Raw genomic sequence first — 57,671 nt, 5'->3', positions numbered from 1 at the left:
TATGAAAAGGATAATAATTGGTTATAAGTATCAAGCAATCATTCACTAAATTCCCTCCTTTTTCTTTTCATTATTCAAATCTATTTATATTCTTCGATCTAATAACAGACACAAATGTCATATATAAAATTTTGATATCCAGTACCAATGACATATTTTCAACGTAGAATATATCATTTTTGACACGTTGTTCCATTGTAGATTTATTTCTTAAAACAGCTTGGTTATAACCAGTAATTCCAGGCTTAACTTCAAATTTTCGAAAGTATTCTTTTGGATATAGATCTTTATTCCCTAATGGACTTGGCCTTGGTCCAACAAAGCTCATATCACCTTTTAATACATTAAGCAATTGAGGAAGTTCATCAATACTAGTCTTCCTTAAGAACCTTCCAATACTTGTTACCCTAGGATCATCTTCAGAATTAAATGTACTCCCATCTTCGTTTCGAATATCTGGTGCATTTACTTTCATAGAACGAAATTTATACATTTTAAATTCTTCCATGTCTTTCCCCAACCTCGGAGCATTGTAGAAAAGAGGCCCTCTATCTTCCAATTTAATTAATATTGCTATCGGAATTATAATTAATAGTAGAAAGGGCAATGCAAGCAAAGAAGTCACCATGTCAAAAAAGCGTTTAATACCATAACGGTACATCATCCAACCCCCTCATCAATTTATATATTTCTGATAGAGCATCAGAAAACGAATAGTCAGGTGTAAAATATAGATATTTCTCTGCCAACATGCTATCCATGTATGAAGAATGTATTCCTTCTTCAGCAGTATGGTCTTTAATCATTATGTTGTTATCATTCCCAAACACTGTATTAATCGCCTCTGCAACCTCATAATTTGTATATGCTTCACCACTCCCAATATTAAAAGTCCCAGAAAGTGAAGGATGTTTCAATGCATATACAACAGCTTTTGCTGCATCTTTTACATAAAGAAATTCTCTCTTTGCTACACTCCTAGTGTTTAGTACAATTTGTTCACGATGATATGCTTGTCTAAAAAAACGGTTAATCATATAATTATTTTTTTCATTAAACCCATATAAGTGAGCAAACCTTAAATTTTTAATGGACATACCTTTTTTTCTTGAATAAATATTCCCTATGTGTTCATTAGCTAACTTACTTACTCCATACATTAACTCAGGTATAGGAACTTGAATTTCTTTCCATGGTAGCCAGTCTTCATTTGAATAGATAGATATTGTAGAGGCATATACAACATTTGATATATTAAGCTCAAGACATGCTTCATATAGATTTTGTGTCATGACTTCATTATCGTGAAATTCAGATATCTTCCCTTGACTTCCTCGTTTAGCAGCAAGGTGCACAACAGCTTCTATGTCAGAAAGTTTTTCTAATAGATCTAACTTAGAGTAATCTGTAAAACGAGCCTCACAATCAACCTCTATTTCACCAATTTCTTTTCTTGACAAAATTATAGGATTTTGGTTTTCTTTTTTTATACTTTCAACTACATACTCACCTAAAAATCCAGTACCACCAGTTATAGCTATTTTCATCATAAACCTCACCTTTTTATCATGGCTTTAATATAACATCTATTTAAATTATTTATATAAGGGACTTTTGTTAAATGCTTATGAAGTAAAGAATTTTGTATTGTTATTGTTTTTAGATAGTTTTCAACGTAATTTATACAATTCTCAGTTAGAGTTGAACTTTTGCAAATTTTTGTTGAGTATAAATCAGATTGATCTCCCGTTAAAATAATTTACATTACTGAACCCAAATACTTCTTTGAGATATCTAACGTTAAACTGCACTCCTGTGACTAAAGATTTCTACTAAAGTTTCGAAAGAATAGTCAGTATAACGTTGTAAATCGTTTGTTTCTTAACCTTATACATCTTCTGGTATAGAGAAAGAGAACTAAAAGTAGTCTATACATTTTTTCTGACCCAAAGGCTTCATTGGTTTATCCCGATAATTATAAATATTGACAGCTTCTGCTCCTATCCGTAGGTTTGTTCATACAGGCTCAAAATTATAGCCGCAAGCCTCATTCGAATAAAACAATTTTCTATGAATAAAAGGGAAAGCACTATCATCATTGAGATTAACTGAATAATCTAGGCTACTCTTCAGCTTTAATATGATACTTTTAGATGGGGTAAAATCAGAAAGTGAAAATTACAATCTTAAGCAAAGTTATAATCGAAATTAATAATTTAAGATACCTATAAATAGTAGAGATATACTCTATAATTCTATTAATAGCAGGAAGCAAGAAACTATTACTCGTAAGTTAAAAACCATAAAGAGATTTCTCGAAAAAGGACAGATACAATTGCGTTAAGAATTTCTATTAAAACAGTGGATAGTTTCTATATGATATCTCTTGTAGGTCAAACAGGCTTCTTTATACGGAATTTTCTTCAGTCAATAGTTTGGAGTGGATCAAATTAGAACAGTGGAACGAAGTAATGGGGAAACGTCTAAATATACTTCAATTGACATTTCAAAAAGCGTGAGCTTTGATTTTTTTCTTAGCCATTTCCCATAGTCACTATTCCTGTTTATCTTTGGATTTACGACCACGTTTTTTTCTTATTTAGCATTCTCTTTTTTAGGGAAACTTGTAAGGGCCCTCACATTTATTGCATCAATGGCTAGGGTATCACCGTAAAGTGACCCACTAGCAAAACTCATTAAGGAGCTACTCCTTGTATGCGTGATGAAAGCCTTACGTAACTTAGGAATAATACGAAACTCTTTTTATAATAAATTTATACTTTATATATAAAATAACCAATTTTATCAAATTGACCATTTACAGGCCGGATATTTTCTCCTTGCTTATAGTAATTAAAGTTATATATTGAATTCTGAATTTCTTTTTGATATGGTAAGTAATTTGCATCTGTATTAGGCTGCTGACAAATAAACTCCAGTATATATCCACACTTTACTTCTTCTCTTTGTTTGCTTAGTTCTGAAATATCGTTGTTTATTAAATGTTCAAAGGTAAGCTTTAATAAATTTACACCAGTATAATAATTTAAAATATTCCACATATGGCATCCGTCTAGTCGTGGTGTTATTTCAATTATATAGGGCTGCTCTTGTTCTAATTTCATTTGTGCGTAAACCGGGCCGTTATAAATACCTAATTTTTTACTAGCCGACTCAATAATATTTTTTAATTCTAACGAAGTTTCTGTAGTAAGATTTACTGTTGGAACAACATGCTTATGAACTAATCCTGTATATTCAGACCAAGTTTCTCGGTCAGAGGGAATTAAGAAAATAACTTCTCCATTTACAATGTAACTATTTACGGATAATTCCGGTCCAGAAATATATTGTTCTAATATAACTAATCCTGAACGTGAATACTTTTTAGCTTCATAGAAACTGCCTAAATATTCTTCAGAATTATTAATTAACCTTACTCCTCTTTGGCCTTGTGAATCAGCTGGCTTAAGAATGAATGGGTATTCTAACTCTATTTCTTCTTCCGAACTATTAACTACTTGAAATTTCACATTGCCTTTAAAATCATTACCTAGAGTTGTTCTCATTAAATTTTTATTATTACAAATTCTTGCAGTTTGTTCTGATACAAAGTGAGGCATATTCAGCCGCTCGCTGATTTGAGATGAAACAGGGATAGCTAAATCTGAACCTACTGAATAAACTAATGAAATATCGTTTTCAACTATATAATTAACTACTGACTGAACATCTAAAATATTTATTTCTTTAAAATGATCAGCTACATCTGCACCAGGTCCATCATTTGCCATAGCACAAGCGTAAGTTTCATAACCTAATTTTTTTAACTCTACTATTGCATCCATTTGTACAGAAGCAACACCTAAAATTAATATTTTGCGTTTCATTAATTATACCCTCCAACAATATTCACGGATTTTACCAAGTTAGAAATTATATACTCCACTTCAACATCAGTTAACAAAGTATTAAGTGGAAGCGTAACTTCATTAACATACTGTTTATATGCATTGGGGAAGTTTACCATATCAAATCCTAAATTTTTATAAGCAGTAAACATCGGCAACGGTTTATAGTGTACATTACATGCTACTCCAACCTCAGCCATCTTTACAATAATCTCATTTCTCTCTTTTTCACTAAACCCTGGTATTCTTATTAAATAAAGATGTCCTGAGGAGCGGAAGTCATCACCGTAATGTTGCAATCTTTCAAAACCTAATGGCACTAAAGCTCTATCGTACATTTCAATAATTTCTCGACGTCTACCCATCAATTCTTCATATCTGTTTAACTGAATTAAACCAATTCCAGCCATAACATCGGTCATATTACACTTATAAGCAGGATAAACGATGTCATATTCCCACGCACCTATTTGTGTTTTTGCTAGTGCATCTTTTGACTGCCCGTGTAAACTATACAACATGAACTGTTGGTATAACCAGTCCTCATCTAAACCTTCAATACTTCGCCAAACAACAGACCCACCCTCTGCCGTCGTCAAATTCTTCACTGCATGAAAAGAAAAGCAAGTGAAATCTGCTACTTGTCCACATCTTAATCCTTTTCTTTCAGCACCAAAAGCATGCGCTGCATCCGTCATTACAATTACTCTACTATATAACTTTTGAAAGTCATTGTTTGCCTCAAATAGATGTTTTTTACTTTCAACTACTTTATAGATTGCATCATAATCACACATTTTCCCTGCGATATCTACAGGAATAATAGCTTTTGTTTTTTCAGTAATTGCATCAGACAGTTTTTCATAATCCATTTCAAAAGAATTAGGTGCTGTATCAACTAATACAATTTTTGCACCAACGTGATCTATTACCGAAGCAGAAGCTGTATAAGTATAAGATGAAGTAATTACCTCATCTCCTGGGCCAATCCCTAGTATACGGAGAGTAAGTTCCATTGCTGCTGTAGCAGAATTTAAACAAACAGCCTTATTTGTGCCAACAAATTCTGCTATTTTGGTTTCAAACTCTTTCGTTCTAGGACCTGTTGTAATCCAACCTGACTTCATTGTTTTTACAACTTCCTCAATTTCAGCATCAGTAATATCAGGGGGAGAAAACGGTATATTTCTTAACTTTGTTTCATTCATTTTAATAATCCTCGCTTTATATTTTTACGTGTAATTAAATAAACAATATACACTTGAAAACTATTTATTATTATGTTTTTAAGAAGCGTCACCTCACTGCACTTAAGACTTGTAAGTCTCTCTTCCTAAAATTCGCTATATCAAGCAACTCTTCACGAAGCATCTCCTTAGGCATCTTCTCAAATTCACTAATAAACTGCTCCGCCACATTAATATTCACCATCGGCGTCTTCCCTCTATAGATCTTCGGATAAACCTGCTCATCGTGCACTTCATCCTCACCAAGCAGCTCCTCAAACATCTTCTCTCCAGGGCGCATGCCTGTAAAATGAATTGGAATTTCAGTTTCAGTATAACCTGAAAGTTTAATAAGGTTTTTAGCTAAATCTACTATCTTAACTGGCTCACCCATATCAAGGACAAACACCTCTCCACCTCTAGCAAGCGCACCGGCTTGTAACACAAGTCTTGACGCTTCTGGGATCGTCATAAAGTAACGAACCATTTCCGGATGTGTAACCGTTACTGGGCCACCACTTAAGATTTGCTCTTTAAATAGAGGTATTACACTCCCGCGACTTCCAAGTACATTACCAAAGCGAACAGCTACAAACCGTGTGTCACTAATCATGTCCATATGCTGAATGATCATTTCGGCAATTCGTTTCGTTGAGCCCATGACACTCGTTGGGTTAACGGCTTTATCGGTTGAAATCATGACGAATGTATTAACTCCCGCATCACTTGCCGCTTCAGCGACATTTTTCGTGCCAATGACATTGTTCTTCACCGCTTCTTCTGGGTTGCGTTCCATTAGCGGCACATGCTTATGCGCAGCCGCGTGAAAGATGACATGTGGTTTACGTTTGTTCATAATCGCAAACATCTTTTCATGGTCTTGAACATCCGCAATTTCAGTATCTAATTGAAGGGCTGGATGATTTCTTCTTAATTCCATTTCAATGGAATAAATGCTGTTCTCCCCGTGTCCTAATAAGATCAATTCTTTCGGCTCAAAGTTCACAAGTTGTCGGCAAACTTCGGAACCGATTGAACCACCCGCACCTGTAACGAGGATTGTCTGTCCTTTAATAAAGTTTTCAATACCGGCAATATCCAGTTCTACTGGTTCACGACCTAATAAGTCCTCTACTTGCACATCTCGGAACTGGTTGACGGATATTTTTCCGACCATAATATCTTCAATCTTTGGCATGATTTGTGTTTTTGCTTTTGTTTTCGCACATTCATTAAAAATGTGGTTAAGTTCTTCTTTACTAAGTGAAGGGATCGCGATAATAATGTGTTCAATTTTCTTAGCCTCGACCACTTTTTCGATCTTGTCTACTCCGCCTACAACAGGTAGCCCCATTATTTCTAAATGATGCTTTGTTACGTCATCGTCAATAAATGCAACCGGATTTAACTCAACTTCTTCATTATGCTGAAGCTGCCTAACGACCATCGTTCCCGCTGATCCTGCACCGATAATAAGTGTTCGTTTCATACCAGTACTTGGCTTAATGTATGTATCTCGGTACATACGCCATGAAAAACGGGAACCACCGATAAACAAGATGTGCATCATCCATGTAATCGCTAATGCACGAAAATAGATGTCCTGAAACAGAACGAGTTGTACACCCCCCGTTATAATAATCGAAAAAGTTACCGCCTTTCCGATGGCTACTAGCTCATTAATACTTGCATATTCCCAAGCTTTTTTGTAGAGCTTATAATAATAAGCAAATAGATGATGACTTAATAGCAGCGCCACAGAACTAACAATAAGTAACATTGAGAATGTATTTCCCGTTGGTAATAATAAAAAGTAACTAATAAAAATACATGATAAAACAATTACAGAGTCGACTAGCATTAAGCCTAATAATCGTTTCTGGTAACTCATTTTCTTACCCCTTCCTCAGTAGATCGTTCAAATGGATAAAGCCTTAAGCTATACATCTTTCCTAATACAAAAGAAACATAGCTTAAGGCTCAATATAGTAGTTATGAAAGCGTTTTAACTGCTGTTTAATTTTAAAATTTTTATTGTAAATATAAAATGAGGCATTTAACCTCACCTCACACCATACCATCGGTGACAATGCACCTAAGGGTTCAGTATATTGAACCCCACAGCATGATCGAGTGCCTCCATCGATAACGGCAAGGAGACATTGCCTAATAGATATGATCAACAGGTCGCCTTGCTCGACCTATTTTCTAGTTGTTTTCTTCTATCTATGGCTGTTTTAATGAGTTGATGGATCGCCTCGAGATCTTCAAGAGGTGCATCCTGCTTGATATAACGAACGGTTTTATTTATGGTCTTTGGAAAATCGGATACTTTCTTCATAACCATCACCTAACTTAAAAGATCCCTAAGAACTTCTTCTTTTTAATTCGTTCCGGAGGTTCTACTGCTACATGAAGTCCGTTCACTACAAGATCGGCATTTTCATGAAACTGATAAACCATATCCGTTCCAAAGTTTTTTTCTAATTCGGCAAATGCTTCTCGCATTCGAAATGGTCGTTTACTTAAGCCATGTGCATCCGACGCTAGAAAGTGTGTTAAATTAAAATCAACAAGGTCTTCAGTAAATTTTTTAATTTTCTTGCCAAAATGCCCTGTTAAACTCGAGGCGGTAATCTGTGTTAACACACCACTATTGACAAAATCATATAAGATGTCTGGTGACTCTATGATCTTACTATTTCGCTCAGGGTGAACAATTATCGGTGTTAACCCCGCCATTTGAATATCATAGAATAGTTGCTTCGCATATCGCGGGACACTATTGGACGAAAATTCAACAAACACATATTTGTTGCTTTCCGCTAAAGGAAGAATGTCGCCTTTATGATAGTCTTCTACAAGTTCCCCATAAATACGACATTCTTGTCCAGGTAATATATTTAAATCAAGTTCTAATGTACGAACTTCCTCATTCAATTGCTGAACGGCTTCTAGTATCGAGTCTTTTTTGTTTATATAAGAGCTGTTCATGTGATGCGGAGTAGCAATGATCGTCGTAATACCTTCTTGTATCGCTTGTTCAACCATTTTAATACTCTCAGTCATATGACTTGGCCCATCATCTACATTCGGTAAGATATGACAATGGATATCAATCACTTTACTCACCTCTTCTGTAAATCCTTTACCATATTATCATAGATTTCGACAATTAGGTATAAGTTTTTATTGCATTTACATCAACTACCATAATAATAGTAGTTTTGTCCCTCTTTTTGATCTTTCCCATTTAGGACCACACCTAAAATTTTCGCTTTTGCAGCCATTAACATGTCTTTCGCCTTAACCGCTTGTTCTCGGTCTGTCTTTCCGCTTCCGACGACTAAAATCGTTCCATCGGTATAATTCGATAAAATTTGCGCATCCGTAACAGCCATAAGCGGTGGCGAGTCAATAATGACAATATCAAACTTCTCTGCTACAGCCTCTAAGAATAACGTCATTCCGCGTGAGCTTAGCAACTCTGCCGGATTTGGCGGGATCGGTCCGCTTGGCAACATAAAAAGATTGTTAACCTTTGTTACTTGAACCGCTTCTTCTGCTGTGTGCTGTTTTGTAAGCAGGCTAGTTAAACCGGCAATATTTGGTACGCCAAATGTATAGTGGGCCGTTGGTTTTCGTAAGTCCGAGTCAATCATCAACACTTTATTTCCTTGCTGCGCCATAACGACTGCCAGGTTGGCCGCTGTCGTTGACTTTCCTTCTCCTGGTCCAGCCGATGTCACAAGAATGGTTTTGACTTTCTCATCTACCGAAGCAAATTCAATATTCGTCCGGATCGTGCGGTATTGTTCCGAAATGGGTGATTTCGGGTCTTCCTGCGTAATTAATTTTCGTTTATTATCTTTTACTTGTTTATTACGAGCCATTTTGTCCTCCTACTTAAGAAGCTTTCCGTCTGTTTTTCTTTACTGTTCCTGTCATTTCCATCTGTGACACCACGCCGATAACAGGCAAACCAAGTAAACTCTCAATATCTTGTTCTGTTTTCACTGTCGTATCTAAGTATTCTAATAAGAATGCTAGTCCAACAGCAGCCATTAAGCCTACAACAAACGCAACGGCCATATTTAATGTTGGGTTCGGCTTTACAGGACTCGGATTGTCCGAAATTTGCGCGACTGATAAAATACTGACATTATCGACATTCATAATATTCACAATTTCACGTTGAAACACAGTTGCAATCGTATTGGCAATTTGTGCAGCCATTGCTGGGTCTTCATGTTGTACCGTAATCTCGACCACTTGGGAATTTTGTGCACTACCAACCGTTACGCTATTGTTTAATGCTCTTACTGATATATTTAAGTTAAGTTCATCAATTACCTTTTCAAGGATGACCGGACTTTTCATAATGACATTATACGTATTGATCAACTCAAGGTTGGTTCTGAGATCGGCTTGACTTAAGTTTTGCATATCTGGTTTTGATTGGTTAACTAGAATTTGTGTTGATGATTGATAGATCGGGGTTAAGAATAAGTAACTCACTAATCCACTGACTACTACAGCAATTAGCGGGAGTATAATAAGTAATTTGATTCTTTTTCTTAATGTCGTAAATAGTTCTTTTAAGCTAATTGTCTCTTCCATCTTTTCCTCCTAAATAGTAAGAAGCTTATAAAATTGTTAATTTCAACAAATAATCACAAAGAGAATTATAGCACAAAAGGTCTAGATTTGAAGATAAAAATCGAGATTAGTAAATTTTTATAGATGATTCTAATATTTGTGAGTTAAAGGTATGAAAATTCAGATTGCGAAAATAAGAATTTCCTACTATAATTAATCTGCTAGTCTATCAAAAAATGTAAAAAAACATAGAAAGAGGCACAATCTTATGAAGAAAATTCTTATCATTGCTTCTATTATTATAGGTATTGTTGGCTTATCAGTTGTCGGATACGGGTTCTACCTATTTAAAACGGTAAAAGATACTGCATCTGAAATGCATGAACCGATTGAACGTGAAAAGACACGGTTAGTCGATTTCGACTCGAGAGAACCGCTTTCCTTCTTATTAACAGGAGTTGACTCCAGCGGCGATGAAATCAAAGGCCGTTCAGATACGATCATTGTCATGACTGTTAACCCTAATGAGAAATCGGTGAAAATGTTGAGTATTCCTAGGGATACTCGAACGGAAATTATCGGTCGCGGTACACAAGATAAAATTAATCACGCGTATGCTTTTGGTGGCGTTAGTATGACAATGGATACAGTTGAGAACTTTCTAGGCATTCCAATTGACCACTATATTAGTGTAAACATGGAAGGGTTTAAGGATATTGTTGACGCTGTCGGTGGAGTTAAAGTAGAAAATACCTTTTCCTTTAATTATGAAGGGTTTAACTTCCCACAGGGTGAACTATTCTTAAACGGTGAAAAAGCACTGGCTTATTCACGAATGCGCTACGACGATCCACGTGGGGATTTTGGCCGAAATGATCGCCAGCGTCAAGTCATTCACGGGATTATTCAAGAAGGAGCACAAATTAGTTCCATTACTAGACTTGATGATATGTTAAGAGCCATAGGGAACAGCGTAAAGACTGATTTAGATTTTGATGCTATGAATAAAATTCAATCGAAGTACCGGGAAGCTCGCCACAGTGTTGAAGAAATACAAATTACTGGTTCAGGTACCCGAATAAACGGTATTTATTATTTAATAGTTCCAGATGAAGAAATTGCTCGAGTAAGCAACGAGTTAAAAGAACACTTAGAGATTAATTAACTAACTTAGGATCGTTTGATGTACTAGACGAGGTTGACTACAGGTCAGCCTCGTTTTTTGTTTGAGCTGTTGGACTTTTATACTTTTATGTAAAATGTCAAAAAAACTATAAACATTTATTATGAAAACATGAGAATACTAGACAATACTAAACTTGCTTGTGCATATTGTAAGTAATGACAATCTTTTCATATGAAGTTATTTTTTAAAAATATTGATATATCACTTTACGACAAATTTCTTCTCTTATACAATAGATAGATGTAATGTTATTTAAAACTCTTATCCTGAAATGGGGAAATCATATAATGTCTAAATTAGCTTCCCGCACTCAAAAGCGGAAAAAGAAAGGTAAAAAAGTCCTACTGCTTATTTCGCTTATTTCCGTTTTACTTTTAGTTGGATGCGCTACCTATGTTACATTGAAAATCGCAAATGTGACCTCGAATGTTCAAGTGGCATTAGATCGAGGGGATAAATCGGAAAAACGTGTAGAAGCCGTTGACCCGAGTAAAGATAATATATCCATCCTATTATTAGGTGAGGACCGACGTCCAGATGAGCCAATTTCACGAACCGATGCTATTATGGTGGCTACATTTAATAAAAGTGATAACTCGATTATCTTAACGAATATTCCTCGTGATACGAGAGTGAACATCGCCGGAAGAGATCGAATGGATAAAATTAACCATGCTCATGCTTTTGGTGGCGTTAATATGATTATTGATTCAGTAGAACAATTCTTAGATATACCGATTGATTATTTCATCCGCGTTGACTTCCAAGCCTTTATTGCTATCGTAGACGCAATTGGAGGAATTGAAGTTGAAGTACCTTTTGATTTTACAGAAAGAGGTACTGATCGAGTGTGGTATGAATTCTATGAAGGTATGCAGCACTTAAATGGTGAAGAAGCTCTTGCTTATACGCGTATGAGAAAACAAGATCCTCGCGGTGATATCGGACGAGGACAAAGACAACAGCAAGTGATGCAAGCGATCATAGAAAAGAGTGCCTCGATCCAATCGATTGCGCGATTTGACGATGTGCTAGAAGCGATTGCTGATAATATCAGCTTGAACCTTTCTTTTGGAAATATGGTGGCATTACATTCGTATGCCTCATCTTTAAATAGTATTGAACAGTTGCAAATCAAAGGTAACAACTCAACGATTAACGGAGTTTACTACTATGAACCTGTACCCGAATCAGTAGTTGAGATCTCAACACGCCTGCAGGAGCACCTAGGATTAATTGAACCACAACCAGTGTATGGGGTAGAACCAAGTACTGATGGAACAGGAACGACTCAAGTAGAGACAGAAACAGAACCAGCAACACTTCCGACGAATTAGTGCTTTATAGAAGATCGCGACCGCCAATCAGGATAATGATTTGGCGGTTTTGTTTTTTGTTCGATGTGGATAAGCTTTCTTTATTGTTATTTTGATACTAAGTTGTTCAATTTATTAACTGCTTGGGTGTTATTGTGCTTTCTATGGTTACCAATTTTGCACTTATTTCATCAGCTCTGGCCTCATTCTGGATGTATGATTACCTTTTCCACCGTTTACGCTGACGCTCGGGCTTCATTCCGGACCTATGATTACCTCTTCCACCGGTTCCGCTGGCGATCGAGTCTCATTCCGGCTCTATGGTTACCTCTTCTGCCGGCTACGCTGGCGTTCCGGACTCATTGCCACCCTATGATTACCTCTTCTGACGGTTACGCTGGCGCTCCGGCCTCATTCTGGCTCTATGATTACCTCTTCCGCTGTTTACGCTGACGCTCCGGCCTTATTCCGGACCTATGATTACCTCTTCCGACGGTTACGCTGACGCTCCGGCCTCATTCTGGCTCTATGGTTACCTCTTCCGACGGTTACGCTGGCGCTCCGGCCTCATTCTGGCTCTATGGTTACCTCTTCCGACGTTTGCGCTGGCGCTCCGGCCTCATTCTGGCTCTATGATTACCTCTTCCGACGGTTACGCTGGCGCTCCGGCCTCATTTCCGCTCTATGATTACCTCTTCCGACGTTTGCGCTGGCGCTCGAGCCTCATTTCCGCTCTATGATTATCTCTTCCGACGTTTACGCTGACGCTCCGGCCTCATTCTGGACCTATGGTTACCTCTTCCGACGTTTACCCTAACGCTCGGGCCTCATTCCGGACCTATGAATACCTCTTCCGCCCGCCAATTACGGTGACGCTCATGTATATTCTCTCGCTTTAGTTCCGCTTTCCACACTTTATCAACTGCACGGCACTATTTACCTCTACTACTCCTATGTAATTCGTTAAACGATTTATTTTTTATCCATCATCCCTAACCGCTTGACTGCATCTATCACAGGGCGGCGGCTCTTGCCAAATAAACCGATGAACTCGGCATACAGCTGAATTGTAATCAGCATAAGACCAATGATGATCAGCGCCGTCCAAATGGTGACATTCGTAAAGATCATCGCTAAGCCACTAAAGAACAAACTCAGCCCGTAAACAATCATAACCGTCGTTCGATGACTATAACCCATCGCGAGCAGACAATGGTGAATATGCTCTTTATCGGGGCTTGTAATTTTTTTCTTATTTAACACACGCCGTATCATTGCAAAGACTGTATCTGAGATAGGCACTGCCAAAATGATTACTGGAACGATCAAACTGAACATCGTCACACTTTTAAACAAACCTAATATCGAGATGACTGCAATAGAGTACCCTAAAAATAACGATCCCGTATCACCCATAAAGATCTTTGCCGGGTAAAAATTAAACAATAAAAACCCTAGCGTACTTCCGATTAAGACAACCGATAAAGTAATAATCATCAAGTGCTGCGAAAATGAGTCAATGATAGCCATCATTAATATGGTACTTAATGCAATCGTTACGACTCCTCCAGCAAGCCCATCCAAACCGTCTATTAGATTAATGGAGTTTGTTATACCAACAATCCACAATACCGTAATTAAATACGTAAAAATACCAAATTCAAATTGACCACTTAGAGGCAAAGTAATAAACGGAATGGTAATGCCGGAACCGACCACAACGAGTGCTGCCGCAATCTGGGCACTGAACTTAGCCTTCGCATCAAGCACATACCTATCATCGATTAACCCCGTAATAATAATGATTAGCGCACCTAACCCAATACCAAATAAGTAATCACTTTCTGGACGAATGACAATCAGCCCTGCAATCGCCCCAAGAATTATTGAAACCCCACCTAATCGGGGCATTTCCTTTTTATGAATTTTTCGGTGATTAATTTGGTCGACAAAACCGTATCGTTTTGCAAACTTTATCACAAATGGCATGGAGCCGACGGATACGAGTAAAGATACGAAAAAGGCCACGACATATATAGATGGGCTCGTCATACTTTCACCTACTTCTACAAAATCTTCTTCAAAATTGTACACACGTTCAGGAATTTCTAATCAATATTTATTTTATTATTAACTGTTTCGACATTTTTCATAGCCTTCTTTTCTGATTTGATTAATGAATTTTTTTACAATAGGAAAGACTATTTTAAAGAATAAAAAAAGACTATCCTTTGCTTACTATTCACTTCTTAGGTGAACGGTAAACTTGGATAGTCCTGAAATTTACTTTTTATTATTTCAATAATTGACGTAAATACGCTTCTACATCTTCGCTTAAATCATCACGGCGTAAAGCAAAATCTACAGTCGCTTTGACAAAACCTAGCTTGTCTCCGACATCGTAACGCTTCCCGTCAAAATGATAAGCTAATACTGCTTGTGATTGATTTAATTGGTTGATTGCATCTGTTAGTTGAATTTCTCCGCCAGCGCCTGGTTCTAAATGTTTTAGAATAGCAAAAATCTCCGGACGCAGGACATAACGACCCATAATCGCATAATTCGAAGGCGCCTCTTCAACTTTTGGCTTTTCGACTAAACCATTTACTTGCATCGTCCCTGGTTCGATCTCAGTACTTTTCGGATTAATTATCCCATACTTCGATACATCTTGATCCGGAACTTGTTGAACCCCAATAACAGAAGAACTGTAATGGTTGAACACATCGATCAGCTGCTTTAAGCAAGGTACTTCTGACTCGACGATGTCATCGCCAAGCATAACCGCAAATGGCTCATCGCCCACAAAGCTGCTTGCACAAGCAATCGCATGTCCTAATCCTTTTGGTTCTTTTTGGCGGATGTAGTGGATGTTCGCTAAGTTTGAGATTCCTTGAATTTCTTCTAATAACTCAAACTTTTCTTTTGCAGCCAGGGTTTCTTCGAGTTCATATGATTTATCAAAATGGTCTTCAATCGCACGCTTGCCACGTCCAGTTACAATAATAATATCTTCAATCCCCGATTGGATCGCTTCTTCTACAATATATTGTATCGTTGGTTTATCAACAATCGGCAGCATTTCTTTCGGCTGCGCCTTCGTTGCTGGTAAAAAACGAGTACCCAGTCCAGCTGCTGGGATAATGGCTTTTCTGACTTTCATTGTATACTCCCTCCCGTAATTTATTCTTATCACTATGTATAAATAATTATAAGTAATCGAATTAAAGCAAAATCTTAGCTACTAAAGATCAGTTGATTATGTCAATGGTGGGAGCCTATTTCATTTCATCTCGGTTTAAATTCTAAGCATATCCCTACCCAATTTACACAAACCTCATCGTATTCCTTTACGCAAATGCTCTTCTAACTCGCTGAAAAATACGAGATAAATCACCAGTTCCTATTATAACGGAAAAAAATTAGAAACTTAAATATTTACAAGAAATTAAATAATGTTTCTCAAATGTTTTGAGATTCTGTCTCTGTTGGTTATCATAACTTTTTAAATGTAAGGCTTTATGCAATACGTATAAAAAGAAGGTTAGAATTCTAACCTTCTCAATATTTCTATAGGCCTTTTATTGCGTCCAATCCTCGATCTTAGCAAATGTTTCATCATCAACAATTCCATTTACTATGAGACCGTGGTCCTCTTGAAACTCACGTACTCGTTGAGCTGTGAATGATCCATACATCGGATTGATGTTCATCCCGCCATAGCCTATAATCGTTAATTGTTCCTTCAATTCAATGGTACTTTCATGTCGTTTACCAGTTTGAAATGGACTCGATAAGATTTCGTCAATTTTTGTTAGTGTAGCTATATCCCCTCTGCCAGTAACCTCTAAGCCATAGTAAGCTTGAAGCTCCCTCACTCTTTGGGCGGTAAATGAACCATATACTCTGTTTAAATTCATACCACCAAAGCCTAGTCGCGTAATATCCCTTTTAAAGGGGATCACACTATCATGTACACTTCCTACCTGAAATATGGTCGGCAAAACCTTAGTCATCATATCTAGTGTTTTTTCGTCAGCAATTCCATGAGATTTTAGTCCATGATTAGCTTGAAATTGACTAACTCGTAAAGCTGTAAATGATCCATACATGTCATTTAAATTCATACCACCTAGGCCTAACCATTGAAGCTTTTTCTTTAAGAAGATCGTATCTTTATGTCTAACGCCATCCTGGAAAGGACTAGATAAGATCTCATCGAGCTTTTCTATTGTGCGACTATCTGTTATTCCATTAGCTGGGAGTCCATAGTACTCTTGAAATTGACGTACCCGTTGAGCTGTAAAAGAACCATAGGTCGCATTTACACTCATTCCACCAAAATCTAATCGAATGAGCTTCCTCTTTAAGTCAATAACACTTTCATGTACGTCCCCTACTTGTAAGACGAAATTAGGCAACTTAGAGTAAAGCTCATCAATCTTTGCTAAAGTCATTTCATCTGCAATTCCATGGGATTTAAGACCATGATCTGCTTGAAATTGTCTTACTCTTAATGCAGTGAAAGATCCATACATGTCATTTAAATTCATGCCACCATAGCCTAGCGAATTTAACTTTTGCTTTAGCTCAACAGTGCCTGCATATCGAACTCCCTCTTGATATGGCGTTGATAGAATTTGATCCAGTTTATCGAATATTTTTTGATCAGTTACACCATTAGCCCGAAGCCCGTAATAAGCTTGGAATTCGCTAACCCTCTGTGCCGTAAAGGAACCATAGACTGCATTCACATTCATGCCGCCAAATCCTAGACGTATTAGCTTATGTTTTAATTCAATGACACGGTCATCCACATCTCCTACTCGAAGCTTAAATTCTTGCTGGTCTTCTTCCAGAAAAGGAGCTTGGACTATTCCATATCCAAAATGTTCATCTCTACCTTGTTGTCCTATATCGACAGCCATATCTTGTAGCATCTTTCGATATTGAGCAGCTGTTAGATTGGGATGGGCTTCTTTTAGTAAGGCCAACACGCCTGTTGCAAATGCGGTTGCGATTGATGTCCCGTTTGATCTGGTGTATCCGTTGTTCAATGATGTACTGTAGATATTAACACCAGGGGCTGTCACCTCTATAGCTGGTCCACTTGCAGAAAAGGACCCGCGACTTTCGTTTATATCGATAGCTGATACTGCAATAACTGAATTATATCTAGCAGGGAACTCAACCGTATCTCCAGTGCCCGTTCCTTCATTTCCAGCAGCCGCTACAACAAGAATACCTTGGCTTTCCGCTTTGTCGACTGCTTGCTTAAAGCTATTTAGGTGTTGCTTTGTTCCTAAACTTAAATTAATGATATCCATACTATTGGCAATGGCCCAGTCAATACCTGAAATGATATCAGATACAAACCCATTTCCATCTGCACGCAAAACTTTAACAGCATATAACTGTGCATCAGGTGCTACTCCAATTGTTCCTAAGCCGTTATCTCTTGCACCGATGATACCAGCTACATGAGTCCCATGGCCATTATCATCTTGATATGCGCTTGTATTCGTTGATGTAAAAGATTTCCCACCGGCTATTACAAGATCACGGTGATTAGCAATCCCAGTATCTAGTACTGCAATTTTTACACCTTTACCTGTGTAATCGGACTGCCAAGCTAAGGGAGCCTTGACTTTCTCCATTCCCCAATCAACCGTTTGTGTATTGATCCATACAGGTTGATCGAATTCAACCATTAGAACGTCTTCGTGGTTTTCGAGTTCAGTAATGGCATCTAAAGGAAGTTCTACTTTAGCTGTAGTCAACTGTTCAAATGTATTTAATACTTCACCATCTAAATCAGTAATAAGATCCTCAATGATCTCATCCTTAAATACTACAATTAACTTCTCTGGTTCATCAATTGTTGTCGCAAATGCGGGATGAAGAGAAGATAATACTAATACCCATAAAACTAAAAAGATAGAGACCTTTTTCATCTTTCACCTCTACTGTTCTCAAAATATATGAAAATAAGTAATTTCTATTAATTTAATTTAAAACTACCTAATCATAATATAGATGATTTCTTATAAAAGATAAACTGGTAATTAGTATCGCAAGTGACAAATTTACTACTATTGTCAAACTGTATTTTTGTTATAATAGCGAGCAAAGAAAAGAAGACTAGCATCACTAGCCTTCTCTACTATCTATTTATTATCTTACTTCTTTACTAGCACTTACGAAAGCCTTCGCACTTTGTGGCTCTTGAACCTCTCCACCTTCTGCTTTCGCTTTGTTAATGACAACTAAGATTGTACGCATTAATATAACCATGTCTAGCCATAAAGAATAATTACGAATATAATGCAGGTCAAATTTTAATTTGTCGTTCATTTCGGTTGTGTAGTTCCCCATCACTTGAGCGTAGCCTGTAATCCCAGGCTTTACAGCACAACGTGTTTTGAACCAAATGTTTTGTCTTTGGAAGTTTTCAGCGAAGAAATATCGCTCTGGTCGCGGACCAACAATCGACATCTCTCCTTTTAACACATTAATCAATTGCGGTAACTCATCAATGCGTGTTTTTCTAATAAAGTCTCCCACTTTTGTTATTCGATCATCATCACTTTTTGCAAGCGTAGGGCCTGTATCTTTTTCTGCATTTTCTTTCATCGAACGAAACTTCAAGATGTTAAATGGCTTGTTATTTTTACCTAGACGCTCTTGCTTGAAGAAAATACTTCCACCATCTTCAATTTTGATCGCAATCGCAGTCATTAGCATAACCGGCAATGTTAACGCCAATAATATTACAGATGTTGTAAGATCAAAAATTCGTTTCGCTACTAAATAGCCACCGTTAATGTAGAACGGCTTGACTTGAAGCAACATCGTGTCGTCTAACGTTGTAATTGTGGATTTCATTAATAATAATTCACTAACTGTCGGTAACACATATGCGATTTTATTTTTCTTGAAAGCTAAATATAGCACTTCATTCTTCACTTTTGTACTAACTGATGAACTGACAAAGACCGCATCATAGTCGGCAATTCTCTTTTTTATTTCTTGGTACGGTGTTTTATGGTCGATGAAATCAACTTGTTCTTGCTTTTTAACTAGCTTCTTTATGTTTCCTTTAATCGTTTCATACTCGCTGTGGCAGCCGATGATAACGGCCTTTCCTTTCGTGAGCTGGTTAAATTTAATTACAAGCCCTTTCCAAGCGTATAAGAAGACAAAGATAAAAAAGTGAGACAAGAATAATACTGACCTCGGTAAAGAGAACTCACGGAATAAGAATGAGATCGCGATCGTAATGACAAAAAAGAACGCTGATGTCACAACGAGTTTACGTGTTAAATCCCACATGTCATATTCGACGAGACGATCTAGTTCAAAGACGACAATAAAAAAGACTCCCATAAGTAAGATCCATGGTAGTAAGTTCACAAACGAATCAATGTTTCGTTGTACAATCGGTGTATAGTTAGATGCAATTTTAAATGCAGCGACATACGCAACAAAAATAAGAATTAAATCGACGAATACAATGGAAAACCTCAATAATCGATTCGGATTTATATTTGGCATTTTTATAATCTCCTATAGTTGTATTCTACTAGGTGTTAGTTTACCATATTCAAACCAAGTTTCAAAGGTATATTATATGTAACAATTTGTGAATTGAACAGAATTCAGGTGAATTATTGGGACATTTTTTTATAATTGGAATGGAATAACTTTTACAAAATAATAATATTTAGAGGCTTGTTTCTTAATGAATATCTCATAAAATGACCCTGAAACTGATGAAGGGAGTCGATAAATGTTATTAAAAAAGCGCAAAGAAACAATAGAATTAATAGTATTACGCTCATTGAACGCAAGAATGCAACTGTCAAAGAAGGAGGAGAATTATTATAGTTACCTAGAAAAGGGGTTCGTAGGTGAACAGCGGTTTGATGGTTGGTTGGAAACCTTAACTAATGATTGCCTTATTTTATTCGGGATCGAGCTTGAAGTTAACAATTCAACCATTCAACTGGATGCTTTATTGATTTACGCAGATACGATTTATATTATTGAAGTTAAAAATTATCAGGGTGATTATTATATTGAAAATGATCGATGGTACACTTACTCTAAAATAGAAACAAAAAATCTTCTGCTACAACTGAAAAGAAGCGAGATGCTATTTCGGTTGCTTCAAGACCTTGGTTTCCCCTCTTCTGTGGAGTCATTCCTCGTTTTTGTTAATCCCGATTTTTATTTATATCAAGCCCCTTTTAACTTACCTATTATTTTTCCACATCAAATTGAACGGTTTCTGGATCGACTTAATAAAAAGTCAGCAAAACTAAAGGAGAAGCACTCTAGGTTAGCAGACCATCTGTTATCATTGCATATTGAGGAATCGCCGTATGCGCGTATTCCTCAATATAGCTTTGAGTTGCTAGTAAAAGGGATTATGTGCAGGGGGTGTTGGTCAATAGACACTAAAATAGATGACAGGGATTTGATTTGCAGCAGTTGTGATTTCGTGGAGGATGTTGATAGTGCTGTTTTGCGTAGTGTGGAGGAGTTCCGTATGCTTTTTCCAGACGAGAAGCTCACAACAAATCAAATACATGAATGGTGCAATAAACCCGTATCTAAAAAGACTATTCGTAGGATGTTACAGACAAAATATAAGCTTGTTGGGCATGGTAAATCGGCAGGATATGTTAGTTGTATAAATGAGGATGAGTCATAGTATTTTAGATGTGTGTTTAAAACTAATTTTTATCATAGTTAATGGGGATCATGCTCTATTTTTTACTGGATTTGTATGCTACCATTGTCTCTTTTGCGTTTTAATTGCTTAATTGAATCATTTGTCGCTCTATGATTACCCCATCTTGCTATCCTAGCGCTTTTTCAACCTTATCCCTCCTCTATGATTATCTCTACCTGCTTTTCAAACGCTTCTTCGGCCTCATTCACTCTCTATGGTTACCTCTTTCTGCTTTTCAAACGCTTCTTCGGCCTCATTAACTCTCTATGATTACCTCTATCTGCTTTTCAAACTCTTCTTCGGGCTCATTCACTCTCTATGGTTACCTCTATCTGCTTTTCAAACACTTCTTCGGCCTCATTCACGCTCTATATGGTTACTTCTTCCTCCTCTATAACTAACTCTTCTACTTTTTCAATACTATTTGCCTTTACCCCAACCAAGATACTTAAATTTACTTAGCTAATAACAGAAGAAAAGAGCCTAAGATCATCTTCTTAGGCTCCTTTCTTCTGTTTTACCGATATCTAACAATATCGAAATGTAATGTTGCATTATCTAACTGGTCATAAAAACTCTTAATTCTTGGTAATTGTTTTACTGCCCAGCCCATATCAGTTGCATATTGTGGGAAGAACCCATTTCCATTGGTGTCATAGAGGTGATTCCATCTCATTTTATACAATGTGTTTTGTCCGCGAGCGAAATAGCTGTTAGAAATAAACCTAGCACCACCGATGATAGCAGCTTCTGGAGTGAACCATCCCTCATTATATGCACGAATTGCGCCTAGACGATATGGATCATCATCATTTGCACCAATACCGTACATGTTATAAGTGGTTCTAATATCTCCCAAGCTTGAACGGTTGCTGTCTGTAACTAGTACAAGATTACCACTGCTATTTCGTCCAACTTCTATTCCTGTTGCTAATCTTGAAGTTCCGTTCCCTGATTCAAGCATCGCATGAGCGATTAAATAAACTTCATTCACTGAATGTGTTCTTCCTGCATCAATAAACGCTTGTCCCCTGCCGTGGAAGACTCCTCTTCCTGAAAGAACATTGTTTAATTGTGCTGCTGTTACCCCTACACTCTTATCTAATACTAAGTGCTGGAATTTATCGTTATTGGAAGGGTCTAAGAATGGTGTAAAGTCTCCAGTCTTCGCACTTCTCCATGGTCCAAAACTGATTTCATACCAAACGTTACTTCCGTCTAATGAAGAACCTGTAAGTTGTCTGTTAACTACATATTGAGCATTTTGTCTTATGTTCTGTTGAGATCTAGCCCCAAAAATATGACTAGACGTATTAGCTGATTCTCTTACAACCGCATTATTTCTTACAATTGCCACTTGCGAATTGCTAGCTAGAGAGCTGTGGACATATAACGTGTTGCCACCATAGTTAATCTCGTACCATGTTGTACTACCATTATGTGGATCGCCTGTCACTGTACCATTGATAGTAAACGTTGTTCCTTGGCTTACTGTTGTTGCCACATTTGTACTACTTCCAAGTCTAGGAGTTGTACGTAGATTTACACTAGTACCAGTAATTACCCCACTCTCCACAACATCGACGTGACTGCTGTGAATGAAGGCTGGCGCATTACGGTACATGTCGGTTTGTGGTGGTGGATTTAGCTGCAACTGTCTATTTGCTGCTTCAGTAAGCGTTAGATTATATTGAGTAAACGTGATGACTTCCTTAGCGGCTGCTAACTGCTCTAGTTGTTCATCAATTTTTGCTAATGTAACTTCATCGGCAATTCCATGAACTCTTAATCCATGATCTGCTTGGAATTCTCTAACACGTTGCGCTGTAAACGAACCATAGACTGGATTAATATTCATGTTTCCGTAGCCCAGCGTCGTTAAGTTTTCCTTCAATTGGATTACATCATTATGTTCCCTTCCTTCTTGGAAAGGACTTGATAAGATTTCATCCAACTTGGCAAGTGTACGCTCATCAGCAATTCCATTGACCACTAATCCATAATAAGCTTGAAATTGTCTGACTCGTTGCGCTGTGAATGATCCATACACTTCATTGATGTTCATATTTCCAAAATCGAGTCTAGTTAGCTTTTCTTTTAAATCAATCGTTCCTACGTGACTGACTCCGACTTGAAAAGGACTTGATAGAATTTCACCAATTTTTCTTAGAGTTGCTTTGTCTGCTTTACCTGTTGAAGGTAATCCGTAGTAAGCTTGTAGTTGACCTACTCTTTGCGCTGTAAATGAACCATATACTCCGTTTATATTCATTCCACCAAAGCCTAATCGAGTCATATCTTTTTTAAGCTGAATGACACTATCGTGTGTACTACCCACTCTAAAAATGTTTGATATTGCTTCATCCATTTTTGCTAGAGTTTTTTCATCAGCAATTCCATGTGCTCTTAAACCCTGAGCTGATTGGAATTGACTTACTCGTAGGGCTGTAAATGAACCATACATATCATTTAGGTTCATTCCACCATAACCTAGGATAGTAAGCATCTTCTTTAGTTCGATTGTATCTGCGTGTCGAACTCCTTCTTGGAATGGCGTTGATAAGATTTCATCAAGCTTCTCAAAAGTGCGTTCATCTGCTACTCCAGTTGCCGGTAAACCATAATAGGCTTGAAACTCACTTACTCGTTGCGCTGTGAATGAGCCATAAACTGCGTTTATATTCATTCCACCGAAGCCTAGACGTGTTAACTTTTGTTTCAATTCTATGACACTGTCATCTACGACTCCTACTTCTAGTCCTGATTGACTCACACTTGCAAGGAGCTCTTCTATTTTATCTAAAGTCACTTCACACGCGATCCCATGTGCCTTTAATCCATGATCTGCCTGGAATTGACTAACACGTAATGCAGTAAATGAACCATACATGTCATTTACATTCATTCCGCCATAACCTAATCTACCTAGCTTTTCTTTTAACTCAATCGTATCTGGGTGTCTTATTCCTTCTTGGAATGGGCTTGATAAAATTTGGTCTAGTTTTTCCAGGGTACGTTCTCCTGCGATTCCATCTGAAGTTAGGCCATAATAGGCTTGAAACTCACTTACTCGTTGCACTGTGAATGAGCCATATACTTCGTTGATGTTCATGCCGCCGAAGCCTAATCGCGTTAGTTTTTGCTTCAATTCTATGACACTATCATCTACGACTCCTTCTTCAAATCCTGATTGACTTACACTTGTAAGAAGCTCTTCTATTTTATCTAAAGTTACATCGCATACGATCCCGTGATCTTTTAATCCATGATCTGCTTGGAACTGACTAACACGTAGAGCTGTAAATGAACCATACATGTCATTGATGTTCATTCCACCGTAGCCTAATGTACCAAGCTTCTCTTTTAATTCTATCGTATCAGGGTGTCTTACCCCTTCTTGCAATGGACTGGATAAGATTTCGTCTAGTTTTTCTAACGTACTTTCTCCTGCTATTCCATCTGCGGTTAGGCCATAATAAGCTTGAAACTCACTTACTCGTTGCGCTGTGAATGAGCCGTATACTTCGTTAATGTTCATTCCGCCGAATCCTAGACGTGTTAGTTTTTCTTTTAACTCTATAACACTTTCATGTACGACCCCTTCTTTAAGAGTAGGATCGGTTTCAATAGTTAAGGCTTCAACTTGTTGAGGCTCTTCTTCCTCAACCTTTTCTATTTGTTGCTCACTACTTTTTGTTTCTATATTACTAGATTGATTAGTATCTTCTAGGTGTTTTATATCATCTTGTTGTTCTTCATTAAATTCTAGTAGTATAACATTTTCTTCAGTTAATTCTTCGGTGCTTGTAGCTTCTTCATTACCAGTCAAACCTTGTTCTTCTGAGCCTGCTTCTGTTATATCCTCTACTACTTTTTTACTATCTTCCAGTGCTTCAACCGTAAACTGACCATAGCTGAATGAAGGAGAAAATATAACTATAGTACCTACTAATAATATTTTTGACTTTTTACTTATCACTTATATATTTACCTCCCGTGCTAGTTTTAAAGAATACTTCATTTAGTATGATTTATATCGACATTAATTTCAATAGTTTTTATTTGGTTTTTTATTAGTTTGTATATTTTTGTCATAAGTTGTGGTTTTAAAAAAAGAGAGATGAACCTACGAAAGTTCACCCCTCTTGAAATTAGTCTATTTACCTCTTTTTTAAATTAAAAGATTGTGCTATAGCTTCTGCTGTGATTTGACCTAACCATCTTCGATAATTTGGATCTTGTAGTTTACGATTTTCAGTAGGGTTATCAATAAACATATATTCTATTAATATAGATGGCATATTCGTGTTTCGAAGAACGCTAAAATCAGCTGTTCTCATTCCTCTATCTCTTATACCAATTCGATTAATTAAAAAGTTGTGAATATCTCGTTGTCTTTGAATTGTCTCATTTGAAACAATACCATTATGGATATAAGTCTCAAATCCATTAGCACTTCCATTAAGAGCATTCATATGTAGACTAACGAAGTAATTCGCTTTCCATTTATTCGCCATAATCGCTCGGTCTTCTAGTGCAACGAATGTATCATTTGTCCTTGTTAGCTGGACTTCAACTCCTACGTACTGGGTTCTTAACACCTCGGCAGCTCTTAATGCTACGTCTAGCACAACATCACTTTCACGTAGTCCGTTTGATATCGCACCTGAATCACGCCCGCCATGTCCAGGGTCTAAAATGATACGAACGACTCGGTTTTTTATTTCATAACTAATCCTTGCTAACGTGACTTCATCCGCAATACCATTTACCCTTAACCCGTTGTCAGCCTGAAATTCTCTTACTCGCTGGGCTGTAAATGATCCGTAAGTTTCATTAAGACTCATTCCACCATAGCCTAACACTGTTAAGTTTTCTTTTAACTTAATCGTATCTTTATGTTTGACTCCTTGCTGGAACGGGCTGTTAAGAATCTCATTTATTTTTCCTAGAGTGCGATCATCGGCTATACCATTTACTACGAGTCCGTAGTAGGACTGAAACTCTCTTACTCGTTGGGCCGTAAACGAGCCATATGCTGTATTGAGATTCATGCCTCCAAAGCCCAAACGACTCAGGTTTTCTTTTAGCTTTATCGTATCTTGGTGGCTCACACCTTCACGAAATGGACTTGAAAGAATTTGATTGATTTTTTCCAGTGTACGATCATCGGCTATACCGTTCACCCTTAGTCCATAATACGACTGAAATTGACTTACACGTTGGGCCGTAAATGAGCCATATGAGGTGTTGAGGTTCATTCCTCCAAAACCTAATCTAGTCAGGTTTTCCTTTAACTGTATTGTATCGTTATGGCGTTTACCTTCCTGCAATGGTGTAGAAAGTATGGTTTCAACTTTTGTTAATGTTGCAATATCACCTTTACCAGTTACCTTCAACCCGTAATAGGACTGGAGTTCTCTTACTCGTTGGGCGGTATATGAACCATAGACACTATTTAAGTTCATTCCTCCAAAGCCTAAACGTGTTAGATTTCTTTTGAACTCAATAACACTGTTATGGTTACCTCCTACTTGAAATGAGGTAGAGAGAACTGTATCCATTTTCTCAAGTGTTTTCCCATCTGCAATACCGTGAGCTTTTAATCCATGAGCGGATTGAAACTGGCTTACACGCTGTGCGGTGAATGAGCCGTACATGTCGTTCAAATTCATTCCACCGTAACCTAACCAATTTAGCTTTTTCTTTAACTCAATCGTGTCTGGATGTCTTACACCGTCTTGAAACGGAGTTGCTAAAATTTCATCTAGTTTTGAAAAGGTGGCTTCATCCGCTATACCTGTAGATGGAAGTCCATAGTAGGCTTGGAACTGACTTACACGCTGGGCTGTAAAGGAACCATAAGTTGCATTTACATTCATTCCTCCAAAGTCTAAACGAATTAGCTTAATCTTTAAGTCTATTACTCTATCATTTACATCTCCGACTTGAAGCGACAAATTTGAAACCGTGAAAAGTTCATCTAGTTTCGTCAGCGTTATTTCATCCGCTATACCGTGGGCTTTTAATCCATAATCTGATTGAAATTGGCTTACACGTAATGCCGTAAACGACCCATACATGTCATTAACGTTCATTCCACCATATCCAAGTGTGATAAGCTTTTCTTTTAACTCGATCGTATCTTCATGCCTTACCCCCTCTTGGAATGGGGTTGCTAAAATTTCATCCAGTTTTGAAAAAGTCGCCTCATCTGTAATTCCATTTGCTGGCAAACCATAATAGGCTTGAAATTCACTGACGCGTTGAGCTGTAAACGAACCATAGGTTGCATTTACATTCATCCCACCAAAACCAAGACGTATTAATTTGTTTTTTAACTCAATGACCCGCTCATCGACGTCTCCCACTTGGAGAATATCTACCGTCTGAACGGATAAGTTAGTAATGTTATTATCCTCTGTTCCAGTTAATTGTGTTTCACTACTTTCATCACTAGTGTCACCATTAATGTTAGAATTCTCCAGTTCTTCTATTGCTGGTTGATTTTCAAGCTCTTGCTCCTCTTCGATTGAGCTTTTTTCACTAGATAAATCTTCTGATTCGATTACTTCAGTTAGTGCTTCTTCGTCGGTATTTGTTTCCTCAATCTCAACAATTTGCTTAATATCATTTTGATCTTGCTGTGATTGAATATTGACTGTTTCTTTTTCTGTTGCTTGAACTGATAGCGGACTAAAGTGGAACAGAGAGATTAATATAATTAATAATATATTGATAGACTTTCTAATTTTCACTTTAGTTTCACCTCCCTAGTGTTAGAAATTTACAAATGAACACCTTATTAGTATCGACTATAATTCTTATAATTTCAATATTGTACATTATTTTGTAATACTGAAATAAATACCAAAGAACAAGCAACTATCGAAGACTATTAATCATTAATTATTAGTGTTAATATATCAAGTGAATTAGTGTTAATATATCAAGTGTCTGTGTTAAGTAATTCTTTAGGAGTTGTTAATATGATTGTAGGATTTATGAGAAATTTCCGTAACCCACCACAATTAACAAAGCTTTTAGCTAAGTTATCTAAGTATAACGGTATAGAATTGGTATATTTTAATGCCTCAAATATTGATATTGAACGGAAGGTTATCAAAGGAAAGATTCTTGTAGATGATAAGTGGATTAAAAAAGAAGTACCTGTACCTATGTTTATTGATGTTTCAAGATATTGTTTTAAACACAAAGACGAAATACGTTTCCTACAAGAAAATAGTACGCTTTCTACTGGTAAGCTTGGTTCAAAAGATGTCATAAATGAAAAAATCGTTAGAGATGGTCAATTTTCTAAAATCATTATCCCTACGGATAAGGTTTCGACATTTAGTAACTTTATTGATTTCTTAGTAAAGTATAACAAAATTGTTATGAAACCCCGAAATGGTCATAAGGGCCAAGGAATTTATATTTTATCTTCCATAGATAATGACACATATAGTTTAGGTTTTGAAAAAAGCGAAAACCAACTTAATACAATAGAATTACAAGAATTTTTTGAGAAAAAATTGAAGGATAGTGGTTATATACTCCAAAAATGTATAAACTCTAGAAACAGCTACGATGACCCCTTTGATTGTCGGGTACGACTTGAAAAAAATGGAAAGGGGGAATGGGAAGTAGCAAAATACTTTATTAGAATTGGTATTGGCCAGAAAGTAGTTTCAAACATAAGTCAAGGTGGCGGCATTAGCGAATTAGATCCGTTTTTAAAAGCTAACTTTGGTGACAATTGGGAAGCCATAAAAAATTCAATTGAAGGTATTGGCATATCTTTTCCTTATAAACTAGAAAAGCTATTTGATGTCAACCTAACATCATTGGCACTAGATTTAGGTATTGATAGAGATAATGGAAGCATCTATCTATTCGAAACCAATAATGCTCCAGGCTATAAGACCGTATTAGGTGAAGTTGCAATGTTACGGTCAGATTACTATAAATATATTTTTAATGAAATTTCAAAAAACAAAACCAGGGTACCTTGTTAACCTGGTTTTGTTTTTGTATTCAGCTAGGTTTCAAGAGAAATTATGACTTTTGTTTAAACAGTCTAGAAATTGCTCTTAATGGTTTGGTTACTTTCCATGACGTACTATAAACAAGTTGTTCTTGTTTTTTTCTTAGCTTCTTATTCTCGGTTTTTAACTTTTCGTTTTGTTTAATTGCGTCTTTACTTTTCTTTATTATTGAAGAATTTTGTTTTGATTTCTGACTACTCTCTTTTGCTTCTTCAACATAAAACCCTTGCATTACAGGTGTAGTTCTCATTTTTATTTCGACATCAACGTCATTTTTGGATCGGGTTATCTTTCTTTCTAATAGTGTAAGAAATTCATCCATTTCACTCTGATTACCGCCAAGAATTAAAGAGAACTTACTTTGACTTAATTTCTTTATAAATCCACTCTGATTATACTTTACTGCATTAGTCTGAATCCATTCTTCTAGATCTTCTGGAAATTTATTTGCCGTAAATAAAAAACGTTTCAATTCAATTTTAGTTGGAATACTTGGGATCTCGATATATCCAGTAGCGCCCTTTAAAAATGACTTATATACATGATCAAAGTCAAAATACATTTTCGAGGCATTTTCCCGATCATACCCCTTTGTTTCAGGGAAGTAATAGTCAATTATTGCCGAAGGAACATCTCTTGCCTTCCCATAAGATGGGAATAAATGCGTTCTAATATGTGCCCTTGAATTTATTTCAAGTACTACCCCAGTATTTGTTTCTTTATCAATAATCATATCTACCCCAGCTTGGCAAAGGGTAGGAATTGCTTTTGTAGCAGCCACTGCAATTTTTTTCATTTCTTCAGAAATGTCATCTGTAACATCAACTGCTTCTCCGCCTGACGATACATTGCTCTTGGTTTTTAGAAAAACCACTTCATCTTGCTTCGGTATAGATTGCATGGTATAACCAAGTCGCCCTAGCAATTCATGTGTTTCTGTATTGACAATAATAGGCTTATTTTGGAGTGAAGGAATTTTCATCCGATCTTCGTTCTTCTTTTTCAATAGTTCCTCAATGGTATCTTTACCATTACCTGTTACACTCGCAGGATCTCGTTTAAAAACACCTACAACTTCATCTCCGACAACATAAAGGCGATGATCTTCTCCCGCAAAAAATTGCTCTACAATCACTCTTTTAAAACCTAGTTTACCACGGACATAAGTAATTGCTTGCAACATTTCTTGATCATCTTTAATGTTAGCAATTACCCCTTTTCCTCCCGTACCATCTGTTGGCTTCAATACTAATGGATAACCCAATTCTTTAGAGTATTGTAGAATTTCCTCGTCAGTTGAATTGTCTTCAAACACCCCTCCTTTGGGAGCTTCAACGCCTGCTTTAATTAAATATTCTTTTGTTTGGTCCTTATTTACACAAATTCTTACAGCTTCTTTGGAGACTAAATCTCCTCTTGTAATTTGAAAATAATGAGACTTTTCTTTACTACTTAGTACGTACTCTATTACTTTCGCTTTTTTTCTCTGATAATTAACTTTTATTTTTAAATCTAAGCCTCTTCTCCAGCCCTCTAACGCAATACTATAACCACTTGACATATAACCGTGAGCATATTTAGGAAGAGCACCTCTAAGATGAGGTAGATATCTTTCATCAGTACTGTTCAAACCTTTTCGCCCCATTCTTGTTAACTAATTTAGTCATTCTATAAACTAACTTCGCTTTTATCTCATTAATTTAAAGCTGGTGCCTCATAGGATATTTTTAACTAATGGTTAATGATTTAGCTTATAATTTTATGAGATTTCCATGTCTGGAATCCACGTACGTAACCGTTCTTTAATCTCCTCGTAAACTTCAGCAGATTTAAAATCGCCCATATGAGTTTTTATATACTCTCTTTGAGCAACTATATCTTCTAATAGGTGCATTTTGTAATCCTCTTTATCTGTACTATCCACAAATGTTAATGTCATTTTTGGATTTGTTACTTCTACAACAGAGTTCTTATCTTTCTTTTCAATGTCGACCGTTAAATAAGCCCCTATTTGTCTAAATAAGCCTTTTTGACCTGAGAAGAAGTTACCTAAAGAATATGCAGTAAACGTCTTAACTCCTCTTGAATTTAGAATATAGGCAGGAGGCTGAAGAACATGAGGATGATGGCCAATTATTACATCGGCTCCAGCATCTGATAGGGTTGCAGATATTTCTCTTTGATCATTGGTAGGGAAGAGGTGATATTCTTTCCCATAATGGATTGATAGTACGATTACATCCGCTAAATTTTCCTTTTTTATATTTTGTATCTGCTTACTAATTTTTCTTACATTTGCATTTTCAAAGCTATCTACTAGATAAGACTTTCCGTCTGGAATTTTTACACCAGCCATCCTTTTCGTACATGAGACAAAGCAAACCCTAAGACCGTTCTTTTCGATAATACGAAGTGTATCTTTATCTTTTTGCGAATTATATGCTCCAACATAAGGCATACCAATTTCATTTAAGTTATCTATTGTACGAAGAATACCTTTTTCACCTTTATCTAAAACATGATTGTTTGCCAAGTTTACGATATCTACACCAAACTCTTTTAATGTATAACCTATTTCAACTGGACTATTAAATTTTGGATAGGAAGATAAACCTATTTCTTCACCGGCTATAATTGACTCCTGATTTACAATTTTAATATCACCTTGTTCAAATAATGGCTTTACATTTTCAAGCATAGGATTAAAGTCATATCCAGCCTTCAGCTTTCGCTTTGCTTTATTATAAAGTCTATTATGTAGTAATACATCGCCTGTAGCTGCAAGTGTAAACTTCTTGCTCTCATCTTTACCTAAAATTTTGTTAAACAAATTAACCACTCCTTATCTATATATCGAACCCTTAGTTTCTACCCTTTAATAAGAACTTCGCTTTTCTTAGTGGTGATGTTAATTTCCATGACCTACTTTTTTCAATACTTCTATATTGTTTTTTTATTTTATTATACTTTTCAAGTAGTTTACCATTTTCTTGTTGCAATTGTTCATGCTCTAATAGCAATTGTGCTTTTTGAGCCTTTTCTTTATTAAGCGCTTTAGTCAACTCTACTGTTTCTTCTGAATTTGATTTTTTTCTAATTTCAAACCCAACCTTGGTCGGCTGGTTCCAATTGTATTCATTTATTCTTTCAACTCGAGCTTTGTCTGGACCATTTTCACAGTCATTTTTAAACTTACTCAACTTTTCTTTATCTGGAGTAATAGCTACTATAACTACTTTTCCATTTTCTAAATTTTTGACATACCCATTAATATTAAGTTCTATAGCCTTCTTCCTAACCCAGTTTCTATAACCTACACCTTGAACTTTACCTGTAGCAATGTACTTTTTCGCATATAACTCACCTTGTGGGAAACCCATTACTTCTATTTCACTGACAGATCTTGTTTTTAACATTTCATTTATAGATTTATAGTCAAAATGAAGAATACTTTTTATATTCGATGGATCCTCGATCGTCTCTGGAAAATAAAAATCAATGATTGCACGTGGTACATCTCTCGCTTGTCCCAATAGAGGAAAGACATGCATTGAAATCTCAGCAGTTGCATTAACTTCTATTACAGTGCACTTTTTAGGATCTTCTGGATCAATGATAACATCGATACCTGCATGATAGAGATCAGGAATTGCTTTTACCGTATTTACAGCAACTTTTTTTACTTCATCTGTTAGAATATCTGTCGCATCTATAGGGTCCCCTCCCATAGAAACATTACTTTTCTCTCTCAAATAAATGGTTTCGCCCTTAGGTGGGATGGAATCTAAGCTATAACCTTTTTTATTTAGCATTTTCATTATTTCATTATCAATTTTTATCTTTTTTCCAAGTAAATAAGGGTTTTCTTTTTTTTCTAAATTCTTAATTTCAATAAGCTTGTTTATTGTATTGTTGCCATCGCCTGTAATATTAGCTGGAATTCTATTTACTGCACTTATTACTTTATCATTAACAACATATACGCGGTATTCGTTCCCTGCAATAAACTTTTCAATGATATATTCATCGTAATTGAATTCTGTACGGAGACCCTCAATTGCTTCTTTTAACTCATGGGTGTCTACAATATTCGCATAAACACCTCTACCTAAACTCCCTGTTGTAGGTTTAAGAACAACTGGAAAGCCAATACTTTCCGCATATGATGTCATTTGTTGAATTGGAGTGTCAGCTAAGAACTGTCGTCCCTGTGGAACTGGGACATTTGCATTATCAAGAAGCTCTTTTGTTTTTTCTTTATTTCTGCAGATTTCAACTGCTTCTTTTGTTACTAAATCCCCTCTTGAGCGGTTAAAGAAGTGTGTTTTATTATTATTACTTAGTGAAAACGTCTTCCCTATTGGATTCACACCTAGTATTTTCATATCAGTCACTAATCGAGGGTTATTATGCCACTTAAGAGTTAAACCACGTCGCCAACCTTCTAAAGCTACTAGGTAGGCACAAAGGCCAAATCCTCGTGCGCCTGCTGCTTCTTTTTTTGATAACTTATCGATTACATAATCGTATTGTTCTTTCAATGCTGACCCCTCCATAAAAAACCATTATTTGAATGGCAATACAATAAAAATTAAAAAGCCTTTTTCAAGAAATTGCTAATATTTCTCAAGAAGAACGTCATCTTCCACGATCTACTTTGCTTGATCTTATTGACCTCTTTGGTCATACGGTTCATTTCTTTTTCGATTCTTCGTTTTTCTTTCTCCATCTTTCTTAACGTCGCTTCTACTGATCGCAGGCTTGTCGTTTTAAAGCCTTCGCTTATTTCAAAGCCAATTTTAACTGGTGATCTATAAACTTCTTCTTTTACCTTTTTCACTTCACCGAGATCAGGTCTTTCTGAAAAGATGTCTTTGAAGTTGTTCACTACGTCTTTGTCTGCTCCGGCTATAACGACTTCAATTTCACCGCTCATTAAGTTGTTGATATACCCGTTTAGCTGTCTATCTAACGCTTCTTTTTTAATCCATTCATAGTATCTTACCCGTTTGACCGCTCCTGAAACGATATACTTCTTAGCATAAAGTTTACCTACATGTGCTGGTGCGACTTCAACTTCAACAGCTGATCTATTTTGTAATGGTTCTAGGACCGTATTAAAGTCAAAATAAATGTTTGGTTTTTCTTTACCGATTTCCTTTGTTTCCGGGAAATAGTAATCAATGATAGCCGATGGTATGTCGCGAGCTTTTCCTTTTATCGGAAATAAAATCCCCCCAATTTGGGCTGTTGGGTTTAGCTCAATGACAACTGCAGATTTCTCAACAGGCTTACTATGATCGATAATAATATCTACACCACCATGATATAAACCTGGAATTGCTTTCACTGCATTTATCGCGATTTGTTTAATTTCAGGTGCTAACTTGTCCGTCACGTCAATTGGATCTCCACCTGCAGATACGTTCGTTTTTTCATGGAGTAAGATCTTTTCACCTTTTCTCGGAACACTGTCCATTGAATAGCCTGCCGTTTCAACGAATTCATGTGTTTCTTGATCGACTTCGATGAGGCAGCTGAATAGACGCGCGTTTTTCCTACGTTGTTGATTTTTTAACTCGATTAACTCTTCTACCGTATGAACGCCATCACCTGTAATATTGGCAGGGAGGCGGTTGTATGCAGCGATCACTTGATCTTCAATAACATAGACACGATATTCTTCACCGGGGAAGAAGCGTTCTACAATGACTTCACGATAACCAAGATCTGACCGAACGTAAGCGAGTGCTTTTCTAAGCGTCTTCTCACCTTTTATATTCGTAATAACACCATTACCTAGACTACCGTTCGTTGGCTTTAAAACTACTGGATATTCTAGACTATTTGTATACTTGATGATCTCTTCATCAGTAGCGTCTGCTCCAAACTTGTCTCCTTGTGGTACAGGTACCCCTGCTTTTGAAAGATAGATCTTCGTTTCATCCTTATCAGCTCCTACTTCCACTGCTTCATTCGAAACTTTATCGCCTCTCGTTCGGAAGAAATAGTGCGTTCTTTCCTTCGAACTTAAAGAGAATAAACGGCCTGGAGGATTTACTCCAAACGTAATCATGTTGTCAAACTTACCAGAATCAATTGTATACCACTTCAGAGTTAAGCCACGTCTCCAGCCTTCAATCGCTACAGCATAAGCACATAGCTTCGTTTTACGAGCACTTACAACCATTTCATTTGTAAGATGAGGAAGAGTAATGATTTGATTATTTTCCATGTAAATCACCCTCCAAAGGAACGTGCGATATATTTAAATAGGTCCGCAAGCTTTCGAAACGGCAAGGTCATTCGCCAAGTGAAATTCTTTGCATACTTTCTATGTTCACGTTCAACTTTTTTAAATTCCTTTTCAAGTAAGTCCATTTCTTGTTTCATCAGACGTAGTTGCTCTACTTGTGTTTTCAGGTCAGCCTTTACTTCAAACCCAACTTTTACTGGTCCGTCCCATGGCTCTTCTTGGACTGCCTGGACATCGGATCTTTCTGGATCCTCGAACAATGCCTTTCTAAAATCATCAACATTTTCATGGTTTGTCCCTGTAACAACGACTTCAATATCATCATTTTCAAGATTACGTACAAAACCACTAAGTTTTAACTCAAATGCCCGTTTTCTTAAACCACGATGATAATCGATACCTTGAACGTCACCAGAAACGATGTACTTTTTCGCATAAATATTTCCTACTGGAGCAGCGGAAACAGTTGTGACTGTTGCAGACCTTGTTTTAAGTGGCTCAATGATATCTGGAAAATCAAAATAGATTTTCGCCTTGTCCGTTACGATCTCTTTCGTTTCTGGGAAATAAAAATCAATGATGGCTGCAGGTACATCACGAGCTTGTCCTTGCATTGGGAACAATAATGATCCAATTTGTGCAGTCGGGTTAAGTTCAATAATGACTGTTGCGGTTTCTAGTGGTTGATCTTTTTCAATGATAAGGTCAACTGCAACATGATGCAGTCCTGGGACAGCCTGTACAGCTCGAACTGCAGTGTCTTTTACTTCCACCGATAATTCGTCTAATACATCAATCGGATCGCCGCCAATTGAAATATTACTTTTATCTGTAAGAAAAACTTTTTCTCCCTTTTTAGGAATGCTTTCTAGGGTTAGTCCTTGTGCTGAAATGAAATTTTTCATTTCGCTGTCTACCTTAATTAAGCAGCTGATGAGGCGTGGATTTAATTCTCTAAGCTGATTTTTCTGCTCTATAAGTGACTGGATCGAGCTAGAACCGTCACCAACAACGTTTGCTGGTATTCTATTAACTGCAGCAACTACTTGGTCACCTACAACGTATACTCGGTATTCTTCACCAGCGATATATCGCTCAACAATCACATCACTATATTTTAAATTAGATCGAACATGAGTAAGTGCCTCACTAAGCTCTTCTGCAGATTGGATGTTGGTCATAACCCCTCTGCCAAAGCTTCCATCCGTTGGTTTAAGGACTATAGGGAAGCCAATAGAAGAAGCATAATCTTCTATCTCTTCATTCGAAGCATCTTCTAGTAACCTCTTGCCTTGAGGAACTGAAACTCCTGCCTTTTCAAGATAGCGCTTGGTCTCTTCCTTATCAGCGCCAATCTCTACTGCCTCGTTGGTTACCTTATCTCCTCTTGTTTTAAAAAAGTAATGCGTTCTCTCATTGGAACTTAGAGAAAATAACTTTCCAGGTTTGTCTACAAACCAGGTTTTCATATCGGCAAATTTTTCAGAGTCTTTAACGTGCCATCTCAACGTAAGCCCACGTCTCCAACCTTCTAAAGCAACTGCATAAGCATCCAGCTCATGTCCTCGTGCATCTTCCATCACTTCAGGTGAGAGATGAGGGAGCCACTCTACTTTACTTTGCACCATCGTGCATCCTCCTAAAAATCAATCATCACTGTTGATCTATAAATTAAAGTTATGAATGTATCTTTTTATATTTATCAAAGGACTTTCCATTGAGTAGGTCCTGTATGAGTCGTTCTTCTGCTTCTAAATAATAATCCCCTAGCCATTGGTCTGTTTTACGGTTAAACTCATCGTAATTGCCAGGCTTTGGAGTGAACTCGCCAAAGATGAGCTCTTGGCTAGATTTTAAAAAGTCTATTCGGATGAACGGAGTTGGAATTTCGGCACTGATCGACGCTGCTAGGTCGATTTGCGCTTGTGTCGCTCCTTCTCCAGTAAATAATTGGTCATCATATTTACCAGTACTTATTCTCTCACCATTTGCGTTCCACCAGCAATATCTTAAATTTGGAAAGCGGGTAATTTCTAAAATTAGAGCAACCTTTCCGTAAAAGCAGTAAAACTTAAGGTCCTTTGCGGGGCGTCGATCAGTTGACTCTCCTAAAATCAACTCTTCGATCAGCCATTCGTCTTCCGTTACCGCACCAGACGCTAAATCTTCTGCTATCTGTTCCTTCAGCGCTTCCCAGTTCGGTAACACATTTGAACGTCTGACATCATAAATTTCACTTTCACTTATCACAAGGTAAACGCCTCGGGATCCTGCACCTTCCGACGGTTTAATGACAATGCCCGCTTCTATCGGGAGGTCCACTAGTTTGTATTTTTCAGCTCGGACCCATGGCCTGCGGACGCCTAACTGATCGGCGAATGTATAAGCTGTTACTTTATTGTCTAACAGAAGCTCGGGCGTATGTTCTCTAAGCTGTCTGACTCTTGCCCGCCTGCTTAATGATGCACTGAAAGAGGAGGCGCTAGTAAGCGTCAACTCCCCTTCATTTTCTGCCGCCCTGACGATAAATTCAGGAATTCCATTCATTTGAAATCCTTTTAATACATGTGAAAAGACAATCTGTTTAGAAGCTGGCTTTTCTTTATTAAATAACCGAGCGGTCTTAGTTAATGCTTCTCCATAATGGGATTCAGCAGCATTTTTCCGCTTCACTAGTTGGTCTATATATTCTATAACTTCCCCATTTTCTTTCGCTTTTTTCGCTTGTTGGTGAAGTTCTTTACTATTTACATGGCCAAGCTCGATCTTCATTGCTGTATTTTGCTCTTTTGTTTTTACGAGCGCTTCGTTGGTTTTGTTCAGTTCACTTTGCAGCGCTTTATGCGATTGTTGCAAAGCCTCAAAGTCTTCTTTTAGCTTTTCAAACTCACTAGCTTTGAAGATTTCTTTGATTTTTTTACTGATGGTTAGTGTTTTTCTAATGGGAAGACTGTACTTCCACGTTCTGCTTTGGGTAATTTTTTTACTTTCTTTCTTTTCCCGTTTGTGTTTGCGCTGTAGCTGCTGTAATTGTGTTTCTTTTTTTAAAAGGCTAGCAAGTAGAGTTTGTTCTTTCTCTTGTGCCGCTTCTAGTTGTTGGTCAATAGGTGCTTCTTCAGAGGTAGGATCAGGTGATGTTGACTGTTGGTTCTTTTCTTTTAATTGTTGTTGCATTTTTTCATCGGCAACCATGTCCTCACCTCTTTTTACTTTATTTTAAGGGATTTGGTTTCTAAAAAACATTCTTCTAACCGAGAAGCATGTTTGGTATAGCCAAAGTGATGTTCTACGTACATCTGTGCTTTTTCCACTTGGCCTTCATATGTTGCTCGGTCTCCCATTAGTTCATCAATCTTACTAACAACTTCATATGGCTCCGCATAGATTGCTGCTTCGCCAAATAATGGTTCATAGCTTGGCGGAATAATCACAGGAACGCCTGCAGCCATTGCTTCAAATATAACACGTCCAAATGCTTCGACCCATTTTGGATGTGTATAATAAATGAATACATCGAGCTTGGCTAGAAAATCTTTTGGGTGAAGCTCTCCAAATTCATACACATGCCAGTTCCCTGGCAATTCATTTAACACTTTTTTCGGCGCTTTCGCACCGCCTAATACGTGGATTTCATATCGTTCCGAATTAGGGTAGATCGTCAGTAACTCGTCCTTCGTGTCAGGCCACTTGACGTATTGATCACGTGAATGACGTCCGATGCGAATTGTTCCACCCGTCTGTGGACGTTCTTTGCGCTTCCACTCGTTCACGTCAATAATGTTTACCCAATCATCCTCAGATAATGTGATCGACTTTAATTCATCGGCATGATGTTCATGTAATGTTTCTCTAATTGACGGCCCAATCGGGTACCAGATGCCAGTAGCTCCGTAGTATTCTTTCAGTTGCTTTGCGCATCGGTCGATCGTATAAAGTGTCGTTCCTTTTTCGCTGTACTCTCGTTTTGGCGGTTGATTGACAATCACACGAACGTTCTTGGCCTGAACATCTGGAATATACTTTTGCCATTCTTGTAAAATCGGTGGGTGTCTTACGATTAAAACGTCACAGCTCACCTTTTCTCCGTACACAAGCATCGCTACTTGGTCACCGTCAACCAATTCTCGCACCTTCGGATTGAGTTCTTTTACCGATCGCAGGTCATAGCGCGCCATCTGGATAAGTCCTGTTCGTAAGCCCATTTGCTTTTGCGCTTTTATTTCCTCGACATTCGACATATTCGTTCCTCCGAGAAGACGGAATTCAGAGGAGATAATGACATCAAAATGTCTTCGGCCTTCAACCTTTTCTTCGCGCTCTGGCCACATCGGTTCTGGAATTGGATATGGACGAGTAGTTTGCGGTAATGGATAGTATAGATTCCCACCGCTTTTATGGTGGTTCTCATATACTTCAGTGTATTCCTTTCTCGCTCCCATAAAAAATCCGTGGTAACCGAACGCCTGACTGCCCGTTAAGGAGCCTTCCGATTGTCTTTGAAACGAGTACGGCCCTGTTTTCAAATCGACGACAGCATCCTTGCCAAACACAAGCTTGAGTCGCTTCTTGAATTCGCCATCTGCACCAAATCGTACACAGTCCCAATACCCAAGCTTGTCCATCGCTGGTTGGCGTCGGAACATTAAGGAGGACATGTTGGAAAACACATATTCACCTGGTTTGCCGCGTCGGTAAAACTTCAACTCTTCCGTCGCACGCGCTTGCTCACTCGTGTTCGCAATCACCGACTCATTTTGCAGTAAATGGCGAACTTGTTCTTCGATTTTTTTAGGGTGTGACCAATCATCGGCATCATTAATGGTTACGAACTCCCCTGTTGCGATTTTTAGCGCGTTGTTTCTCGAAGTATAAGCACCGCTGTTTCTTTCATTGGAGATCAATTTGACTCTCGGGTCTTTATTCATGTAGTCTTCGACAACGGCTTTCGTTTCGTCCGTGCTGCAGTCGTCAGCGACAATCACTTCAAGATTTGACCATGTTTGAGCAAGTACAGAATCCAATGCCGTTTGAATACTTGTCGAAGCATTATAAGCTGGGATTATGACCGTTACTTTATGCTGATCGATGTCTCGTTGATTGACTTGGTCCTGGTTGATAGTGGCTGTTGCTAAGCGATCATATAATGTACCTGATTTGGTTTCATCTTCTACTATCGGAGTTATTCCTTTAAGACTTAAGCCTTTATTAATCCAGTTTAGACGTTCTTGCTGCGATGCTTCTAGGCTTGCTCGGGCAAAATACAAATCGATATGCTTTTCTCTAGTTAATGCTTCGTCAATTACTTGTTTAGCTTTATTAACCTCACCTAATAGATCATAGCTTTCAGCCTTTAAAACCGCTATTCTGCGCGTTGACTGTTTGGTCGTTTCCTTTATCTCTGCACGTTCTAGCATTTCAAGGCATTTCTTCGCATTCGCTTCATCGTATTGGTTCGCATGCCATAAGGCGAGCTCCCACGCTGCCTGCTTGCGAATGTACGGGTTATCCGATTTTATGCATAGGTTTTCTAGTTCTGCTAATGCCTTCTGAGTAAATCCAAGTTCGTAAAGGCTGTATTTCACTTTTTTGACGCGCTGCACAGCCTGTTTCTGTTGATGCGTACGACTGAAAACATCTTTAAGGGAACGTTTACCCGTAATCACTTTGGCAAGAAGCCTTCCGTTCCTTTTCACCTGAACTACTATACTCGCTAACTTCCAAATTCGGTTTTGTTTTAAGGCTTGAAATTCACTTTCTAACCGTTCACGCTCCTGCTTTGCAAGCTCATACTGTTTTTGTTCCTGATCAATTTGACGGTCAAGGTCTCCGAGCTTTTTTTCAAGTTCCTCAGTTCGTTTCTGAACGAGTTCAAGTTGTTCTTGCTTACTGACCGTTTTCTTCATGCAAGCATTCCTCCAACCTCGATGCATGTTTCGTATATCCGAAATGGTTCTCAACGTAAACTTGTGCTGTCTCGACTTGACGCTCATATGCCTCACGATCACTCATGATCTCATCTACTTTCGTAAGCACCTCATGTGGCTCTGCATAGATAGCTGCATCACCGAATAACGGCTCATAGCTCGGCGGGATGATAACAGGCACGCCAACGGCCATCGCTTCGAATATGACTCGTCCAAAGGCCTCGACCCATTGAGGGTGGGTGTAGTAGACAAATATATCTACTTGATCGAGAAACTCTTTCGGATGCAGTTCCCCAAATTCATAGACAGTCCAGTTAGCCGGCAGTTCACCTAGAACTTTTTTTGGCGCCTTAGCTCCGCCTAGTACATAGATTTCATAAGGTTTCGTTTGCGGATAAATCTGCAAGAGCTCCTCTTTTTGATCTGGCCATTTCACATATTGGTCGCGTGAATGGCGCCCAATCCGAATTGTATCGTGATCGTTCTTACTCTCTGCACGCTTCCACTCATTGACATCAATAATATTGACCCAATCCTCATCTGCTAGTGAAACGGACGGTAATTCTTCGGCATGGTGTTCATGCAAAGTTTTACGGATCGATGGCCCAATCGGATACCATTGGCCGATTTGCCCAAAATAATCCTTCATATGCTTTGCGCATTGACCCAATTCATATAAAATCGTTCCTTCCGCACTGTACTCTCGTTTTGGCGGCTGGTTGACAATTACTCGAACATGCTTGGCATTGACTTCAGGAATGTATTTTTGCCAATCTTGCAGGATCGGTGGGTGTCTGACAATCAGTACATCACAGCTGACCTTTTCGCCGTACACAAGCATAGATACTTCGTTTCCATCGATAAGTTCACGGACTTTAGGGTTGACGTCCGTTACCGAGTTCAAATCATAACGTGACATTTGAATAAGGCCTGTACGAAGACCAAGCTTCTTTTGTGCTTTAATCTCCTCGACATTCGACATATTCGTTCCACCAAGAAGACGAAACTCTGACGCAATAATGACGTCAAAATGTCTACGTCCATCGACTTTTTCTTCTCGCTGTGGCTGCATTAGTTCTGGTATCGCAAATGGTCGCGGTGTCTGTGGAAATGGGTAGTATAAGTTTTCATTGTTGCTGTGAAAATGCTCATGGGCTTCGGCGTACTCTTTCCTTGCCCCCATAAAATAGCCTGGAAATCCGAACGCCGAGTTTCCTGTAAGTGAACTTTCCGACTGACGCATAAAGGAGAGCGGTGCTGTTGGCAATTCAACGATTGACTTTTCACCAAACACCTTCTTGATCCGCTTTACATACTCCGAGTCGCCTGCAAAGCGAACACTGTCCCAAAAGCCAAGCTTCTCAAACACTTTTTTACGACGAAACATAAACGAGGACATATTGGCAAAAACATAGATCCCTGGCTTGCCTCTGCGGTAAAACTTTAGATCTTCTGTTGCGCGTGCTTGCTGTGAGAAGTTGCCAATCGTATTCGGATTCGCTTCTAGATGTTCCACTTGTGTTTTTACTTTTTCTGGATGTGACCAGTCGTCTGCATCATTAATCGTTACATAGTCCCCAGTTGCCACTTGTAAAGCAACGTTTCTAGCGACATATGCTCCGCTGTTCTTTTCCGTTGTTAACAGGCGGACTCGGGCGTCTTGTTCAGCATAATCTTGGATCACTGCTTTTGTATTATCAGTACTGCAATCATCAATAACTAAAATTTCGAGGTTTTCCCACGTTTGATTCATCATCGATTCGATTGAAGTTCCAATCGTTGTTTCGGAATTATAAGCAGGAATGATGATCGAAACTTTAGCGGTCTGCCCTGCACTTGTACTACTATTTTTTTCATTATCATTCGACACATATAATCGGTCATAGGCAGTGTTTTCTTGCTCATCGGTGAAGGTGACTTCAGGCAATTGGTACTGCTTGAAAATTTTATTAATCCACTTCTCTTTTTCTCCCAAGTCATTCGTTAAACTCGCCATTGCTAGGTAGAGATCAACATGTGCTTGTGACGCTAAACGCTCGGAAATGACCGATTTCGCTTTGTCTACTTCACCTAACAGTTGATAGCTTTCAGCCTTTAGGATCGCTGCTCTACGTAAGGAGTCCTTATCCTTATCATTCATTGTCGCTTGCTCTATATAGTGAAGGCAGGTTTTTGCTCCGTCCTTACTGTATAAATTGGCATAATAAACCGCTAGCTCCCAAGCCGCTAGACGCTTCAGAAAAGACTCTTCATTTTGATTCGCGAACTCTTTTAATTGAGTGAGTCCTTTTTCTGTAAATCCTAAGTTATATAAGCGATATTTCACTTGTTCGATCTTTTTGAGTTGTGATCGTTTTTTCCCAGGATTCATGAGCTTTTTCAATGCTTCTTTTTGACTTTGAGTGAACAGCTTTGCCATCTTTTCCTTATGCTTCGTTTTTAGAAAACGATAAAGAAACCAATCTGCCCCTTCGATTACACCTTTTTTTACTAATCGCAACATAAAAACACACCGCCGCCTTATTTTATAATGCTCGAATTATTTTCTTAATGGTCCTTTACTTTCTTTCGTTTTTTCCTGATAGCGCTCAACCGCTTCGAGAGGATCGCCGTCAAAGACGACTTGCCCTTTTTCCATCCAAATCGCCCGAGTACATAGCTGTTTGACTAAGCTCATACTGTGCGTGACGATGATAACGGCCTTCGCTTGCTCCATCATATCTTGAATTTTTTCACTAGCTTTCTGTTTAAACGCCATATCACCTGTTGATAGAGCTTCATCGATAATAAAAATATCTGGCTGTAACGTCGCTGCAATACTAAATCCAAGCCTTGCTTTCATACCACTCGAGTATTGCTTCACTGGCTTTTCGATCGACTTCTCCAATTCAGAGAACGTCACGATTTTCGGGTAATCTTTTTCGACCTTTTTTTGTGGGATCCCGAGCAGCATGCCGTTTAAAAAGATATTATCTTTACCAGATAACTGTTCATTAAATCCTGTACCGTAACCAAGAAGTGCGGTTGTTTCACCGTTAAGCTCTAAGCGCCCTTTTTCCGTTTGCAGGATGCCTGTGAGTAAGCGTGTTAATGTACTTTTCCCCGCTCCATTGTGGCCGATAATCGCGACAACTTCTCCTTCTTTAATTTCAAAATTGACGTTTTGCAATGCCCAAAATTTCTGTTTGTTTAACTGGAAAGAAACAGCGACATCTTCTGCTTTTACAATGATATTATCTTTAATAGTTGTATCCGTTTTTTGTAATTCTAACTTTCTTTTTTTCCGTTGCCGTTCTTTACGAGGCGGAATCGTCTTCTTGTAATTTTCAACGACTTGTTTCGGTTCCCCGATTTCGCGGATAACCCCTTTTTCTAGCCAAATTAACCGATCGCAGTTTTTTCTTGCATATCGCAAGCTATGGGTAACTAAAATAACCATCTTCGCCTTTTTTACAAGCTCTTGCATTTTCTTTGCTGCTTTTTGACTAAATTGACGATCACCTGTATTTAACGCTTCATCTAAAATAAGCACTTCTGGCTCAAGGTGTGCAGCGACACTAAAACCGAGTCTCGCTTTCATTCCACTTGAGTAATATTTCATCGGCTGATCGAAAAATTCTCCTAGCCCTGAAAACTCATGAATATCATCGAGGTATTCATTAATTTTCGCCTTTTCGACCCCAAGCATCATCCCGTTTAAATAAACGTTCTCTCGTCCTGTTAACTCCTTTTGGAAGCCCATCCCTAAAGAGAAGAGTGCCGTTACTTTCCCGTCAACCTTAATAGACCCTTCATCAGGATGGAGGATGCCTGTAAGCATTTTACAAAGTGTCGTTTTTCCCGAACCATTCGAACCGATAATCCCTAAGATTTCACCCTTATAGCCTGTGAAATTAAGGTTTCTTAACGGCCAAAACAGCTTTCCTTGCTCATCTTTATCTTTCTTTTTAAATAGGTCTAAAACTTTCGATTTATAATCATCTCTTGTCTGACCGCTCTCGAAACAGACCCCAAGGTTTTCGGCACGAATGACCTCTTCTTTCATCGCCTCTTCGTTGTTCGAATCTATTTTTAACATGATCGATACCTCTACAATGCTTTAATAATTTTGTGTTCGTTTTTACTGTAATAGAATAAGATCGCAACACAAGCTACTACCGAGATACCTCCGATAATAAGTAAGCCAAATAAATCAGGAGTCGTTTGATACATTAAAATATCACGGTATGAATTAATAATGATAGCTATAGGATTTACATCTACAATCCAACGATATTCATCTGGTAAACGACTACCTTCCCAAATAATCGGTGATGAATAGAAAAGAATACGCGTTAAATGAGTCAGCACGTAATCAATATCTCTTACAAAAACGGTAATATAGGCAAATAACAAGCTAAGCGCAATAAGGAATACTAATTGGACAAGTATAATAATAGGTAGATACACAACTTGCCAGCCTGGGATAATTCCATAGACCGCTAAAAATATCGCCACTACAATAAGACCGAAAGCGAAGTTGGCCAGCTGCGTAAAGGTAAACGCAAACGGAAATATCGACTTCGGTAAATACACTTGATTTATAATGGATGAATACTTCATGATCGACTTCGCTGACGTATTCACTGTCGTACTGATCCAGCGCCATGCAATTAATCCGATAACGAGAAAAACAGCATAGTTTTCACCGCCACGACCTAAAATGACAGACACTAAGAAATAATAAACGACTACATTTAATAATGGATCTAATAGCCACCAAAAATAGCCTAAGTAGCTATTACGGTGTTCGGCTTTTAACCCTGATTTGACTAGATAAAATAGTAAATCTTTTCTTTTAGATATTTCAGCTATATAATTTTGCATAAAAAATATTGCACCGCCTAAATCTTAAATAATCAATACGAAATTTCTTGCTCCCACAATACTTTAACTCGTATTTTTCCCTTTACCTGTCCTTTGTAGACACCTATATAGAAAGCATAAAAAAGTTCATTCTACATTATAATACTAAAAGTGACATATATCTAGTTATCGTTCTACTACCTACCATTAAAAGCCATAAAAATGACAAAGACCACAAGTCCTTACTCGTGGTCTTTTTGTCGTATATTTTTCATCCATCGTTCAATCACTTACACTGGTTTTCTTGGTCGGATAAGACGTTTAATTGTCGTTGCACACGTTCTTAACGGAAGCGTCATGCGCCATACGCGACTTCGTTGCATTCTTTGCAATTGCTTCTCAAGCTTTTGCTCAACTTTCTCCGACTTTGTAAGCTGTTTTGATAATTTTTCAATTTCTTTATTTTTTTGTTTCAAAACTTTTTCAAGGTTGACCTTGTATTGAATTGCAGTAATATCAAAGCCGATTTTGACAGCGCGATCCCATTCGTACTCTTCCACCTTATCGATTACGGCCCGATCTTGCGGTTCAGCGAATACACTCTTAAACTCACCGATCACATCTTTATCTGTTCCTGCAATGATGATTTCTAAGCTTCCATTAGCAAGTGTTTTTGCGTACCCATTTAACCCATGTTCAAAAACTCTTTTTCGTAACCACATGTGATATTTTAACTCTGGAAATTCACCTTGTAATACAAACCGTTTCGCATATACTTTCCCACTTGGCGGCGGTGATACTTTTACTTCTAAAGCGATACGACTGTATAATGGCTGAAGGACTTTTTTCAAGTCAAAATAAAAGGATGTTTTTTCCGAATCGACTGTTTCTGGGAAATAATAATCAATGATCGCTTTAGGAATATCACGAGCTTGTCCTTCGACTGGAAATAAACTACCACCAATTTGTGCAGTAGGGTTTAGTTCAATAACTACTCCTATATCTCCGTTGACGATGATATCGACCCCGCCGTGGATAAGACCTGGAATTGCATTGACCGCTTTAATCGCCACGTCCTTAATGACTTCTGGCATTTTGTCCGTATAGTCAACTGGGTCTCCTCCAGATGAAACATTACTTTTCTCAAGTAAAAAGACTTCTTCTCCAGCGGATGGCACACTGTCATACGAATAACCAAATCTCTTAATATAGGTTTTGACCTCTTGATCTTTTTCAATTAAACAACTTGCTAAGCGAGGGTTTACTTTTCTTTCTTCATTTTTCAGTTCAATTAGTTGATCAATAGTATGCCGGCCATCTCCAATGACATGTGATGGGATACGGTTATAGGCCGCTATTACTTTCCCATCAACAACATACACTCGGTACTCCTCACCAGGAATAAATTGTTCCATAATTACATTTGAATAACCGAGCTGTTGGCGTACATAGACTAACGATTCGGCTAACTCTTCCGCACTTCTAATGTTCGTAATGACTCCCTCACCTAAACTACCATTTGTCGGCTTAAGAACAAGAGGGAAGCCGATCATTTCAGCACTTAATATAATCTCTTCATCGCTGCTCGTTTCATCAAATCTTCTTCCAAATGGAACAGGCACCCCAGCTCTTTCAAGCCAGTTTTTCGTTTCATCTTTATCTGCACATATTTCAACTGCTAGATTAGAAACTTTATCTCCTCGTGTTCTAAAAAAGTAATGTGTCCGTTCATTAGAACTTAACGAAAAGAGGCGTCCAGGGGGGTTAACACCGAACACGATAAAATCTTTAAATTCTTCTGCGTCTTTTGTATACCACTTTAGTTCTAAACCTCGTCTCCAGCCTTCAAGGGCAACCGCAAAGGAACATAGCTTTGTTTTGTCGACACCCAAAACAACGTCTTTTGTAAAGTGATCAAGACATTCTAAGTTGTTATCTATAGAGTTGATACATTCATCTTTTCTCTTTTCTTCAAGTAAAACACTCATAAAGCTAGCAACCCCTATATCATTAATTTATCGTATACCTTATTATATTGGTCCTCTCTATCATTCGTTACTCGAAACACTAAATCTACAATAAAGTATAATGACTAACGAAATAGAAGTCTACCATTTATGAGGATTTTAAAACAAAAATATGAAAAACCATGTGATAAAGGCGCGACTTTATACACAATTTTCCCATATTGTTTTAGAATACCACTTTGGTAGACTTCTTAATTTATAATCCTATATACCTATATCAACTGTTTTTTAAAAAGTATTTTTTCGATTTAAAATATACAAAATGCCCAAAATACCACAAGCTCTTCGGCAGGCTCAATCTTTCAATTTCGCGATAGACATGCCAGTTTTGGCGGGCCATTTTCACTTTATTGCTGGAAAGCGAGTTGCCGACTTCACGGTATTTCGCAAGCGGTTGGTTTAAGCCAAACGGCTGGAACCCTCTTCGGCTTAAATCTAGCCACAAGGCATAGTCTTGGCGGGAGCGAATGTTGACCATCTCCACTTCCCCCGTTTTTTCCGTATCAATCATCACCGTTAAGCAACCGATGACATTATTTTTCAGAAGGTCAGTGTAGGTCACTTTTTCAGGAGCTTCAATCACTTTTCCTGTATCGGTTCCCGCTTCATCGACGACGTCGTATTGCGTGAACGAAAAAGCAATATCCTGCTCCTGCATAAAGTGCAACTGCCTCTCCAGCTTTTCAGGCGTCCATTGATCGTCACTGTCTAAAAAGGCCAAATAGCGTCCTTTTGCATTTCGGATGGCCGTATTACGCGCTACGGCAGGACCACTATTTTGCTGCAGTTGGATCAGCTTAATTCTCGGGTCCTCTTGTTGATACTGCTGGATAATCTCTATAGTATGGTCCTTCGAGCAATCGTCAACAATGACCATTTCCCAATTCTTATACGTTTGGGCTTGGACAGATTGGATGGTCGCCTCTATGAATTTTTCAGCGTTGTAAGCCGGTGTTATGACCGAAATTAACGGGTTATGATTTTCCAATGTAATCACCATATAATTAAGAATAATCTCTTCCTTTTTCTTGGACCGAAACCTTGTCTTCTTTACGAAGTTCATCATACCATAAAATTAATTTCTCTTTTTCCTTATCCCAGTTGAGTTGTTCGAGGACCGCTTTTCTTCCGTTTTGCCCCATTTGCAGGGCTTCAGCTGGGTTGTCTTTTAAATACGTAATCGCCCGTTGAATTTCCGCTTCATTCGTAGGGTCGACTGCAATCCCGCAGGCATGCTGTTCAACAAAGGCCTTCCACACTGGAAAGTTAGAACAAATAATCGGAAGCCCGAAGCTCATGTATTCAAAGAACTTTGTCAGCTCTTTCTTATAGTAATGCTCGTCTGGTGGAAACAGCGCAATTCCTGCCAGCCACTTAGTAGAAGCATAGGCTTGGTCAATTTCCGTTTTCGGAACGTAGCTGTCAATTCCTTGGATGTGTAACTGGTCCTTACGCGGGCCCGCTTGCTCGTACATTTTGTCTGCTAATGCTTTCGGGCATTTTCCGTAAACGTGGACGGATGTGCCTTCGGCGATTTGCGGGATTCTCGCTTGAATGAGCGCCCCACGCTCCACCGATACATTACCTGTGTAAATCAATTTATTTTCTGTAGGTTGCTCGTTTACCTCATGGTTGATGACCTTTTCATTTAAGAGCGGGTAGTTTAAAATGCATGTCCCACTCGGGTTCTTTTCTTTATAGTATTTTTCTGCGAGAATCAGTTCGAGGTTTTTCGAAAAGAATTTTTCCATGAAGCGGTACGTTTTCGCCACGAATTTTCGCAGGGGCCTGGCGATATATTCTTTTTGCATAATGCTTGTTTCATAATCTTCGTGAATGTCGTAGATGACGACATTGTGTTTATTTTTTAACAGCCACGCCACTGGTAGGAGCTCGGGGTCATGGATCTGGTAATAGTCTGCACTTAGCTTTCGTGCTTGTTTATAGGCTTGTACCGAAGACAACAGCATGCGCAGCCACTTATTTTTGTGCTTTTTAATGGGTACCACCTGTATGTTGCTGTTTTGAATGACTTGATCTCCATCAGGTGCTATTAAGGTCACATCGTAGCCTGCTTGTTGCAGCGATTGACACTGTTTATAGTAAATCCGCGGATCGAGCGGATGATGTACAGTCGTAATATGCACAACTTTTTTTGTCGTAGGCATTGTTTTACACTTCCTTATAGGGGGTCTGCGAGTCGCCCGCCCCCTTCTGTTTCTTTCTTCAATTAGAGCTTTTGAGGGTTTGACCCTTCTGCTTCTTCTAGATGTGGGCTGCTGGCACCATCTGTTTTATTGAGTGAGAGCTTTACCGATCCGTTCTTTCTATATGAGGGGGGATGCTTTAGATCCAATAAAGGACAAGACCTCTATAGGGCATTATTTTTTCAACGTTTCAAGAAACACGGCTTCGTACTGCTTCACAATTTGTTTCGCATCGAAGTGACCAGCTCTCATGTGGCCTTTCGTGATGATGTCTGCACGTTCCTCTTTATTTAATTGCAGGATGCGTAGCATGTTTAACGCTACGTCATCTGCGTCACCGACCGGACATAACGCCCCGTATACACCACCGTCCAAAACTTCTGCAGGTCCTGATTTACAGTCGGTTGAGACGACCGGAGTCCCCGAGGCTAACGCTTCAGCGATCACGTGGCTGAACCCCTCATGGATGGATGTTAATACAAATAAATCAGCTTTACTGAAATAAATATACGGGTTACTTTGAAAGCCGACAAAGTGTATACGATCTTCAATAGTGAGCTGTGCAGCCTGCTGCAGAAGTTCATCCTTTAGCGGACCTTCCCCGAGGATGACCAGGCGACTGCTTTCCTGTTTGTTGACTTTCGCAAAGGCGTTTAGAAGCGTACGCTGGTCTTTTTGCGGGACTAAACGCCCTGCAGTGATGATTATTTTATCTGTCGTATTAAAGATCTCCTGATGATCCGGGTTGATAGTCCCATTGTTGATTTGCTCGTTAATGTTGTCAACATCTACAGGATTATAAATGACTTTAATATCTTTTGGCTTAATTTTATATCGCTTTACGAGGTTTTCTTTAACCCCTTCGGATAACGAGACAATCTGACTTGAGCGTTTATATACCATTCCAAATACAAGCAGTTGAAGGTTTTCACGGAAGCTGCCACCTAAATTATCTGCCTCTCGAATGACGTTCTTTGCTTTCGAACGTGACAGTGCGTTAGCTAGGATAGCGATTGTGTTGACTCTCGGGATCGTACTAAATACGATGTCGATTTCTTCGGTTTTAATAATATTGGCTAGATCACCAATCGAGCGGCTTAATCTAGTGGTTTCTAGTTTTATAAATTTAACGTCTTCTTTTAATTCCTTTTCATAGGAACCGTTCATATTTAAAGTTACTAGCATTGGGGCGAACTTGTTTCGGTCCAGATTATTAATAATATTTAGCAGTGTACGTGCTGCACCGCCTCCGCCCATTTGATAGATGAAAAATAATACCTTTATCTTTCCCACTTTATAACCGACCTTTCGCGCCAAACTGGTTTGTTTGACGATTCATTCTGGCTGAAATTGTCTTTTTCCAACAAATAATTATAGCATATCTCTGTAAAAATCGTCGTTTATTCACACAGTTTTCCATATTATTAGGTGTATTAACAGTATGATCGTTTGGGGGCAGCGGTAAACGGATGGAGAGAGATTTGATGGAGTGGTGAAACTAATAAATAACGTGGTGCCAGGCACCTTCAATGCGGTAAAGGGTTGAAGGTGCCTGGCACCGCTATTGTGGCGCTGCGGGGCGAGGGCATCGCTGGTGTGGCTATTTTATGTCGAGCTTTTTGATGATTTTTTCTATTAATAGTTCGAGTTGCTGCTTTTTAGGGTTTTCTTCTAATTTGATCAATTCAATGGTTTTATCGTTGATCTTTTTTTGGAGATCTTCTTGCAGCTCAAAGATGTAGCCGACATTATCTTGCAAACGGTTGGAGGCTACTTCTGAACAGACTTCATCGACAATCTCTTTCTTTGTTTTTAGCTCTTCTAATGCAGCATTCGTAGCTTCAAGCGATTTATTGACTTGCTTCAGCTCATATTCTATATCTGCTTTCCATCGATCTAAAGACATCTGACATTCTCCTTTTTGCGATTACTAGGTTCACTTTGATTTGCGTATATTCAATTATCTAGAACGGTTGTTTCCTTCATATCCATTTGGGTTATTCACTTGCCATCTCCAGGCGTCTTCACACATTTCTTTAATTCCTTTTATGGCTGTCCAACCTAGCTCTGTTTTCGCCTTTGTCGTGTCTGCATAGCAGGAAGCTATATCTCCAGCGCGGCGCTCTACAACCTGGTAGAGGACCTTACGTTGAGACGCACTTTCAAAGGCTTTTATCATTTCTAGAACACTATAACCATTTCCCGTCCCGAGGTTATAGGTGTTTATTCCGGTAGTTTTCATTACTTCTACCAGTGCTTTTAAATGGCCTTTTGCGAGGTCAACGACATGGATATAATCTCTCACACCCGTGCCGTCCTTCGTCTCATAATCGTCCCCGAACACTTGCAATTGATCAAGTTTCCCAATTGCGACCTGGGCAATAAAAGGCATCAAGTTATTCGGTATGCCGTTCGGATCTTCGCCAATCCGACCACTGTGGTGGGCACCGACTGGATTAAAGTAACGCAACAGGGAAATACTCCAGCTTGGATCCGATGCGTAAAGGTCGTGCAAGATTTCCTCAATCATTAACTTTGTTCGTCCATAAGGGTTCGTTGCGCTCAGTGGGAAGTCCTCAGAAATCGGGACACGATCGGGCTGGCCATAAACTGTTGCAGACGAACTAAACACCAACTTTCTCACCCCGTATTTATCCATAAGTTCACAGAGGGAGAGCGTTCCAGAAATATTATTGTGATAGTACTGGAGTGGCTTTTCCGTTGACTCTCCAACCGCTTTTAATCCTGCAAAATGGATGACGGCTTCTATTTTATGTTTAACAAATACCTGTTCAAGCGCTTCACGGTCTAGTAGATCAATTTCATAGAAAGTAACCGTCTTTTTTGTGATTTCTTCAACTCGGTCTAGTGCCTCTTTTTTACTATTGGAAAGATTGTCGACCGCAATTATGTCATACCCGGCTTCAAGTAGTTCTACACACATGTGGCTTCCTATATATCCTGCAGCCCCTGTTACGAGGATCATTGCCATCACTCCCATGAATGTATTTGCTTTTTTTATATAAGGTAATGCATTATTTATCGTTCTGATGTGGGCGGTTTGTTTTTAAATTGGTAGTTATAATCAGATTTTTGATTATTTACTTATGTAAAAATTCTTTTCTTATCGTATCATAAAGGTCCTATTTTCGGAATGGAACAGCACCTTTGCAAAACGAAAAACTGCATCTTCCATGACGAGATGGAGAATGCAGTTTCTGTTGATTTGGTTTATAGGAATATTGTTATGCTTTTATTATTTTTAATGAAGGCGCTTCGCCCCTAGGTAGCGTTGACTCCAGTAACTGTTGCTCATGCTTGTCACTGTTACACCAGTGGATGAACCACTATGAATAAACTGATTGTTTCCTATGTAGATTCCATTATGTGACGGACCGTTTGTGTACGTTTGGAAGAAAACGAGATCTCCTACACTCGGCTTGTCAACCGACCTTCCTGCCGCCCACTGTTGCGCAGCTGTACGGGGGATAGATACCCCTTGATTCCTAAATACATACTGAATGAAACCGCTGCAGTCAAATCCTCTTGGTGTTGTCCCCCCCCACAAATAAGGTGTTCCTACTAAGTCAGCCGCATCAGCGATTAAGTTCATTACATTAAAACCTTGCTGTGCAGGTGGCGAAGGTTGTGCAGTTACTGTGTCGGATTTGATTTGTCGTTCGCTTTGAACAGTTTTCGTGTCACCATTTGCAGCCGCTTCGATTGCACGAAGTGTTTGCGGACCAACGATCCCATCAACAGTAATCTGTTGACTTCTTTGGAATGAGCGTACCGCCGAATGCGTAACACTGCCAAAATAGCCTGTTACTCTATGATCAAAGTGGCCTAGCTGTTTTAATGCCTCTTGTAATTGAGTAACTGTCGCTCCACTAGCGCCTATGCGTAACACTTGTGTGTTAGTAGTTGCTGTAGTTCCAGACGCCGGCACTGCATTTGTTGTCTGAGTTGGCGCAGGCTGGGCTGGTGGTGGTGTTGACTGAGCTGGTGTTGATGCTTGTGATGCAGTCGTTCTTCCAAGAATATGAGAAATGGTTTGTGGTCCAGCAATCCCATCAATCGTTAAGCCGTGTTTTTTCTGATAATCTCTTAACGCGCTTTGCGTCACTCTTCCAAAATAACCCGTTACTTGGTGATTAAAATGACCAGCTTCTTTCAACCGTTCTTGAAGCTCGGTTACAGCTTGTCCTTGCGACCCTGCACGAAGAAGACCTGTTGTTTGAGCAAGAGCACCGCTTGTTGATGTTGTTGATGATGAAGCGATTTGAGTATTTGTTGCCTGTCTATTTTGCGAATTTGAGCTTAGAAGTAAGTTTAAAGTGGATGTATTCGCAACTCCAGTCGTTTGGATTCCATGCGTTCTCTGAAATTGTCTTACTGCCTCTTCCGTAATTGTTCCGTAGAAACCCGTTGAAGTATGGAAGGTAAAATAACCTTTAGCTCTTAATGCCTCTTGTAGTTCTTTGACGTCAGGATGATTCATCCCTTTTTTTAACGGTTGGTCACCAAGTGCCGCATCTACCATTAACGGCGCAGTTAATACAATTCCTGTAGCAAACGTTGAAGAAATTACCGCTTTTTTTACGACCGACTTTGTACTCATTGTTTTTCCCCCTAAGTGCAGATTAGTAGTCTTATAGATTCAAAGAACCATTAATATTGTCTTATATGTATATTTATCGTCTATTTTATTGGCTCTTTTTATTATAAAGTGAAAATTATGGTAGTAGGTTACAGAAATGTTACAAAAGTCAGAGTTTATTGAAGTGAAGAGCGTGAGTTTAGACTCTGGTTTTCGATAAAACAGTTGATCATTCTCTCTTTTATAGTTCTTTACTTATATACTATTAGACATACTATTTCTTGTTTCGACTTTCTACTCTATCTATTTTATAGGAAATTTGTCGTTTTATTGTCGAAAGTTCGGGAACTCTATTAGTCATAGTTTCCCTCAAATTGTTTAGGGATGGCGCTGCAGTGCAGAGATATATTTAGTAGGGTAGGCTTCTATTTCTTATAGATTGCTGTATTTGTAATTTTTTTATTGTTATTTCTTAGTTATTGGTAGTTATATACGCCTGCATTTGATGCAAATTTCTTCCTCATAGCCAACTGTTACTAGGAGTTTTATGTGTGTTGACTGTGGAGGTCGATCTTGTAGATGAGAAATGGATTACTGCCTACTTTTGAGAGAGGGAGCTTGAAGAAGGAAGAAGGAATATCCATAAAAAAGACACTGGTAATCGTTAAGGATTAACAATGTCTTTTTTGGTTTATTGAAAAGATTGAGGTTTGTCACTGTCCAGTCCTTTAGAACATCGACTCAATCTCTCCTGTTTTGCGGTCTACGTAGTACCAGCCACGAGTGGATGTGTGACCGACACCGTTGTTACCAGGAATAACTTCGTATACGTGAACTAAATATCTGCCGTTTTCTTCATGGTCAACGACAACATGAACATCTGGCTCAAATTGGAGCTGTAGATAGCTTTTAACTTTTGCGATAGCTTCTTGTTCCGTTAAGAGTTCATTTGGGTCTCTATCGGTTTGATTTTGTTGGTTGTCTTTAGGTTCCGTACTGCCTTGATTGTCTTTTTGGTTATCTTGGTCTTTTGTTACTTTATCATTTGAACCGTTGTTTTTTTCTTGATCTTCTTTAGGCTTTTCTTTTTTCTCGTCGTCATTATTAGCCTCTTCTTCAGTCGGCTCTTGTTCATCTATGTTTTCTTCTACTTGTTCTTCTGTCGCCTGCTCATTAATATCCTCAATTTCTTCATCAACCGGCTTCGTACACGCTGTGATTAATAGTATTGCCGCTAATAGCATGACTAGTAAGTATCTCACGTATTACCCTCCCTAATAGATCTTATAAATATATCTATTATTATTTTACCACAAATATTAAGAACGTGGTGCCAGGCACCTGTTGCGCTTTAAAGCACTAACGGTGCCTGGCACCACGTTTTTTAATAATCTTCACGCTATTCGTACTCGCCACTTTAACTGTGCTCAACATATTCATCGCTTCACAGAAATTATTTGTATTTTCGATAGAGGGTGCCAATGGTATCAAGGAGAATGGTTGGCATTTTCTTAGGAATAATTCCTTTTTGATAGTATTTAAAGAATGCTTTTTTTGTATCAGTCCACTTTGGGCAATATTGTACTTGCTTGAAACGTGCGACATCTACAATCATAATATTCCCACTTGTCGTAATGAATATATTTTTCAGATGGACATCTGAGGGGTTCAGTCCTTTATCTCTAGCTAACATTAAGGCATGATCGACTTCATAGATGATCTGATCTGATACTTCAATACCTTGATTTAAGCATTGGTATAGCGTACTCCCCTCAATGAGGTCAATGACAATATAATTGGAGCCACTCTCATGTAAAGTAGGGTAATACGGGATTTGTTCTAGGCTTCTATAAATCTCCGCCTCCTCTACTGCTAGATGATGAAATAATGGGTGAAACACCTTGAGCGCTAAGCCTGTCGAATTTATATTGAATACCGCTGCACTTTTTCCTACACCTACTAATCTCAAATCTATATCATAGTTTACAACTTCTATTTTATTTCCACTTTTAAACGTAACACTGTTTCCATATTTATCGAATTGCTTCATCTTGTGTACTCCTTTCATAGAGGAAAAAATAAAAAGGCATTACGACCAATCATTTAGTCATAATGCCTTTTCACGGAATATAAAAAGACCTCACCAAAATAATTGGTAAAGGTCTTGCAAACAACGATTACGTTGCCAACAAAGCCGGGGATACTTCCCGTAATGACGACTTTGCTGTAAATGCTACTCCCCTTTAGGAAGGATATAATGTTAGCTTTATTTTACTGCCTATTTGGTCATTCTACAATCATTATTTTTCGTTTTTTTGTGGAAAATATTATTTGAAATGAAACTTTACTTAAATCTCTACTCAAACTATCAATAAAAATAGTTTGCTGATGATTATTCTAGTGCAATATTTTTATAAAGTGAAACTTTTCAGTGTGGATTTTCTTCATCTCTACTGAAAATTAGTAGAACCAATTGGGTTATTATTGAAACCCAAACGTTGCGAGTCACAAAGACATTGCAACAGAACGTACGTGACAACGTCTGTATCCAATCGTCTCCTAATTATCCTCCTTTGCTTCCACAAAGGCTTGAATCGGGAGTCTTAGCGCCAGTTAACATGATAAACTGAACACTTTATAAAACAAAAAAGACTGCGCACACTGAACTGCCCCCTGTCAAGTAGACAGTGGAAATAATAAAAAGTATTTAAGCGGCTTTAGCTCTATATTCCATAGGGCTGAGGCCGTTTAATCTTTTTTGGTATCTTTCATGATTATAAAAATGGATG

The 57,671-nt window shown here is 38.3% G+C and carries 40 protein-coding genes (1 of these 40 running past the window's edge); 4 read left to right on the top strand and 36 right to left on the bottom strand.

Annotated elements, in window-relative coordinates:
• From N7Z68_RS21035 to N7Z68_RS20990, 10 genes are all read right to left on the bottom strand, one after another.
• Positions 1 to 46 carry the start of a glycosyltransferase gene (locus tag N7Z68_RS21035; RefSeq protein WP_275120436.1) on the bottom strand. The gene continues 1,214 nt to the left of window position 1, outside the view, so 46 of the gene's 1,260 nt are visible here — the first part of the coding sequence; the start codon lies at positions 44 to 46; the stop codon falls past the left edge of the window.
• A gap of 24 nt (positions 47 to 70) precedes the next feature.
• Positions 71 to 661 carry a sugar transferase gene (locus tag N7Z68_RS21030; RefSeq protein ID WP_275120435.1) on the bottom strand — a complete coding sequence of 197 codons (591 nt, stop codon included), beginning with the start codon at positions 659 to 661 and terminating at the stop codon, positions 71 to 73.
• Complete coding sequence (locus N7Z68_RS21025) at positions 642 to 1,550, bottom strand: NAD-dependent epimerase/dehydratase family protein (protein WP_275120434.1); 909 nt, start codon at positions 1,548 to 1,550, stop codon at positions 642 to 644. The genes N7Z68_RS21030 and N7Z68_RS21025 overlap by 20 nt, the downstream gene beginning before the upstream one ends.
• A 1,224-nt stretch (positions 1,551 to 2,774) precedes the next feature.
• Positions 2,775 to 3,890 (bottom strand): ATP-grasp domain-containing protein, encoded by a 1,116-nt coding sequence (locus N7Z68_RS21020; RefSeq protein WP_275120433.1) that lies wholly within the window; start codon positions 3,888 to 3,890, stop codon positions 2,775 to 2,777.
• Positions 3,890 to 5,119: a DegT/DnrJ/EryC1/StrS family aminotransferase gene (locus N7Z68_RS21015; RefSeq protein WP_275120432.1), complete on the bottom strand. Its 1,230-nt coding sequence runs from the start codon at positions 5,117 to 5,119 to the stop codon at positions 3,890 to 3,892. The genes N7Z68_RS21020 and N7Z68_RS21015 overlap by 1 nt, the downstream gene beginning before the upstream one ends.
• A gap of 88 nt (positions 5,120 to 5,207) precedes the next feature.
• The gene (locus N7Z68_RS21010) at positions 5,208 to 7,028 is read right to left on the bottom strand and encodes a polysaccharide biosynthesis protein (protein ID WP_275120431.1); all 1,821 of its coding nucleotides are present in this window, start codon (positions 7,026 to 7,028) and stop codon (positions 5,208 to 5,210) included.
• Between the two features lie 288 nt (positions 7,029 to 7,316).
• The gene (locus N7Z68_RS21005; RefSeq protein WP_275120430.1) at positions 7,317 to 7,478 is read right to left on the bottom strand and encodes a hypothetical protein; all 162 of its coding nucleotides are present in this window, start codon (positions 7,476 to 7,478) and stop codon (positions 7,317 to 7,319) included.
• A 14-nt stretch (positions 7,479 to 7,492) separates the two neighbouring features.
• Positions 7,493 to 8,260 (bottom strand): tyrosine-protein phosphatase, encoded by a 768-nt coding sequence (locus N7Z68_RS21000; protein WP_275120429.1) that lies wholly within the window; start codon positions 8,258 to 8,260, stop codon positions 7,493 to 7,495.
• Between the two features lie 80 nt (positions 8,261 to 8,340).
• Positions 8,341 to 9,030, bottom strand: coding sequence for a CpsD/CapB family tyrosine-protein kinase (locus N7Z68_RS20995; protein WP_275120428.1), 690 nt, complete (start codon positions 9,028 to 9,030; stop codon positions 8,341 to 8,343).
• Positions 9,031 to 9,043: 13 nt separating this feature from the next.
• Positions 9,044 to 9,757: a YveK family protein gene (locus N7Z68_RS20990; protein WP_275120427.1), complete on the bottom strand. Its 714-nt coding sequence runs from the start codon at positions 9,755 to 9,757 to the stop codon at positions 9,044 to 9,046.
• A gap of 247 nt (positions 9,758 to 10,004) precedes the next feature.
• On the opposite strand from N7Z68_RS20990, the gene N7Z68_RS20985 reads away from it, so the two are divergent.
• The gene (locus tag N7Z68_RS20985) at positions 10,005 to 10,901 is read left to right on the top strand and encodes an LCP family glycopolymer transferase (RefSeq protein WP_275120426.1); all 897 of its coding nucleotides are present in this window, start codon (positions 10,005 to 10,007) and stop codon (positions 10,899 to 10,901) included.
• A gap of 308 nt (positions 10,902 to 11,209) precedes the next feature.
• Positions 11,210 to 12,259 (top strand): LCP family glycopolymer transferase, encoded by a 1,050-nt coding sequence (locus tag N7Z68_RS20980; RefSeq protein WP_275120425.1) that lies wholly within the window; start codon positions 11,210 to 11,212, stop codon positions 12,257 to 12,259.
• A gap of 951 nt (positions 12,260 to 13,210) precedes the next feature.
• Here the strand turns inward: N7Z68_RS20980 and N7Z68_RS20975 are convergent.
• The 4 genes from N7Z68_RS20975 to N7Z68_RS20960 form a co-directional block, all read right to left on the bottom strand.
• Positions 13,211 to 14,290: a glycosyltransferase family 4 protein gene (locus tag N7Z68_RS20975; RefSeq protein WP_275120424.1), complete on the bottom strand. Its 1,080-nt coding sequence runs from the start codon at positions 14,288 to 14,290 to the stop codon at positions 13,211 to 13,213.
• A 241-nt stretch (positions 14,291 to 14,531) separates the two neighbouring features.
• Complete coding sequence (galU, locus tag N7Z68_RS20970) at positions 14,532 to 15,401, bottom strand: UTP--glucose-1-phosphate uridylyltransferase GalU (RefSeq protein ID WP_275120423.1); 870 nt, start codon at positions 15,399 to 15,401, stop codon at positions 14,532 to 14,534.
• 418 nt (positions 15,402 to 15,819) lie between these two features.
• Positions 15,820 to 18,192 carry a peptidoglycan-binding protein gene (locus N7Z68_RS20965; protein ID WP_275120422.1) on the bottom strand — a complete coding sequence of 791 codons (2,373 nt, stop codon included), beginning with the start codon at positions 18,190 to 18,192 and terminating at the stop codon, positions 15,820 to 15,822.
• A 220-nt stretch (positions 18,193 to 18,412) separates the two neighbouring features.
• Positions 18,413 to 19,792, bottom strand: coding sequence for a sugar transferase (locus tag N7Z68_RS20960; protein WP_275120421.1), 1,380 nt, complete (start codon positions 19,790 to 19,792; stop codon positions 18,413 to 18,415).
• 235 nt (positions 19,793 to 20,027) lie between these two features.
• Here N7Z68_RS20960 and N7Z68_RS20955 point away from each other — a divergent pair, with 235 nt between their 5' ends.
• Entirely contained in the window at positions 20,028 to 20,954 is a 927-nt protein-coding gene (locus tag N7Z68_RS20955) for a nuclease-related domain-containing protein (protein WP_275120420.1), read from the top strand.
• A gap of 538 nt (positions 20,955 to 21,492) precedes the next feature.
• On the opposite strand, the gene N7Z68_RS20950 is transcribed toward N7Z68_RS20955, so the two are convergent.
• Together N7Z68_RS20950 and N7Z68_RS20945 are read right to left on the bottom strand one after the other, a co-directional pair.
• The gene (locus N7Z68_RS20950) at positions 21,493 to 24,954 is read right to left on the bottom strand and encodes a peptidoglycan-binding protein (protein ID WP_275120419.1); all 3,462 of its coding nucleotides are present in this window, start codon (positions 24,952 to 24,954) and stop codon (positions 21,493 to 21,495) included.
• Positions 24,955 to 25,135: 181 nt separating this feature from the next.
• On the bottom strand, positions 25,136 to 27,733 hold the full coding sequence (locus N7Z68_RS20945) for a peptidoglycan-binding protein (RefSeq protein ID WP_275120418.1): 2,598 nt from the start codon (positions 27,731 to 27,733) through the stop codon (positions 25,136 to 25,138).
• 231 nt (positions 27,734 to 27,964) lie between these two features.
• Here N7Z68_RS20945 and N7Z68_RS20940 point away from each other — a divergent pair, with 231 nt between their 5' ends.
• Entirely contained in the window at positions 27,965 to 28,993 is a 1,029-nt protein-coding gene (locus tag N7Z68_RS20940) for a YheC/YheD family protein (protein WP_275120417.1), read from the top strand.
• Positions 28,994 to 29,033: 40 nt separating this feature from the next.
• Here the strand turns inward: N7Z68_RS20940 and N7Z68_RS20935 are convergent, their stop codons facing one another.
• From N7Z68_RS20935 to N7Z68_RS24410, 20 genes are all read right to left on the bottom strand, one after another.
• Positions 29,034 to 30,653: an ATP-binding protein gene (locus N7Z68_RS20935; RefSeq protein WP_275120416.1), complete on the bottom strand. Its 1,620-nt coding sequence runs from the start codon at positions 30,651 to 30,653 to the stop codon at positions 29,034 to 29,036.
• Between the two features lie 129 nt (positions 30,654 to 30,782).
• Complete coding sequence (locus N7Z68_RS20930) at positions 30,783 to 31,853, bottom strand: CapA family protein (RefSeq protein ID WP_275120415.1); 1,071 nt, start codon at positions 31,851 to 31,853, stop codon at positions 30,783 to 30,785.
• Positions 31,854 to 31,884: 31 nt separating this feature from the next.
• Positions 31,885 to 33,564 carry an acylphosphatase gene (locus N7Z68_RS20925; protein WP_275120414.1) on the bottom strand — a complete coding sequence of 560 codons (1,680 nt, stop codon included), beginning with the start codon at positions 33,562 to 33,564 and terminating at the stop codon, positions 31,885 to 31,887.
• A gap of 50 nt (positions 33,565 to 33,614) precedes the next feature.
• Complete coding sequence (locus N7Z68_RS20920; RefSeq protein WP_275120413.1) at positions 33,615 to 35,258, bottom strand: acylphosphatase; 1,644 nt, start codon at positions 35,256 to 35,258, stop codon at positions 33,615 to 33,617.
• Positions 35,259 to 35,263: 5 nt separating this feature from the next.
• Positions 35,264 to 36,907, bottom strand: a complete 1,644-nt coding sequence (locus N7Z68_RS20915; protein ID WP_275120412.1) for an acylphosphatase — start codon at positions 36,905 to 36,907, stop codon at positions 35,264 to 35,266.
• A 49-nt stretch (positions 36,908 to 36,956) separates the two neighbouring features.
• The gene (locus N7Z68_RS20910) at positions 36,957 to 38,471 is read right to left on the bottom strand and encodes an ATP-grasp fold amidoligase family protein (RefSeq protein WP_275120411.1); all 1,515 of its coding nucleotides are present in this window, start codon (positions 38,469 to 38,471) and stop codon (positions 36,957 to 36,959) included.
• Positions 38,472 to 38,485: 14 nt separating this feature from the next.
• A complete protein-coding gene (locus tag N7Z68_RS20905) occupies positions 38,486 to 41,182 on the bottom strand; it encodes a glycosyltransferase (protein WP_275120410.1) in 2,697 nt (898 codons plus the stop codon).
• Positions 41,163 to 43,706, bottom strand: coding sequence for a glycosyltransferase (locus N7Z68_RS20900; protein ID WP_275120409.1), 2,544 nt, complete (start codon positions 43,704 to 43,706; stop codon positions 41,163 to 41,165). Before N7Z68_RS20900 ends, N7Z68_RS20905 begins: the two co-directional genes overlap by 20 nt.
• Positions 43,707 to 43,742: 36 nt before the next feature.
• Complete coding sequence (locus N7Z68_RS20895; protein WP_275120408.1) at positions 43,743 to 45,281, bottom strand: ABC transporter ATP-binding protein; 1,539 nt, start codon at positions 45,279 to 45,281, stop codon at positions 43,743 to 43,745.
• An 11-nt stretch (positions 45,282 to 45,292) separates the two neighbouring features.
• On the bottom strand, positions 45,293 to 46,069 hold the full coding sequence (locus N7Z68_RS20890; RefSeq protein WP_275120407.1) for an ABC transporter permease: 777 nt from the start codon (positions 46,067 to 46,069) through the stop codon (positions 45,293 to 45,295).
• Between the two features lie 269 nt (positions 46,070 to 46,338).
• A complete protein-coding gene (locus N7Z68_RS20885) occupies positions 46,339 to 48,036 on the bottom strand; it encodes an ATP-grasp domain-containing protein (RefSeq protein WP_275120406.1) in 1,698 nt (565 codons plus the stop codon).
• A 256-nt stretch (positions 48,037 to 48,292) separates the two neighbouring features.
• Positions 48,293 to 49,075, bottom strand: coding sequence for a glycosyltransferase family 2 protein (locus N7Z68_RS20880; RefSeq protein WP_275120405.1), 783 nt, complete (start codon positions 49,073 to 49,075; stop codon positions 48,293 to 48,295).
• 4 nt (positions 49,076 to 49,079) lie between these two features.
• The gene (locus tag N7Z68_RS20875) at positions 49,080 to 50,243 is read right to left on the bottom strand and encodes a glycosyltransferase (RefSeq protein ID WP_275120404.1); all 1,164 of its coding nucleotides are present in this window, start codon (positions 50,241 to 50,243) and stop codon (positions 49,080 to 49,082) included.
• 213 nt (positions 50,244 to 50,456) lie between these two features.
• Complete coding sequence (locus tag N7Z68_RS20870; RefSeq protein ID WP_275120403.1) at positions 50,457 to 51,575, bottom strand: glycosyltransferase; 1,119 nt, start codon at positions 51,573 to 51,575, stop codon at positions 50,457 to 50,459.
• Positions 51,576 to 51,882: 307 nt separating this feature from the next.
• On the bottom strand, positions 51,883 to 52,188 hold the full coding sequence (locus tag N7Z68_RS20865; protein ID WP_275120402.1) for a hypothetical protein: 306 nt from the start codon (positions 52,186 to 52,188) through the stop codon (positions 51,883 to 51,885).
• A gap of 54 nt (positions 52,189 to 52,242) precedes the next feature.
• On the bottom strand, positions 52,243 to 53,268 hold the full coding sequence (galE, locus tag N7Z68_RS20860) for a UDP-glucose 4-epimerase GalE (protein WP_275120401.1): 1,026 nt from the start codon (positions 53,266 to 53,268) through the stop codon (positions 52,243 to 52,245).
• A gap of 276 nt (positions 53,269 to 53,544) precedes the next feature.
• Positions 53,545 to 54,903, bottom strand: coding sequence for a C40 family peptidase (locus N7Z68_RS20855; RefSeq protein ID WP_275120400.1), 1,359 nt, complete (start codon positions 54,901 to 54,903; stop codon positions 53,545 to 53,547).
• A 707-nt stretch (positions 54,904 to 55,610) separates the two neighbouring features.
• Positions 55,611 to 56,144 (bottom strand): hypothetical protein, encoded by a 534-nt coding sequence (locus tag N7Z68_RS20850; RefSeq protein ID WP_275120399.1) that lies wholly within the window; start codon positions 56,142 to 56,144, stop codon positions 55,611 to 55,613.
• Between the two features lie 191 nt (positions 56,145 to 56,335).
• Positions 56,336 to 56,932, bottom strand: coding sequence for a protein kinase family protein (locus N7Z68_RS20845; protein ID WP_275120398.1), 597 nt, complete (start codon positions 56,930 to 56,932; stop codon positions 56,336 to 56,338).
• Between the two features lie 657 nt (positions 56,933 to 57,589).
• Positions 57,590 to 57,670, bottom strand: a complete 81-nt coding sequence (locus N7Z68_RS24410; protein WP_371316473.1) for an IS3 family transposase — start codon at positions 57,668 to 57,670, stop codon at positions 57,590 to 57,592.
• Position 57,671 lies beyond the last annotated feature (1 nt).

Origin of the sequence: Alkalihalobacterium chitinilyticum (assembly GCF_029028005.1) — a bacterium.
GTDB classification, from domain to species: domain Bacteria; phylum Bacillota; class Bacilli; order Bacillales; family Bacillaceae_F; genus Alkalihalobacterium; species Alkalihalobacterium chitinilyticum.
Note: the sequence above shows the minus strand (reverse complement) of the source record. Positions and strands in the feature narration are given on the sequence as shown.

Excerpts from the sequence above, each read along its gene's own strand:
- N7Z68_RS21030 (WP_275120435.1), bottom strand. The coding sequence starts at position 661 with ATGTACCGTTATGGTATTAAACGCTTTTTTGACATGGTGACTTCTTTG.
- N7Z68_RS21025 (WP_275120434.1), bottom strand. The coding sequence starts at position 1,550 with ATGATGAAAATAGCTATAACTGGTGGTACTGGATTTTTAGGTGAGTAT.
- N7Z68_RS21020 (WP_275120433.1), bottom strand. The coding sequence starts at position 3,890 with ATGAAACGCAAAATATTAATTTTAGGTGTTGCTTCTGTACAAATGGAT.
- N7Z68_RS21015 (WP_275120432.1), bottom strand. The coding sequence starts at position 5,119 with ATGAATGAAACAAAGTTAAGAAATATACCGTTTTCTCCCCCTGATATT.
- N7Z68_RS21010 (WP_275120431.1), bottom strand. The coding sequence starts at position 7,028 with ATGAGTTACCAGAAACGATTATTAGGCTTAATGCTAGTCGACTCTGTA.
- N7Z68_RS21005 (WP_275120430.1), bottom strand. The coding sequence starts at position 7,478 with ATGAAGAAAGTATCCGATTTTCCAAAGACCATAAATAAAACCGTTCGT.
- N7Z68_RS20995 (WP_275120428.1), bottom strand. The coding sequence starts at position 9,030 with ATGGCTCGTAATAAACAAGTAAAAGATAATAAACGAAAATTAATTACG.
- N7Z68_RS20990 (WP_275120427.1), bottom strand. The coding sequence starts at position 9,757 with ATGGAAGAGACAATTAGCTTAAAAGAACTATTTACGACATTAAGAAAA.
- N7Z68_RS20985 (WP_275120426.1), top strand. The coding sequence starts at position 10,005 with ATGAAGAAAATTCTTATCATTGCTTCTATTATTATAGGTATTGTTGGC.
- N7Z68_RS20980 (WP_275120425.1), top strand. The coding sequence starts at position 11,210 with ATGTCTAAATTAGCTTCCCGCACTCAAAAGCGGAAAAAGAAAGGTAAA.
- N7Z68_RS20975 (WP_275120424.1), bottom strand. The coding sequence starts at position 14,290 with ATGACGAGCCCATCTATATATGTCGTGGCCTTTTTCGTATCTTTACTC.
- galU (WP_275120423.1), bottom strand. The coding sequence starts at position 15,401 with ATGAAAGTCAGAAAAGCCATTATCCCAGCAGCTGGACTGGGTACTCGT.
- N7Z68_RS20965 (WP_275120422.1), bottom strand. The coding sequence starts at position 18,192 with ATGAAAAAGGTCTCTATCTTTTTAGTTTTATGGGTATTAGTATTATCT.
- N7Z68_RS20960 (WP_275120421.1), bottom strand. The coding sequence starts at position 19,792 with ATGCCAAATATAAATCCGAATCGATTATTGAGGTTTTCCATTGTATTC.
- N7Z68_RS20955 (WP_275120420.1), top strand. The coding sequence starts at position 20,028 with ATGTTATTAAAAAAGCGCAAAGAAACAATAGAATTAATAGTATTACGC.
- N7Z68_RS20940 (WP_275120417.1), top strand. The coding sequence starts at position 27,965 with ATGATTGTAGGATTTATGAGAAATTTCCGTAACCCACCACAATTAACA.
- N7Z68_RS20920 (WP_275120413.1), bottom strand. The coding sequence starts at position 35,258 with ATGGAAAATAATCAAATCATTACTCTTCCTCATCTTACAAATGAAATG.
- N7Z68_RS20915 (WP_275120412.1), bottom strand. The coding sequence starts at position 36,907 with ATGGTGCAAAGTAAAGTAGAGTGGCTCCCTCATCTCTCACCTGAAGTG.
- N7Z68_RS20910 (WP_275120411.1), bottom strand. The coding sequence starts at position 38,471 with ATGGTTGCCGATGAAAAAATGCAACAACAATTAAAAGAAAAGAACCAA.
- N7Z68_RS20905 (WP_275120410.1), bottom strand. The coding sequence starts at position 41,182 with ATGAAGAAAACGGTCAGTAAGCAAGAACAACTTGAACTCGTTCAGAAA.
- N7Z68_RS20900 (WP_275120409.1), bottom strand. The coding sequence starts at position 43,706 with ATGTTGCGATTAGTAAAAAAAGGTGTAATCGAAGGGGCAGATTGGTTT.
- N7Z68_RS20895 (WP_275120408.1), bottom strand. The coding sequence starts at position 45,281 with ATGTTAAAAATAGATTCGAACAACGAAGAGGCGATGAAAGAAGAGGTC.
- N7Z68_RS20890 (WP_275120407.1), bottom strand. The coding sequence starts at position 46,069 with ATGCAAAATTATATAGCTGAAATATCTAAAAGAAAAGATTTACTATTT.
- N7Z68_RS20885 (WP_275120406.1), bottom strand. The coding sequence starts at position 48,036 with ATGAGTGTTTTACTTGAAGAAAAGAGAAAAGATGAATGTATCAACTCT.
- N7Z68_RS20880 (WP_275120405.1), bottom strand. The coding sequence starts at position 49,075 with ATGGTGATTACATTGGAAAATCATAACCCGTTAATTTCGGTCATAACA.
- N7Z68_RS20875 (WP_275120404.1), bottom strand. The coding sequence starts at position 50,243 with ATGCCTACGACAAAAAAAGTTGTGCATATTACGACTGTACATCATCCG.
- N7Z68_RS20865 (WP_275120402.1), bottom strand. The coding sequence starts at position 52,188 with ATGTCTTTAGATCGATGGAAAGCAGATATAGAATATGAGCTGAAGCAA.
- galE (WP_275120401.1), bottom strand. The coding sequence starts at position 53,268 with ATGATCCTCGTAACAGGGGCTGCAGGATATATAGGAAGCCACATGTGT.
- N7Z68_RS20855 (WP_275120400.1), bottom strand. The coding sequence starts at position 54,903 with ATGAGTACAAAGTCGGTCGTAAAAAAAGCGGTAATTTCTTCAACGTTT.
- N7Z68_RS20845 (WP_275120398.1), bottom strand. The coding sequence starts at position 56,932 with ATGAAGCAATTCGATAAATATGGAAACAGTGTTACGTTTAAAAGTGGA.